Raw genomic sequence first — 57,671 nt, 5'->3', positions numbered from 1 at the left:
CGCAGGAGTTTCTTCTTTTTTAGCTTCAGCTACCGGAGCAGTATTGGTTTCTTCTTTTTTAACTTCGGTTGCCGGTGTAGCTTCTTCAGTCACTGGGGCAGCGGCTGTTTTTCCGGCTAATAATGCGGAAATATCTTCTCCTTCATTTCCAATGATAGCTAATAATGAATCTACCGGAGCGGTTTGTCCTTCTTGGATTCCAATATGTAAAAGCGTTCCTGAATTGAATGACTCAAATTCCATAGTGGCTTTGTCAGTTTCAATTTCTGCAAGAATATCGCCTTCGCTGATTTTATCACCCACTTTTTTAAGCCATGTTGCCACGGTTCCTTCCGTCATCGTGTCGCTCAAACGAGGCATTGTAATTACTGTTGCCATATTTATAGTCTATGAGGGATGAATGGATAATTTTTTTGGTCGTATACTACATCGTAAAGTTGTTGCACTTCCGGATAAGGGGATTCTTCGGCGAATTTTACACATTCTTCCACCAAAACTTTTACTCTTTCGTCCATCGCTTCAATTTCTTCTTCGGTAGCGAATTTTTGATCTATAATTACATCCAAAACCTGGGTGATTGGATCAATTTTTTTGTATTCTTCTATTTCTTCTTTTGAACGGTAAAGTTGGGCATCTGACATAGAGTGTCCTCTGAATCGGTATGTTTTCATTTCTAAAAATGTTGGTCCGTCACCACGACGTGCTCTGTCGATGGCTTCATGCATCGCTTCCGCAACTTTTACAGGATTCATTCCGTCAACTGGTCCGCAAGGCATTTCGTAGCCTAAACCTAATTTCCAGATATCGGTGTGATTTGCCGTTCTTTCTACAGAAGTTCCCATGGCATATCCATTGTTTTCTACAATAAATACAACGGGAAGTTTCCATAACATAGCCATATTGAAAGCTTCGTGCAAAGAACCCTGACGCGCTGCACCATCACCAAAATAGGTTAAAGTTACCCCGCCCGTTTCAAAATATTTATCAGCAAATGCAATTCCGGCTCCAACTGGGATTTGCGCCCCAACGATTCCGTGACCACCAAAAAATCCTTTTTCTTTAGAGAAAATATGCATGGAACCACCCATTCCTTTTGATGTCCCGGTTACTTTACCTAAAAGTTCGGCCATTACGGCTTTAGGATCCACGCCCATTCCAATTGGTTGTACGTGATTTCTATAAGCAGTAATCATTTTATCTTTGGTCAAATCCATTGCATGCAAAGCACCCGCTAATACTGCTTCCTGACCATTATATAAGTGTAGAAATCCTCTTACTTTTTGTTGAATATAAAGTGCCGCTAGTTTGTCTTCAAACTTTCTCCAAAGCAGCATGTCTTCATACCACTTTAAATAAACTTCTTTTGTAATTTCTTTCATCTGTTTTTCTTGCTAAAGTGTTTTTGTGTCTATCAAATGCTTACTATTTAAAAAATAGATTGCTCACACAAATTTGCGAACTGCAAAAATAGCACATTCCGATTAAGGAGTAAAATTTAATGTATGATATTTAGTCTTTTTATAAGAAGTTTTTATCAAACATAAAAGGAAGTAAATTTTTCAGAGAGTCTGATTTGTACACAGCTCCAATTTCTCCCATAAAATATATTTCGATTGGCGTTTCTTGTTTGAATTCGTACTCAGCTATAGATTGTCTGCAGGCTCCGCAAGGCGGAATAGGAGCAGCCGTAGTATTCGTGTCCGAAGCTGCAGTAATGGCCATACGTATGATTTTCGCCTCCGGATAAACCGCTCCAGCTTGAAAAATTGCCACTCTTTCGGCGCAAAGACCTGAGGGGTAAGCTGCATTTTCCTGATTTGAGCCTAAAACTATTTTTCCGTTGTCTAAAAGTATCGCAACGCCAACTCTGAATTTAGAATACGGTGCGTAGGCTTTTTTTCTAATTTCTATAGCTTCTAGCATTAGCGATTTTACATCATCAGCTAAATCGTTTATGGAATCAAAAGTCGTAAATTTTGTGGTAATACTTATTTCTTTCATTATTATTTAGGGAAAAAAAATCCAAATTTCAATTTGTAGAAATTTGGATTGTTTATTTATAATTTAATTGATACTAGTATTCTTCATACTTATCTCCAAAATTGAAGGTAAGTGAAAAACGAAGTGTGTTTTCTAATGGATTTTGTACTTTTGAAGCGGAGAATAAATAAGATACATCAACTTTTACAACGTTATATTTAAATCCGGCACCTAAAGAGAAAAATTGTCTGGCTCCTTTTTCAGGGCTTTCATGAAAATAACCCAAACGCATGGCGAATGAATCCTGGTATAAATATTCTGCTCCTACGGAATAAGTAAATTCTTTTAATTCTTCACTAAACCCATCAGGGGCATCGCCAAAGGATTTGAAAATTCCGGAAACCCAACTTATTTTACGGTAATTGGCATTGTTTTCTGCTCTCTCTTCTGAGGTAACATCTCCGTCTCCATTCAAATCTGGATCTTGTGGTGTTGGAACCAATAATTTATTTATTTCAAGATTTACGGCTACTTTATTGTACTCGTCAAATACAAAATCAAAACCACCTCCTAATTTCATTTGGGCAGGAAGAAAGTTGGCATTAACTTCTGAAGAGACTTCGGAATCATAACTGATTTTTGGACCTAGATTCTGAAAATTGAAACCCATTCTCCATTTGCCATTAAAGTCACTAAAGGCAACTTCTTCTGATTGATAGAAACCCGCTACGTCAAAAGCAAATGAATTAGCTGCTCTTGTGTCATTATCGGCACTTTGAATTTTTAAATTGGAACTGATAAATCGTCCTGCAACAGCCATGGAGAAACGGTCGCTTAATTTTAGCGAATAAGATCCGTCTAAAGCAAATTCGTTTGGTTTTACAACCTGTGGAACATCATCGATTTGTTGTCTTAATTCAATTTCGCCTAAACTAAAATATCTTATGCTACCAGCAAAAGCACTTCTTTCGTTGATCCTGTTAAAGTACGTAATTTGCCCTAATGAAATATCGTTTACCAATGCGGTAAGATAGGGCGTGTAACTGATAGAAAATCCTTGTTTATCTAATGAAAAAGCATATTTTGCAGGGTTCCATTGTTGTGAGAAGGCATCAGCAGATGTTGCAACACCTTGGTCGGCCATACCGGCAGCTCTTGCGTCAGCAGCAACTAATAAGAAAGGTACACCAGTAGTGATTACTCTATCTTCCTGCGCTTTTGATAACTGAATAGTTAACAAACAAATGATTAATAAGGATATTCTTTTCATTTTAATTTTCAAAATTGATTAAACAAATATAGTATTTTATTAAAGTATTACAAGTTTTTCAAATTTTTCTGACTTTTTATTGGTTAAGTTCGATTTGACAGTCAGCTTATAAACATATACGCCTTTCCCGATTTTATCCCCAAAATCATCTCTTCCGTCCCAGGTTATTTCTCTCGAAAGAAAGCCATCTGTAGTTACAATTTGATTTTTTGACCATACTATTTTCCCTGTAATGGTCATCACTTGTACTTGTACTTCGAGCGGTTCAAATGGGCGGTTGTGGGTAAACCAAAATTGAGTATAACTTACAAATGGATTGGGGTAATTCAAAACATTGGTCAGCGTAACGGTTTCATCACCAACAACAATAAATTGTATTTCGGCAGTAATTGGATTGTTGTAAACATCCCAGGCTTTGAAAGTTATGGTGTGTAATCCTACGGCTAAATTTCTAAGGGGAAATTGTAATTTTCCTTTTTTATAATTGTCTAATTCTGTTTCATAATAATCATTCAGAATATACGGATTGCTTTCATTTCCGTCCAAAATGGCTACGATATCATGACCAATTCCGCTTGCCGTATTAATTCCGTTTTCATCTTCAAGAAAAGCAAGAAATATTGGGGATTCATTTGTAATTCCACCAGATATGAAAGTTTGGTCATTCATAAATAATTTAACTCGTGGACCAATATTATCTGCAACGGCAGTTGGATTGATTCCGCCGATTTTTATGGTGGTATCGTACCCCGTTTTGTCTAACAGAATCTGATCTCTTTTGGCATAAAAACTTATTCGGCCATTTCCTAAAGGAATTTTAATATCTCTAGGGACCACAAATCCAAACTCAAACTGGCCGTTTGTGACAGAGGCATTTCCTCTAAAGATAGTTTCTCCTAGCACATTAAAATTCATGGAAGGGCTGGTTCCATCATTATTAAGGGTAGACTTGCTAATGTTTTTGTCGAAAATATTTACTGAAAGCTCTCCGTTATAACTGGCAAGAGGGGTATTGAATTCATCTGTTATTTCTCCCGTAAGTTTTACAAAAGCCAAAGATTGGAAATCATCGATTGGACCAGTAACCGGAGCGTCATTTACTTTTGTCAAACGTATTTTTGGTTTAGGAATCGCGAGCATTACTGCAGGATCTCCAAGATAAAAAACAACATTTGAAGAAGAGTTTGGAGTGCTGTTTTTAGCTAATCGCAGTGCTTCAGCTATTGAGGGATACTCGTTTGAACCATAAGAAAAAAGATATTCAGATAATTTGTCATTAAAATTTTCTGCTGAACTTTTTCCGATGGAACGGATAGTCGTCAACATAGAAATCGCTCCTCCTTTAGGATTCCAATAGGTGTATTCTCCCGCAGTTGGCCGGAATGGATTGTCAAAACGTGAAAAATCACACGTAATAGTAATGAACAAAGGGTATTTGTAGCGATTACTCAGATTTTGTCCATCCGATTTTTCCCAAATTCGCTCTCCGGACAATCCATCTTCACCACCATGGCCTAAATAATTAAAAACTAGGGCTCCTTTCTCGAATGCATTAAATATTTCTTCCCGAGCTTTTGGATATCTACTTCCGCCAGAGGAGGTTTCCTGAACATAGGAATCCAAAATTATTTTTTTAACATTGATAAATGGTTTTTCCAGAGAAACTTTATCCGCTAATTGATTTTGTCTAAATTGCAAATCGCCATCTTCATGTCCTGAATCTGAATCATCAGAAATAAACACACAATTATTTCGCCAATTCCCATAGGATTTTAAATCATGATATTCAATGACTTTGTTGACCATTTCTTCGGCTTGCTGATTTGAACTGACAATCATTCTTCCGACAGTAACATCTATCCCCTCGGCATACGAAATGATATTTCCTTGGTTGGAATCCATTAAACCAAAAAAATCATCAGTTGCAAATGAAGATTCTCCTGCTGTATTACTATTTAATGAATGATAAATAGGTACGATGTTGGTATTGTTTGGGATACGATCTTGGAAATCAAAAGAAGCATCGCCAAAAAGATTTAGATATTTAATTTTTTTTTCGGGTATAGATGCGTTTTCATAGATGTATTTCACAAAGTTTCTAATGGCAGCAATGTCCTGTTTTCCAGAAGAAAATTCTTGATATATCGTTTCCAAATTAACAACTTTTACATTCAGTTGAGAATAATTACGGTGAAAAACAGCTAATTTTTCGGCTTGGGTGTTTAAAAAAGCCGGAACGACAATAAGGTAATCAATATCCTGAAATTGACCTTGGACATTTTTAAAAACAGTACCTTTCAAATCCTGATTAACTACTTTTGATTGGGATTCCTTTAAAGGAGTATAATAGTCCAAAGCATCAACAGCAATATATTTTCGAACTTCTCCTAAATTTGCTTTGAATGAAAATGAACTTTGATTGGAGTTTTCAACTTTCGCGGTATTATAAATATCCGTAATATCCCAAATCTGATTTATTCCGGAGGCATTGGCAAATTGATACTCACCTATACCTATTAATGTGCTGGCTTGGTTGTATTGAAATCTAAATTGTTTTCCATAACCTTTAAGATTGCTTTTTGCTTTAAGGATAATATAATCCAAAAATCCTTTAGAGCCTGGAACACCGTTATTGTCATAGGTTATTTTAACAGTTGTGTTTTCTGTGGCTGGAAAGTTTTTTTGAAAAACATATTGAGAATTACAATTCCCAAGCCCTTGATTGCACTCGAAAGCCTCATTTCCGCCATTAGCTACTAAAGCATCAAAAGAAAAACTACCTAAGTCTGAATTATTCGCTTCTATTTTAAACGTGGTAGCGGTAAATGCTGCAGTTGCAGCGTGAACGTTTATTTCAATAGGAGAAATAGCATTGATATTTGGAAATTTAAACTCGAATTCTTGTTCATTATCAATATTAAATTGTTCGCCGTACCATGTCCTTCCCGTTCGAACGATGTTAACCAAATCTAACTCATGATATAAGTAATCATCAAAAGTTGAAATGGGTAATGTTGTAGTTCCGGTAGGTTGTTGCATTTCTGACATTCTTTTTCCGTCACCGCCTTGAAGGGTTACATAATAATAAGACTTTGAAGCGTATAAGTTATTATGCGTTCGACTATCCTCATTCCAATTATCGACACCTTCAGCATAAAAAAGAATATAATCTGCATCATTGAATACACCATCATTTTCTCCTATAATCTGAATGGCATTTTCGGCTAAATCTAAAGGATAAATAGTGCTGTTTAATAAAGGCAGCATCCTTCCGCCATTGCCGTAAATTTTGATTTTACGCGGATCACCATTTGTATTCAGTCCTAATTGGCTCAAAAAACCTTTGGAGATTTTATAAACACCAGATTTTTCAACATAAAAACGATACCAATCGCCAGTTGCTAAAACGGAATTTGTAATAGCACTTGTGTTATTTGCTGATTGTACGGTTCTAGAGGAACCAGAGCTAAAGGAATAGTTGAAAGATTTCAATTTTTTAAAACCGTTTCCGTCTTTAATTATAGGTGATAAAGATAGGAAAGCAAATTTTTTATCTCTTGCATTAACATTTCTGATTGTTGCATTGATTTCATTTGGAATAGCGGCAACTGACAAATCGCCAAGTTGAGAGGCTAAAATAGGTTCGTAAACCGTATTGGTGATTTGCAACGAACTCTCGTCAATAGTGGTTGATTGAGGAAGATTTAAATTAAAAAAGAGTTCTTTTTTATAGGAATCAAAATAAAAACTATCGGATTTAAATTGGGGAACATTCATTTTATAAGTCCCATAAGAAATTTCGGTCTGTTCAATCCATTCAAGAATCACGTCGCCTTTTTGTTGTGCAAAACAAGCAAAGGATAATAAAGTGAATAAAGAAGCTAGTGTTTTTCTCATTAATAATAATTAACGGCGTTTCAGTGGAAATATTACTAGGAGTAAAAATAAATTATTTAATGCAATTGTATGTAATAATTACATTATTTTTGCGTTCTAAATAAGCGTTAATATCAAAGTTGATATTAATTTATTATATTTTAAAAAAAAGAGGTTGCTATTTAATAGTTAATTATTATATTCGCCTCGAAATTTATTACCTACCAAAAGTATGAAAGTAAACAAAATTATGGCTATTAAATTATTACTATCGTTAGTAATAATATTTGGATTTACTAGTTGTGGTAAAAAGTCAAGCTCAAAAAACGCGTCGACGGCTACGGGTTGGAAAATCAATGATAAAAAAGGAGGTTTCCAATATAATAATAAGTTCAAGAAGCAGGCTACTGCTCCTGGATTAGTTATGGTAGAAGGAGGGACGTTTACAATGGGTAAAGTTCAGGATGATGTTATGCATGATTGGAACAATACGCCATCACAACAACACGTTCAATCGTTCTATATGGACGAGACTGAGGTTACTAACCTTATGTACATGGAATATTTAGACTGGTTGAAAACTGTTTTCCCGCCAGAAGAAGAAAATTACAAAAACATTTATGAAGGCGCTTCACCTGATACTTTGGTGTGGAGAAATAGATTGGGTTATAATGAAACTATGACTAATAACTATTTGAGACATCCTGCCTATGCAAGTTATCCTGTAGTGGGAGTGAATTGGATTCAAGCAGTTGAATTCAGTAAATGGAGAACCGATCGTGTTAACGAAAACACTCTTGAAAAAGAAGGTTATTTGAAAAAAGATGCTAAAATTGTAGATGTAACAGCAGAAAAAACTTTCAGTACGGAAACTTATTTGAATGCTCCTAGCAAAAGTTTTGGAGGAGATGAAGAAATAGTTTTAAAAGGACGTAGAGGTTCTTTGTCTAAACCACAAAAAGTTGCTGGCGCCAAAGGACAAGCTGCTACAACAAAAGAGCCTAAAAATGTTTACGCACAAAGATCTTCTGGACTTATTCTTCCTGAATACAGACTTCCAACTGAAGCGGAATGGGAATATGCAGCAGCAGCGGATGTAGGGCAAAGAGAATACAATATCTATAAAGGACAAAAGAAATACCCTTGGTCTGGAAGCTATACACGTTCTGGAAAAAGACAAGTTAAAGGAGACCAATTGGCCAACTTTAAACAAGGAAAAGGTGATTACGGTGGAATTGCAGGTTGGTCTGATGACGGAGCTGATATTACAAACGTTGTAAAATCGTATCCTCCAAATGATTTCGGATTGTATGATATGGCTGGTAACGTTGCAGAATGGGTTGCCGATGTATACAGACCTATTGTAGATGATGAAGCAAGTGACTTTAACTACTACAGAGGTAACGTTTATACCAAAAACAAAATTGGTGATGATGGGAAAGTTGAATTAGTTACAGCTGAAAACATTGCTTATGATACATTGTCAAACGGTAGAATTGTAGCTAGAAATGCACCTGGACAAATTGTTCAAGTTCCTGTAGATGAAAAAGAAACGTATTTAAGACAAAATTTCTCTACTGCAGATAACAGAAATTACAGAGATGGTGATAAACAATCTACAAGATATTTTGATTTTGGATCTTCTGATGAAGGAAGTGATAAATTAACTGATGCACAAAGAATGTACGATTCTCCAAAGCATAATGTTACAACCGATAGTTTAGGTAACATGTCAAGAAAATATGACAAGTCAAGCAAAAGAACAACACTTGTAAATGATAATGTAAGAGTTTATAAAGGTGGTTCTTGGAGAGACAGAGCTTATTGGTTAGATCCTGCACAAAGAAGATACTTCCCTCAAGACATGGCAACTGACTATATTGGGTTTAGATGTGCAATGTCTAGAGTAGGTCCAAAAGCCGACAAAAAGAAAAGACCTAGAAATTAATTTCTAATTGATATTTTAAAATATAAAAGCCCTTTAATTAGGGCTTTTATATTTTAAAATTGTTTTATATGAAATAGCCATGATAAGAAGATTGCAACCAACAATAAAGATGGCTCATCATGGCGTATAACATATTTCTAAAATTTAATATTATCTATATATGAATATCCAAAACATTCATAATCTGTTTTTAAAATGCAACTCGGTTTCAATTGATACCAGAAAAATTGAATCAAAATCATTTTTTGTGGCCATTAAAGGCGAAAGATTCGATGCAAATACTTTTGCGAAAGAAGCTTTAGAAAAAGGCGCTTCCTATGTCATTATTGATAATGATGAATTCTTTATTGATGAGCGAACCATTCTTGTAAAGGATAGTTTAATCGCTTTGCAGGAACTAGCGAAATTTCATCGTAATTATTTGAAGCTTCCTATCATCGCTCTTACAGGAAGTAACGGGAAAACAACGACCAAAGAATTAATTCATGTTGTGCTATCCAAAAAATACAATACCAAAGCTACTGTAGGTAATTTAAACAATCATATCGGCGTTCCCTTAACCTTGCTTTCTTTTGATGCTAAGACCGAAATTGGAATAGTAGAAATGGGAGCCAACCATCAAAAGGAAATTGAATTCCTTTGCGATATAGCGCAGCCGGATTTCGGATATGTTACTAATTTTGGCAAAGCCCATCTCGAAGGTTTTGGTGGAGTAGAGGGTGTTATCAAAGCGAAAAGCGAGATGTATGATTATCTTTCTAAAAATGATAAAACCGTTTTTGTTAATCTTGAAGATCCAATTCAGGTAGAGAAAACCAAAAACATGAAAACCTATTCTTTTGGAATTAATAAACCTAATGCCAATGTGAATATCACTTCCGTAAAAGCGAATCCGTTTGTTGAAATTACTTTTTCTGATAATCATATTGTGTCGCGTCTTATCGGTTTGTATAACGCCAATAATATTAATGCTGCTATGACGATCGGAAAATACTTTAAAGTAGCTGATAGCGATATTAAAATAGCAATAGAAGGTTTTGTTCCGGAGAATAACAGATCGCAATTATTGCATAAAAATACTAATGAAATTATTCTGGATGCCTATAATGCCAATCCAAGCAGTATGGCCGTAGCGATTGAAAATTTTATTCAGTTGGATAAATCAAATAAAATTGCCATTCTAGGCGATATGTTTGAGTTGGGAACGGAAAGTTTAGCGGAACATAAAAGTATTGTGGATTTACTTTCAAAAGAGGAAAAAACAACTTGCTATTTTATAGGAAAGGATTTTTATCATAATAAAATAGAGAAAGGCAACTTTCATTTTTATGAAACTTTTGAAGATTTTTCCAATGTTTTGAAAGAAAGTAAATTTGAAAATAAAATGATTCTTATAAAAGGATCTCGAGGCATGGCTTTGGAGAGAACATTGGAGCTCTTATAATATAATATCCAGAGTCAATAAAAGTATTTTATATAAAAAAACTCCTCAATTTCTTGAGGAGTTTTTTGTGGGCGATGAGGGTTCAAAACCTTATCTCCAATCCCTTGATATATAATAAAATATAAACTTTAAAAACTACTTGGTGTCGATAATGCTCCTTTTTTGGGATGCAATTATTCCTAAATCTTAATAGTGTAAAGTTAATAAATAATGAGGTATTTAGCAAATTAATCTAAACCAAAAAATGAACTAGTTGTAATTAAATTCGAGAGTTTTTTAAGAATAATTATTCTAGTTTATCATTTTAAAATACTACCCAAAAATGAGCGGTTCTACTTGTTCAATTTTCAAACCTGTGTATTGACAGAACTCTTCAATTGTTACTAATTCATTATCAAGTTTGTTGTTACTTTTCTTGATTGCTTTTAATATTCTGGTGCTTTGTCTGTAACTCTTGCCTGTGATTCGTTCAATGTCTTTTGGATAGATACATATTCTTTTCGTTATCGCTTTCATACTTTATCTATGCCTTTGATTAGGCTTTGACTACCTTCTGACTTGCAGAAAATCTTTTGCAATTTAATTATAATTTTTTAAACTGATAGATTGGTTTTTTATGCTCATTTAGGACACTTGTGTCGATTTTGGACATTTGGTACACTAGCGATTTTTTCTTTGGTGAAATGTGATGTAATCTTTGTTATGATCATTTGAAACTGTTGCAACAAAATTGAGAATGATGGAGTCGTGAGAGGTTTGTGAAAGCAAACCAAATGTTGAATTAAATTTTGAAGTTATGGCTAGACAGAAAGGCATAATTAAATTGAAAGGTACTATCGGAGATATTACCTTTTACAAAACTCAAGATGGTCATTTAGCGAGAGAAAAAGGTGGAATTGACGCTAGTAGAATTGCGAGTGATCCAGCGTTTCAGAGAACGCGTGAAAATGGGGCTGAGTTTGGGCGTGCTGGGAAAGCCGGAAAGATTTTGAGAACTTCTTTGAGAGCTTTGCTTTTGAATTCTGCTGATAGTAGAATGGTGAGCCGATTAACTCAACGAATGGTAAAAGTTATTCAGGCTGATTTGGTAAGCGAAAGAGGTCTGAGAAATGTGATTGACGGTGAGGCAGAATTACTTGCCGGTTTTGAGTTTAACATTCGTGGAAAACTTGGTACCAGTTTGTATGCTCCATTTGTTGGTGCAATTGATCGTGTGACGGGAGAAATATCTGTTACATTGGCACCTTTTGTTCCAGCAAACATGATTGCTGCACCATCCGGAACCACACATTTTAAAGTCATTTCTGCGGGAGCAGAAGTTGATTTTGAAGCTGAAACGTTTGTGGTAGAGAATTCTGAAACTGCTATTTTGCCTTGGAATGCAGTTCCAACGGTAGCTATTAACCAAGTGAATACTGTAACGCCTAACAGTACTAAGCCCTTGTTTTTGGCTCTTGGTTTAGAGTTCTATCAGGAAATTAATGGACAAATGTATCCGTTGAAAAATGGTGCGTTTAATCCACTTTCCTTGGTTCAAGTTAGTGGCTTGTAGAAGATGGTTTTACTACTGTCAAGAACTTATTTCCCTGATGGAACAAATGGTAAACTCGAATGCGAAGGTAAATTGATTTGCAATACAATTGAATTACCGTGGAAGATGAACGAAACGAAGGTTTCCTGCATTCCTGAGGGGAAATATTTTATTAGAAAGCGATACAGTGCCAAATACAAATGGCATTTGGAAGTGAAGGATGTTCCAAATAGAAAATTTATTCTTTTTCATCCTGCTAACAATGCTCAAAAGGAATTGCAAGGCTGTATTGCTCCTGTTACAAAACTTTCTGGTCCAGGACTTGGTTTAATGTCTCGTATAGCTTTTGAAAAGCTCAAAAGGATTGTTTATCAAGCTTTGGATAACAAAGAAAGTGTCGAATTAATTGTTCAATCCTAGAAATTACGATTATGAATAAAATTGTAGAGAGAGCTAGTGCTCCCACACCAAAGTTTTTTAAAGTGCTTCGAACTATTGGATTGGTATTGGCTACTGTTGGTACTGCTGTTTTAACTGCACCAATTTCTTTGCCAGTAATTGTGACTACCGTTGGTGGTTATGTTGCAGTTGCTGGTGGAGTTATCTCAGCTGTAAGTCAGTTGACTGTTGAGAAGAATGAACAGCCACAGTAATTCAACTTTGGTTGGAACAGCCGGAGGTACTTTTTTGAGTATAGTACCGAATTTGAACTCCGAGGATTTAATTAAAACAGTTATTTTAGCGACTGTTGGAGCTGTAGTGAGTTTTTCAATTTCGGTGTTGCTTAAATACCTTTGCAAGAAGCACAAAAAATAAGTTTAACTCTCGTTGTGGTGACCTTAGAGTTAAACAAAATGAAAGCCCAAACCGAAAGGAATGGGCTTTTTTAATTTTTAGACTTCACCAAATTGATTGATTACAACCTCAACAATTACTACTTCGGAATTATACCAATACAAATCGTTGTATTTTGCATAATCTAAGGCTTTTGTTCTACTATCAAATGCACCAAATAATACTCTTGATGCTTTTGATTTCCAACTGTCGGTTTGAAATAATAAAAAAATGCTCATAGGATTGATTTTAAAGATTAAATACGATTATTTTTTGCAATAGCGATATAAAATGACTCTTCTTAAATCATTCATTAAACTGATATTTTCGTGAAACTGCTGTTCCTTTTGTTCTAAAGTTTTAAGAACTGCTATATTTTTTTTGTGTTGTTCAAAATCAGTCATCATTTCATTTGCTTTAAGGTTTAGGTTTTTAGCAAAGTCATTGATTCGGATGTATGGAATTACGGAACCGATTAGAAATTGATGCCAAAATTTTACTCTCCATAAGCTTTTGCAGATAGATTCTATGTTTTCGCAATCTTCTGAACATTGGAAAATGATTACAAAGCAATTCGGGCAGGGTTCATCTAAAGGTTTGCCTGTGTTTAACCCTTTGTTTAGGATGAAGAAATGAGGATTTGCGTATTTTACTCCGTTTTGGTGGTGCTTCATTTTAAAATTTATCATATCGTGGCTTTTAAGGATTTATCGACTGGACACACTTTTTCATTAAAATTTTTCAAAAGAAAAAAAGAAAAAAAAGAAAGCACTCTCGTCAAGTGGAGGGTTTCAAAAAAGCAAGTTTTTTTTAAAAAATACTACCACCCTGAATCGTCCTTTGGAAGTCGGAATTTGTTGCTTTGTAGAAAAGTTGTTTTGAAGACATATGGGTGGTGGAGATTTTTTAAAAAACCCGCAGGGCTTGAACTTGCTTTTTTGTAAACCCGGAACTTACCTTTGCTCTCTTTTTTTTATTTTATTTTTTTGCTTTCGGAGCAGGATTTTCCTTTGGAAGTCGGTTCTTTTTGTTTCGGAGACGGGTCGTCTTGCAAGGGTTTCAAATTTTGGGGCTGGACAAAAAACTAAAAATTAATTATAAACGCTTTTGTCCAGAACCGAAATTTGAAACTCTTGCTGCACTGTTTGATTTTTTGTGGTGCCTGGAAGTGCTCAGTATGCAGAAATTAGTGTTCAGTTGTTTTGGAGATGGGAAGCACCTCAAAAAAACAATGCAAATACTACCGAGTGAGTTGGCAGTAGCGAAAGCAAGTGTGTGGTTTTTTGATTTGTTTGCACTTACTTTCTGATTGCTTTTTTGGGTGCTGGTGCTTCACTTTTCTTTAAATAGAAAGGCTTGAAGTTTGAATAATTTTCTTAGAAATTCTAAAAGCATCAGCAACCGGAAAGCAATTACTACTCCATATTCTGACAAATCAAAAAAACACACTCTTGCTGGGCAATTTTATCTTTTGAGGGTGCTTGAAAGTGTTCAGTATTCAGATTTTAGTGTTCAGTTGTTTCGGAGATGGGAAGCACCTTCAAAAGATAATGCAAACACTACCGCTTTAAATACACAGCTGATAAAAACAATTGATGAATTTCCTACGAAGTGATGATTCCCTTTTTAAGCAGAAACGTTCTTATGAAAACCCGAAGGGTGACCCGCGAAGCCACGTGTTTTTGGTAGCTGGGTGGTGCGAGGAAAGCTGCCAAAAATGTGTGGCTGGAGCGGGGCACTTGAGCGTTGGGTGAGCGGCTTTTTTACATAATGTTATTATAGGGCAATGCACCATCTTGTTTTGGAGCACTATTTTCATTATTGCCCTATAATGCCACATTATGTAACTAAGCTTTGGGAAAAGTTTTTGTTGCCTTGCACTATTTATCTACTGGAATGATAAACCACTGGCATACAAAAACTTTTGGAGCGTTGGGAAAGAGTGGCAACTGAAAACAAAACTTTCTCTTTTATTTTTCACTTTTGTGTTTCCAATCGCAATTTTCTGAAAAGATACTTGGCTTGAAATATATTCTGTTTACAATATCTAAAAGTTTATTAGACTTTAAAAGACCTCCACAATGTTTTGGCTCAGTTGCTATTGTAAATCCCGATAATCTTTCAAATATCCATCCTGTTAAAGGGTTATTTATTGAAAGTATATTTTTCATTTCTTCTTTTTTCATATAAGTAAATTTTTTACCTTTTCCATTGTAAGGATTATTCAAGGTAAAAAAGTCTAAATCTATATCAAAATATACTTTGGTTTCATCAGAAGCTAACAAACAATCTTCTAACTCTTTATGTGTTTTAAACTTCTTAATCTGATGTTTGTTACCATTTATATCAATAAGTTCTTCATCTTCCCAATTACTTTCAAAAGTACCCTGTCGGCAGTGAACATAAATATTTCCAATAATATTCAGATATGCAGCAGATAAAATGTGACCATCATTATTCCCTGCTAATTTAGCCCAACTAAATAAAGCCACTTCACCATCATTAGATTGATCAAGTTCCGATAACCACTTCTTTTCTGTTTCACACGGATAACACAAATCTTGATGCCAATCTAAACTTACTAAACAAGGTGGTTTGCAATCATTGTTTTCTCTAGTCCATTTTAGCCAATAAAAAAAAGCATATCTATGTTCTTGAAAAATGGCTAATTCTGTAACACCTCTTTTTAAAAATGGATGAGATAAAATTTGCTTAGCAGAACCAGGAGGAATTATGTAGTGAGGATTTCTAAATTCCATTGTTAAATTTATTGATTTGATAACGTGATTTTAGTGATAACCGAAGTTAGTGTAACATTTAACCAAAACTGCCAATTTTCAAAATTTAAAATAACTAAAATTAATGATGTAATAGATATTGCATTTAATGAAATAATTGCCTTTTGATTGTTCTTCTTTTTTATCACTTTTTGTTTTGGAGAAGTTTTGAAAATCTTTATTCCAGAGTTTAATAAGCTATTTGTTTCATTATCAATAATTGCCCAACCAATTGAATTTGTACCTAAATCAAGACCTAAAATTCTACTCATTTTTATTTATTTTAAAATTACTTTATTGTTTTACGAAATTAGCGAAATGAAGCAAACAAAGAATTGATGCTAGGAATACTTGGACTAGGAGCGATTTTTGTGCAGCTGAATGAGATAATGAGTTTTTGTAAATGATTTATCTACCCACCTTATCTACCCACCTAAGGTAATTTATATTTGATAATCCAATGTCCGCTTTTGGTATTTCCTTTACGTTCTAAAAGTTTAATATCTTTCAAAAAATCTATATTTTTATCAATGGCAGAGCCACTTAAGCCAATTATAGCTTCAAGTTCTCTTTTTGAAATTTTTGGATTTTTATAAATATTTTTTAAAATTTTAATTCTGTTTTCAGAGAGATTATCTACCCACCTTTCTACCCACTTTTCAAATTCGATAGGTCTTCGTAGTATAACTGTAAACATTCCATCAATATTGAATTCAGGAGGCGTTAGTCCCTCATCATTCATTACATCTCTAATACGAGTAATACCTGATCCGATTTGTTCTACTAATCGCATCCTTTCAAATAAACCAAAAATTAAAGGGTTTCTACTTGCACTTCTTTTACCAAATTCACTTCTTGGAACTGCACTTACTAAACCACCTGGATTTGATATTTCTACACGATCATCAAATACTTCGATAGTTATTCTTGCTCCTTTATCATAATAATCGCGATGAGCCAATGAATTTATTATGATTTCTTTAAATGCTGTTTCCGGAATTTCCCATAGTTCTTTTCTTGGTTTTCCTCCTTCTCCTTCAATATCATATCTTACATCCAATTTTGACTTTAACCAAACCATACTTTTTTGATATTGTTGGTATAGTGTTCCAGTCATTACTTTATCATCAACGATATAACGTTTGTCTGTACCATCAAATACTACACAACGGATTACGGCTTTTTCAAAAAACTTTTCAGGATTACTTCCAAAAAACAAAACGGTTCCGTTTTTTAATTGGCCATCATTTGTGATTAGTTTTAGATTGGTAAATAGTTGTTCGTCTGAAGTTGCATTAACCAACCCTGCTTCAAACCTAAAAGTTTTGATGTTTTCTTTTGCAATGTCTTCGTCTATATTGGCATCTTTACAAGTTGCATCATCAAAATAAATTTTATCTGCTTGTTGGAAAAAGTCTCTCATTTCTTCAACGGTTGTAAGTTTTTGAGAATTTGGACCTTGACGCACATAAATTGCACCTGACAAAACATAAGGTTTATTTTGACCCGAAGGAACTTCTATTACAGCAATATTTTTTCCATCTACTTCAACAATAGTGAAATCACATTTTAGTGGTGGAGATATTTCGTTTATTGAGTTCTGTATTGCTGAACGTTTAGCATTATCAATCGTTATCCCTTTGATAATATTTGCATCATCAACCCCAATTAAAACAACCCCGCCGGAAGCATTTGCAAAGGCACACACTTCTTCTGTTATACCTTTTACATTACTTGGAATACTGACTTTGAATTCGGCATTGTAACCTTCGCCAGAGGCTACTATTGATTTTATTTCGTTTGGATTGAGCATTTTATAAATTTGATTTCAAAGGTAAAATTATATTTTAGTTTAAACCAACATGGCGTAAGCTTTCATAATAGACATCGGAGTTTAACAAAATCATCGGAGCATCAATGTAAAAATCATTATTGAAACCGAATTTAAAATATATTGCATATTTATTATGTGGAGGCATGAAGCTTTCCATGTGGTCATTAAATATTTCAACTTGAAATTTGAACGCTGTATTTTTTGGGATTATGATTTCATCATTTAGAACTGTATTTATAGTTTCTCCATCTTTAGGTAATCTAATTTTGTATTTGATTGTTGGTCTAAGAATTGTCGGAATATCAATTACTGGACCTGATAAACCAATGGGAAGTCTTTGGTTTTTTATTTCAATATTAGTTAAGAGAATTGTTTTCTCAGAATTATTTATAAATGTAAAATTGAGTATTGGAAATAGCGATTTAAAACGAACTGCTTCAAAAGCATTTATGGCTCCTTTAATTGCTTCCCAACCGCAATTTTCACTATCAACTGTTACAGATATAAATTGAATATCTGAATTTCTATTCACTAAATTATTCTTCCATTTTTTGACTTCATCAATTTGAATGTCTTTCTTAGTGATTTTAGAATGACAAATAGGGCAAAGTAAAATTAGGTTTTCAATTTGATTGTTTTCTGGATTTTCGTCAATATGATGTATTTCAAAGTGTCCAACATCTGTATTTTCACAATTAGGACATTTGGAGTTTATTTCTTTCTGAAGGATTGCTCTAACTTTATTTACTTGAGGAATTTTGGTTCTATTTTTCTTCGCCATTATATAAAATATTTTACATAGGTATTTGATAGTTCTTGATTAAATTCTTTTCTTAACTCATTCTCCAATTGAGTTTTTATATACTTATTATTTTTAATTTTAGTTAAGAAGAAATTACTATGTGATATTGGTTTTAACCAATATATTTTAAAAAGTTTGTAATCAAAGTCTTCTGGATTTAATAGCCACTTTTCAAAATCAATTAAGTTTTTAAATTTACTTGATTGATTTGGATTAAGCTTAATTTCTAATCTATGGATTAGCATTGTAAAATTCATGAATGAAAAATTGAAAACTTCATAATCACCTTCGATAAACTTGACTGAACCACCTGCCATTTTTGAAACCGTCTCTAAGTATTTATCAAAATAATCTTTGTGATTGTAATTATAAATTTCTCTCCTCAACAAGTCTTCATATAAATCATAATTAAATTCTTTGTCTAAATGATTATCTATTATATTTTGAATTAATAGCTGACATTCACTATTGGCTATTTTAGAAAACCCTATGTAGTATCTTAGTTTTGACCTACTCGAAGAAAGTGTGTTACAATTTGAAAAAGCATTTTGTATTAGATAAGTATCTGAAATTTTATAGTCAGGATGATTTTTTTCAAGTGTTTTACAAGTGCTTTTAACTAATCTCTCGTAAGTATTATATCTTGGACAATCCTTGTCAATTGCAATATTTAAAATTTCGATTATATGTTTTTCTTTAAATAAGTTTCCTTTTTCAATTAGGAACTCGCAAAATGAATCTAATGTATAATGATTAAGAATTGTTTGTGACTTCAAAAAAGATACAATTGGTTTTTCAATTTGAGATATATGTTCTTTAGTAAGGTCTATTATTTTAAGAAACGTAAAAATATTACTAAAAATTCTGCATAATTTGTTTTCAAATGGGAAGCTTATACAAGATTTTGATAATGAATCATTTTTAATAGGGTCAAAGGCAAAAGAACTATCTTCATAGAAAGAATTTAGAAAATTGAGGACTATTTCAATTAAATCGTTAATTTCATTTTCTTCAATTTTTAAAGAATTAACTCCTTTTACTATTCTTTTTAATTCATCAGTGTTTATGTTTAAAATTGCTTCAACAATTATAAAAGCATTGAATGATTTTAAACCTACCTCTTTAGTTTTATAACTTTGAATAAGCCCGGAAAACATTTCTGAAGTAATTTCTTTGTAATCAGTAAAAACATTTTGAATTATAAAGTTTCTATTTACATGAAGATACAAAAGAATATATTGTTGATATAAGTTATTTACCAAATCTGGACCCGAATATTGTTTTCCTCTATTGTCATACAAACTTTTTAAATTATCAATAGATGAGTTTAATTTTCTTATTTCTTCTTTTACTCGATTTAGTAACTTATTTTCTTTTATTTGGATAAGGTATTTTTTTACATCATCATCAATTTCATACTCTAGCTCGTTATAAATTACTTCATCTAAATCGATGTGATTAATGTTCTCAATTATTTCTTCTCGGTCATCTCCAGAATAATAGCCCCTTATTAAACCATTCAAATATTTAGTATTAAATTTTGTGATGAAATATTCAATTCCCTTTTCTTCTTTGTATTTATTTTTTTCAAGATATTTATAAATATTGTAAGAGATTTTATAATCATTAGAAGCTACTAAATAATTACCATAAGCATACTCTGAATCGTAAAAGTCAATATTACCTTGATTAGCCTTGAGCTTATTTAATAATTTTCCAAAATCTAAATTATTGTAATTACAGTTTAAACAATCACATTCAGTTTCTGTATTAAGGGTTATGTTTATTGTTTTGCTTTCTTCTTCCGATGTTGGAAATATATGTAAGTAACTATGACCAATAGTGTTCTTTCGGTTTTCACCAATTTTTAAATAATCTTCTACAGCTGTCAGATAATGGATATTACATTTTCTTAAAAATTTCAATACTTCAGTAACCTTTTCTTGTGCATTTTCGATTTTTAAACTTGAAAGTTGGGCTGTTAGTTTAGTACTAAAATTGATTTTTTTTTCTTCAATCGTAATTTCATTAATAAGTCCAAATATTTCTTTATTTATTGTAAATAATTCACCATTGTCATAATGCCATACTTGTTTTTTAAGAATATTAAATGGATAAATAGTAGATAAATAGTTTGGATCTACAAAGCCAAATCCGTCAAACTTTTTAATGCAGAAATACATTTCATCGAGTATATGATTATTTTTTTCCTTAATAATCAGAGGCTTTAATGATACTTCATAAAGTTTATCTGTTTGAGATTTATTAGTTAAGGAAATTAAACGGTCTTTATGAAATAACAGGACAAACTCTCTCAGATAAGTATCTTGATTTAGATTTTCTAAATAGTAGCTTTGGTATTTAGAATTATCTTGACTATTGTAAAATCTTATTTCTTTAAAATTTGAAACAATTACCCATTTGCATTTGTCACCCATATCAATGCAATAGTCAAATGCTTGTTCAATAGGAGTGTTACTTACTTTTCTATTTTGTTTAGCATCAAGATTCGTTTTAGCGTCTTTAATTTCAATAACTGATCTAACATCATCTAAATTTTTATCAAAACTAAAATAGCCTAATGTACCATCAGCTTTTTTTCCATTACTTAATGTTTTTGATTCTTCTCTTAAATTCCATTTTCTTGAATGATTAAATTTATATCCTAATACTTTACCAAAAATATCTATTATAAACCGAGACTTAACTTCCTCTTCTTTTAGACTATCTAGTTTTCCTGAATTAAGTTCTTTAGTCCATTGCTCTATAACCTCTTTTTTTGTTTTTAAATCAGAAGTGTTTGAAAGTTTGAATTTTGAATGATATTTATTTAGAAGTTCTGGTGAGAATATCTGATTGTTTGAATTTAGCATTAATTGTAATTTAGTTTATAAAATTAATAATAAATACTTTAAGGTTTATAATTACCTCTCATTGAGTTTAAATCCATCAATAAATACTCTCAGATTGTATAATTCAAGTACGGCATCATCTTCTAAGTCATGTTTTTCTAGTTGGTCTATTTCGATAAACGATATGTCATTTGCAAAGGATTTTTCACCAATTAGATGTTCGATATGAACGTAAACTGCTTCGCGAAGTCTTGGGTTATCTTTATGGATGATGTAATTTTTGAGCAACACTTTTATTCCTAAATCGGTTGGTTTGTTTGGATTTTTTGATGGTATGAAATACATTTCACTTATTCGTAGAGTGATGCCATAGAATTCTAATGGTTTGTCGGTGCCGTTTTCGTATTTGGTTAGGTTGGTTTCGGGTTGGAGAAAAGCGGTTATTTTCCAACGTTTTATATTTTGAGAATGACGAACTAGTAATTCTACTTCTTTGAAAAGATAGGGGTTTCCGTTTGCTGTAATGATTATCTCTGCACCGTTTGTTTTGTTTTTGATGATGAGGTCTAGATCTTTGTTGTATTGATGTAGTATCTCGATTAGTTTGTCGAAATGTGTTTTTAGTTCTTCTTTTGGGATTTCGTTTAGGAGTAGAAAAACGAAGTTGTTTTGTTGGAAGTAGTTCCAGAAGTTGGTTATTGTTTTCATTTTGTTACTTTTTGTTGAAACGCGGATTTACACGAATTTTATCTTTTGTCTTGTGCTGTTTTTTCGAATGCAATTAAATTGACCATCTCACGTAATCTAGAACGAATTCGGTTGCCGTAGTGGGTTTCTATTTCTGTGGCTGATAGGTTTGTGGTTATATGGGTTTTTAGTTTTTTTGAGATGAATAGATCATATCGGCTTAATATAATTTCTGCCATTACATTGCATTCGTTGCCGAAGTATTTTAAATTATTTTCTGTTCCTAAATCGTCGAAACAATAGGTTCTTGGTTCGGATTGGTAGAGTTTTCCAATGCTGTATTTGTGAATGATTTGGTAACCATCTTGGATGAATTCAAAGCTGATGTCTCGACAGGGTTTTACGTAGAATTTGTGTTCGGTTGCTGTTAGGTATTTCATTAGGTTCATTAATGATGTTTTACCGCAACCTATTGGTCCAGATAATAATATTCCCTTGTCGAGATTTATTCCGTATTGAAAACATGTTGGTTCATCCTTCAGGAAATAGGCAATGAGTTTGTAAACGATTGGGTAATCGGTTTCTATTATTTTGAAATGATTGCCGTATAGTTCAATGCCTTTTTTTTCTAGCCATATTATGACTTCTGAATAGCTATAATGGGATTTTATTTCGTTTTCCATGGTTTTTTATTTAACCGCAAAGTCCACAAAGGTTTACGCAAGGTTCGCAGAGCTTGAGATACTGAAACAAGTTCAGTATGACAGTAGTGTTATAAAGGTTCTGCATAGTTTTTATCGGTTATGGTGTTGAGGTGTTTTGGTCGATTTGTCGGTGTTGTGTCGGTGTTGTGATTGAAATTGACGCTGTTTATTATCCAATTTTGGGCTGACGCTTGCCAATCGATCATTGGGATTTTACCTCCGACTAGCCAACCTACACTGGAGAAATAATTGAAGAATTTTTGTGCTTCGAGTTCTGGGAAGTTGTTGGCTTGGAAATAGGTTTTGACTTCTTCGATTGTTGGCTTCTCGACTACGCTCGAAGTGACAAAAAACTCTTTCTTTTTTTCGCGGAACTTTTTTTCTTTCTCTTCTTCGGTTTTATTTTTTAAAGTAGAATTATTTATTTCTTCAAAATTTTTTGCTTGCTCGTTCAAGTTTGCAACGTTTTTTTCGTTTGAACTGTTTGTATTGTTTATATAGTTTATAGAAGGTACTACTGCTTGTTCAGTACTTGTTTCATCACTGGTACAAGACTTGTTTAGAGCTTGTTCTGAAACAGGTTCGATAAGTGGTTCATTTTTTAGCTTTCTCTCACTTTTTGGAGCTGGTTTTAAATCTTCGGAAAAATTGAATAAAATGACGTGACTTCCCTTAAATGGATTGTAGGATGGCTCGTAGTTGATGTAACCCAAACTGTGCAAGTTCTTCAGGCATTTGTGATAGGTTGCTTTGGAACTGATTTTGCTTATTCGCATTACCTCATCGCGATTAATGCTTATTGGATTTTTGAAGCGGTTGCAGTTCCAGAATTGGAATAAGGCCATATATAGGCTGACATGGGTTGGATTTAGTGCTTTGTCGAGTACTACTTTTTCGAAGAAGCCGGTTAAATGCTTTATGTAATTCATTTGGAAGTATTAAGATTTGAGTATTAAGTATTAAGACGAGAACCTGAAACAAGTTCAGGTTGACAAAATAGTGTTTACTTGAAAAGAGTAGGTATTGCGTTTGTTTTGTTGGTGTTAAGTAGTTTATCGATGTCGGCATTGTCATAGTAGAGTGTGCCACCGATTTTGGTATAGGTTAGGGTTCCGTTGATGCGGAGGTTTTGGAGTGTTCCAGGTGATATGTTTAATAGCTTGATGACTTCTTTTGATTTGAGCCATTTTTTTGACGTTGCGTTATCATCTCCTTTTATAATTTTTTTGATGTCAGCTAAAAGTTCATTTTTGAATTGATAGAGGTCTTCTTTTGTTAGGATTTCTAGTGTCATACGATTTGATTTTAATTAGTATCAATTGTTTTACTATTACAAAATACCTTCTATTTTATTTCATTTTATCCCAATACGTTTCGTAGTACCGATAAAATTTAACATCAAAATTTAATCAAGCACCGTTGTTGCTGGCTTCTTATTTTTGATTTTATATGACTTGATTATTATTTTGGAAAAGAAATGATGTTTTTTATCATTTTGTTAGAGTGTTGTAAATAAAAAAAGCAGTAAACTCCAATTAAATTAGGTGTTTACTGCCTTGTGCTTTCGTAGTTACGAGATTAATCCATATCCTCTTTTGCCATTTTTTGTTGTAGATTGAGTGTGAGTTCTTCCAAGAATTTGGTTTTACTACTTTTACGAGCCTTGATTTCGGAATATGTTTTGTAGATATTATCTAGTTTGATGTTGAAAAAATCTTCGAATGATGAGGTAATCAAATTGATATCGGCTGCTCCATGATTGATTGCACCGTTGGAGAATAAGGCATAAATCAATTCGGTTAATGCTGTTTTTGGTCCCGTCCAAACAATTACCTTGTGCTTTTTGTCTTCAAAAATATCTGCATCATCTACTTTTAATCGTTTCAATGCCTGACGGATGTAATGAATAAAACGATACATGGCTTTTACTTTTGCCCAAAGCATATCCTGAGACGTTGAAAATTCTGGAAACTGATAATAATCTGTCATAGGAGTAAATGGAAAATTATTTCGGTGATTTCGAGTGAAGAACTGATGGTCTAAATAGCTATATCCTTGTTCCATGTAATGTACAAAGTCGGCATTCTTATAAAAGAACTTGTTTATCTTCCGAAGTTCTTTTTGTAAAAATTGTACTTTATAGGTTGTTCCAGCTTTTGGCATTCTCAATTCGCAAGATCTTACTTCAGTAAAGAAAATCAACAAACTCATTGGAATCGGTTTATTATTTTTAAAGAAATCAATTTCTTCTGGAACGGTATTAAAATCTCGTTTGTCCACAATCTCTTTTAAACTTGATAAGGTTTGATTACACAATATGATGCCTTTACTAGCCTTATTGAGCATAGTGTCGTTTGATTCTAAAATTTCGTTACAGCTGTAATTAAATGCTTCGATTGTCTTTTTGAACATCATATAAAAATTAGTTGCACATCAGTTTACCGTATTAGGATATTGACTTATAGTCGTTTTGAATTGTATTCATTACTTCCATGGTATAATTGTCGCGAGCCTGAACATAGGCTACTTTGGGGATTATTTTGGCTCCCACTTTTCTTTTTTCGAAAGAAGCTGAAACTCCAAAATCGATTTGAGGGAAGTTTAGTTCGTTTGCTCTTTTTATGGTTTGAAATAGTAGTTGACGATACAGATTGAATTCTTTTGCCCATCTATAATCCATACCAATAAGTTCCGGTACGTAAGTGTGGTTTTGATTTTTGTAGCAAAACATCACACCCACTAAAGGAGTATCCTCTTCTGTGTTTAAGTATAACAAAATGAATTCCCAATTTGGAAAAACATTCATATTCTGAAAAACGGATTTGGCGTATTGGAATGTATTGATTGCATAATTATTATTTTTCACATTTATATACAGTTGATATGCGTTTTCCATTTCTGTATCGTTCAAGCTGTCTTTAATTTCTACTTTATAGTGTTTTTCGAATGGTATGATTTCCTTATTGAAATGCTTACGGGAACGAGGCGATAATATTTTTGAAAATTCCTCATAGCCCTGCCATTTTTCTGATTTAAATACACAGGATTCCGGCATGTTAATTTTGAAATATCCTTGTTCTTGAATGACTTTATCCCAAGTATTTTTCTCTTCAAAATCTCTTAGAACCAGCATGTCCGCCTTTAAATCATTGTATTTTTCCTCCAATTTATCCAATAGTAATTTCACAGCTCTTTCTGCCAATTCTTCTTCTTGATTGACATAAAAATGTTTTCCTTCCGTGAAAAGACATCCCAAGCTTATTACTTTGGAAGTTAGATGAAATGGATTTGTCTTTCTGATTTCTTCGAGCTGTTTGGAAACGGATTCTGTGGCCAACATATCATCTTTCCATATGCCATACGTACCAAATGTCATTAGCAGTATTTTACCCTTTTTATCTTTAATTGTGTAGTAGAAGAATTCCCAATTATTATATTGGTCTATGCTATTTTTAAATGCCTTTTCCAGATATACCAAACCTTTCCAATCGAAAATATTGTTCTTACCCATCAGGTTATTCCAGTCGGATTTGTTAATATCCTCAATCGTGCTTTTTTCTTCCATTATGATATCATCATCTATTTTATTTTCGATAGATAATGCATCTTCAAGACTTAGTCCAAAAGCCTTTCTAACTTTTTCATCACTATTGTTTGTTTCTTCTAAAGCTTTTGGGTAATGGTATTTCATTGCCTCTGCCAGTTCGTGAATATCTTGCTTTTGATTATGACTTGACAGTGTGATTCTAATTCCAGTATTCTTGATGGGTACAGCTGGGTAAATCCCTAGATTGAGAAAAAATCCCTCATTAAACAAGCGATGGACAAAATTGTAAGATGATATTGGAGTTCCCATTCCTAAAAAGAATACCGGAGAATCGTTTTTGGAAATGATGGGTAGATTGCATTGTGATAGTAGTTGATTGAAATACTCAATCTTAGCAGCCAGTTCTTTTTGTCGGATTGTAATTTCTGGAGATAAGTGAATATTTGCCGATGCAATTGCCGCCCCGACAGAAGCAGGTTCTAATTGAGCGGAAAAGGTTAACGGACCACCAAAGTTTTTAATCTTATCGCGAAGTTTTTGGTTTTTGCATAGCAACGTTGCACCACTTGCTCCAAAGGTTTTGCTTAATGTTCCAACTACCACAATATTTTCTGGTAGTTCTTTAATACTATCGAAAACGAATCCTGTCCCGTTTTTGCCTATCCAACTCATGCCGTGTACATCATCAAAATAGAGGTGTAACTGACTATATTTTTTGGTTAATTCAATTAGTTCTGCAATAGGAGCATAATCTCCAAACATTGAATATACGCCATCAGCCATGTACCAAATCTTATCACATTTAGAAGAAAGCTGTTTTATTTTTTCTTCCAACATGTTTAAATTGTTGTGTCTAATCATCTCCACCGGAATACCTCTTAGTTTTAATAATTGACAGGCATTCTGTACACTCCAATGCACTTGATGATCCATAATCACACCATCTTCATCTCTCAATAATGTTGGAATAATTGCCAAATGCCCCAATGTGCTGTTTTTCGTAATGATAGGTGGAATGCCATACATATCTTCGATTTTTGCTTCCAATTCGCTGTAAAGCGGATGCGAAATGTATGATTTAGAGAGTGGAAATTGTGTGCCGTAATCCCTTATTGCCTGAATGGCCGCTTCTTTGATTCTATCATCTTGCTCTAAACCTAAGTAGCCCGTCGTTCCAAAATGATACATTTCTTTTCCTTTTATTTGGATCGTTCTGCCTGTTAGTTTTTTATCTTCTGCATAGAGATGCAAAACGCCTACATTTTTTGCTCCTGATAAAACTTCATCGACTGTATCGATGAAATTATTGTGTTTAATTTTCGCCATTTTTTTGTTGGTTTTGGTTAGTTAATAGATAGCTTTATTAGCAGTTATTTAGATTGAGTTTTTAAATTTCATTATAAAATTTGATATGATTTATATTACTTTATTGATTGCTCCGTATTTGACAAATTATATTCCCAAATAGACAAGCAATACTGTAATTTTCATCAAATTATCCCAAATTGACAATTTGAATAATTAAAATTGTTTCTATTTTTGTTAAATTTTAACCAACACTCCATGAAACATGATTGCAGCTCATGATTTTTATGAGAATGAGTACGCCCTATTTTGGGTTGAAAATGGCATTCTCTTTTTTGAATATAAACCTGACGTCATTCTTACCTTGAATGTTGCCAAGCGGGTTGTGGCTGACCGCATCCAATTTCAAAATGAAAAATCTTATCCAGTTCTTTGTGACATAAGAGGCATCATCGACACTGACAAATCAGGTAGAGATTACTTAGCCCAGTCTGGGTCACTATTGACCAAAGCAGTAGGTTTGATTGTACACCAAAAAGTTTCTATTACCATTAGTACTTTTTACTTACACATTAGCAAACCTACAGTACCTACCCAACTGTTTACCAACAAAGAAGATGCTATTCTGTTTTTAAATAACCACTTATAGCCTATGAACCAAAAGCACAATCAAGAGCGATTAGTTGCCATGCATCAAATGCTGTTTGAGATGGCACGAGGGAATTTCAGTAATCGTATTCCTTTGAGTTCTTATGATGATGAGTTAGAGACCTTGGTTGTTTTAGTTAACATGGTTGCTGAAGAAATGAAAGAATCCATTTTTCATGCCGGATATGTAAACCCTCATAGCACTTACCGTTTTATAACACAAACTAACTTAGTGTTGGATTCTTTGTTCTATATTAAAAGTTTTAATCCTGCTTTTTTGAGCGTTCTAGGTTATGAAAGTCTCGACCTAATTGATCATTCTCTTGAAACATTCTTAACCGACGAATCCTTTCACAAATTAAATTTTGTAAAAGAAGCTTTTCATGATAATTTTTCGAATCAAACCATGATTCCATTACAGTTTTTGACTAAAGAACAATTGATCTATTCCGTTGATTGTTCCATCACCAAATTGTTTAATAGGGATGAAATTATTTTGAGTTTTGTAGTTTCGAATCCACAAAACATGATTGACCCTAAAAACGAAGAAGAACAAGAAAAACAACCCAATTCAAGAAAAGCGGATGCTCTTTTGACACAAAAAGTTTATGATTATATCCTTGCTCATTTGGATGAACCTTTGCCATCCCTAAAAGACTTATCAAGACATTTTGGCACTAATGAATATAAACTAAAAGATGGTTTCAGGCATTTTTTCAAAACTAGCATCTATAAATTCTATACTGCTGAGCGATTGAAAAGAGCCTATCTCATGATTCAACAAACTACGATACCGTTAAAAAACATATCTGCCCTTAATGGTTTTACTGACTATCCGAATTTTTCCAAATCGTTTAAAAAACAGTTTGGAATTTCTCCCAATGAAGTTGGCCGAAACTCAATGAGCAGTACAACTATTTAGCTTTTAGTGTATTTAATCCCTTTTGGATAAGTAAGCCTCCCGATATCACAAGTGTTTTTAATTTTAAATTATGAATTTTACTCCATAGAATTAAAACTATTGAGTGATGGGAATTTCTAAGACAATACGGACTATATTTTTAGAGCTTGTACGTTACTTGTACATCTTACTTTTGGTTTATACGGCTGTAAGTAAAATAATTGACTTTGAAAACTTCAAAACACAAATTAGCCAATCTATAGTGATAAGTCCCTTTACCAATTGGATAGTATGGTTCATTCCTTTTATAGAGTTGATAATAGCCATCGCATTAGTAACCAAAAAATGGAAAAATTTAGCTCTTTATGTCGCCTTTTTATTGATGATTATTTTTTCAACCTACATTTACATTATACTAAATTTCATTCCGGACATCCCTTGTTCATGTGGAGGTGTATTGGAAAAAATGAGCTGGAATGAACATTTAATTTTCAACATCGCTTTTGTTGTTTTGGGTTTAGTCGCCATCCTTTTACAAAAATGTAATCTAAAAAGCATTAGCATCGTTAGCGTATTAACTTTTATAGGTATAGCCTCCGTATTTATGCTTTACAAAATAGCTGCCTACCAATTGCAAAAAGAAAACCCGTTCATTAGAATATTTCACGCAAAATGGGTGAATTTTGAAAGCGAAATAGATTTAAATGTAAACTCCTACTACTTTGCTGGATTTGACAAAAACAATATCTATCTAGCCAATTATACTGCCCCAACTCACATTCTACAAATTGACACCACTTTATCCTCAAAAAAGGAAAGTATCATTAAACTAGAAGATACAAAAATCCCCATCAAAAAAGTAGCCATACAAGTAAATCCTCCTTTTTTCTATTGGATGGACGGTACGATTCCTCTAATCATGACAGGAAAATGTAATGAGTGGAAAGTGACTTCTACACACCATAACATCTCTTTTTTTACTCAAATTGAGACATTAACTAACCATAACTTTCTCATTAGAACCAATAACGCAAAAAATGGAGAAAATATAATTGGAACCTTTAACCTAAACACCCCATTAGTATTCCACTCCAATTCAAACTTGTTAGAAAAGCAAAAAAACAGTGATGGAATTTTTGAAACGGAAGGAAGCCTATTTCATGACCCAATCAGTAAAAAAACAGGATATGTGTATCGTTATAAAAATGGTTATGTAGTGACAGACTATCATTTGAAAGAAATGGTTCGAGGGAAAACAATAGATACCTTTTATCAACCAAACATCAAAATAAAAAGAAATGAAAAAGGGCAAAAATTAGAAAATTTACCCACCATTGTAAATAATAAAGTAGCTGCTTATAATAGTTTACTATTTATAAATAGCCCCTTAAGAGGTCAATTTGACCATCTAAAATCATGGCAAAATAATGCAACTGTTGATGTGTATAACTTAGCTTCTAATCAATACCTATTCAGCTTTTACATTCCACTTTACAACGGTCAAAAACTACATAGTTTTACCGTAAACCATTCAAATTTATATGCTTTGGTCGGCAATAAATTAGTAAAATATACTTTCAGCAATGAATTCAAAACCATGGGGAAAACAACCCATTAAAAATATACTGGCCAGTAGCAGGGGAACGATTGAAAACCTGAAAAAGAGTAGATCATTAATTTTTAAATTTTAATATCATGAAAAATTTATTTTTAAAAAAAATGATTCCCATTTTTGTATTCGCATTAGGAATCTTAGGAGCTTTTGGCACCATGTCAATGCAATCTGCTGAAGAACTAGCTCCAAAAATAGGTTGGGCAACTAACAATTTAGGACAACCTTGTGCATTGCAAGTCCAATGTTCAGATTCAGGAGGACCGATGTGTCGCGTGAGCTATCCATCTGGTCACATTGCCTATGACAAAGTTGGTAATACCTGTGTTAATGCTTTATTCAGACCATAAAGCATCTTATTAACAAAAACAGGCAGTCAATTAGTTGACTGCCTGTTTATATTTAAATGCCTTCTTTAATCCAATCAGCTGGTGATTCATCTTTTAAATAATGAGCGAACCACTGCTCCAAACGAATCCTTAAATCCAATCGGTTCGACAGCTCTTCCAGAGAATGGTATTCGTCGGGATATAATAACAATGTAGCTTGCTTCTTTAATCGACGTAATGCCAAATAAAACGTAACGTTTTGCCGCCAATCTACTTGCATATCATTCTTACCCGACCACAATAAAAGGGGACTTTTTATTGATTCGACATGCGACAATGGTGAATTCAAGGCATAAGCATTTCGGTCTTCAAACAACGAACAGCCCATACGCCATTGTTGAAATTCCATCCGCCACATATCGGGTCTTCCTGTTCGCCAATTCATATTCAAATAAAAAGCAGGCAAATCAACCACACCAGCACCTGAGACGATAGCAGCAAACAAATCGGTTTGAGTAGCGATATAATTGGCTTCATAACCGCCAAAGGAATGTCCAACTAACCCAATTTTTTTTCTGTTAACTTCCCCTTTTTTCAAAACAGCATTCACACCAGAAAGGGTGCAGTCCAACGCTGAAGAACCAGTTGCTTTTAAGTCAAATACAATGTCCGGAAAGAAAACAAAATAACCCTGCGTAGTATAATTACTGGCAAAAAAACCTTCCGTTGGATAAAGACTGGGAGGTTCGAAAATGTGCATATCACGGAATTGTTTTTGATAAATATGTACAATCATGGGATATTGTTTACCCATTTCATAATGGCTCGGATAACACAAATATCCTTTTAAAGCCTGACCTTTGGAATTGGTATAGTTAATCGCCACAGCTCTTCCCCAATCATACTTCCCATAACCCGGATTACTCTGAACCAGTAGGCTCTCCTTAAACTGTCGATTATTTTTCATCAATTGCGGTGGCAAATCAAAACGCTGTTCTATGTAAATCATATCCTCCTCATTTATATGAAACTGACTGGTATTGGCAGCTTTTAAAAAGGGTGTCATGGGCTTGTTCATCTCCCAAAAACAAAAACCACTATCTCCATTATCAGTATTAGCCATCAAAAAAAGTCCATTATTAATTTCTATCTCATTATTATTATATCCATCAAAATTTTTGGTTACATTACTCTTTAAATGAGTAGGTAGTCGATAAACAATTTTTTTATTCCTTCCCTCCGTGAGAAGGCTCATACGTCCGGTTTTTGGTTCAAATTCCCATATATCATAACGATCATATAACAAAACCGTTCGGTCTTCGGCTGTCCATCCCACCACACCATATGCATCAACATCACCTGCCAAGTCATTCAACTCATCATAAAAAGCTACTTTCGTATCCTTAGTTATGGGCAAGTGAAGCTCTTTCGCCAAGTCGTAATACCACCAATTCTTATCCTTGAAATATAAAATGTACTTTCCTCCTGGTGAAGGTAATACTTCTAAAAAATTAGAAGAGTGTTTAGCCAAAAGCAACTTAGTCTTTTGTGTATGTAGATCCGTTAGATAATAATCTACGGGACCTAAAAAATCAAACTGTGGCTCATAAGCATAAGGATGATAGGACACAAGAAACCGCCCTTTTCCTGCCAAAAAGAATTTAGGCAGAGCATCTGAATTTAACAACTCAATAGCATTTTTGGCTCTGTCCCATAGAAGCCATCGCTTATCAAAAATTCCGTTCACTTGAACACTTTCAGTATAAACTCTAGGTGAATTCCATTGCCAAACTTCTACGTTAGAAGCAGGTGGTTCCGGTTGCTTTTTTTTATGTTCATAAGCAAAATACACCTTGCTTAAATCATCCGAAAGATACAAGCATTCAAAAGGTTGAGACAAAATTTTTCCACCAGATGGGTAATTTGCAAATGTTGCATTAGAAAAAGTAACAAAATTCTTTTTGGCAAGATCAACCAAGCAAACACTAACAGCTTCATCAGTCGTCTCCAATTTCTGCATTTGGTGAAAAACAACTCCAGTACTTTTTTCTGACCATTGAAAATGATCATAAATACCCTCCGTTTCACTAGCTATATAATTTGTGATCGTTATCTTTTTTCCAAAAGAAACCAAGCCAATGCGTTGTCGGTTACCCTGTTGTTGTGCATACACAAAATGCTCCAAATCAGGACTCATTTGAAAGGAAGTAACCCCTTCAATCACTTGATGCGTTCCGTCTCGCAACGAGTGTATTTCGATTCTTGGAAGTTGTCTTTCCTTTATGCTATGCACTACCAATTCATTTCCTTTTTTAGAAAAGGCATATGATTGTACATCCTGAATTGTTTTCACTTTGCCACTTACCAAATGGGTCAACTCTAATCCCATTGGGGTCAAGACAGCAAAATAATCAGATGCACTGAACATTCCATTTTGCACAGACGGAAAAGTATAGGTAATAGGCTTATCAAGATGGCGTACAAATAAAGTATCAACACCAACCTCATTCTGCAATTGATAACTGACCCATTTACCCGAAGGGGAAACAGAAGCTATATTCATCGTTTTCCAGTTCAAGTAATCCTTGGGTAAAATCGGTAACTTTTCTTGAGCATTTACACTAACGAAAAAGGGTGTTAAAAACAAAAGAATAAATGAATGTATAGATAAGGATTTTATTTTTTTCATATGTAGATATTTATTGTTTTTTTATTGGTCATATGTAATTCGCATATTTTCATTGGTTTTTGCGACCAATTTTAGGTCATGCTCATTTCATAGTATGAGGTAAATAATTAATAACCTGGATTTTGGGGAAGTAAATTCGGGTTGACACTTAACTCCGTTTGTGGAATTGGCAAAAGCTTATCTGTTGTATTCCAGCCCGGTTTACTGAGGTTCAGCACTTGGTCTAGTTTTTCAAAACGTTTCAAATCAAAAAAGCGATGACCGTATTCGGTAAAGAATTCATTTCTACGTTCGTTTAAAATAGCCTCTAAAATATCTTGTTGCGATATTGAAATGAAGTCATTTAAACCCGCTCTGTTTCTAACCTCGTTTAAATCTTGCAACGCACCAATGAGATCACCCATCTGTGCTTTAGCTTCTGCTCTAATTAAAAATTGCTCTGTTAATCGGAGTACAACCGCATACTCGGAAGAACTTGATTGAATATTTGTTTGTTTGTATTTTTTCGGATAATACCAAATAGTCGTTCCGTCTGTGACTTCCCCAATCCAATATTGTTTTCTTAAATCATTTGGTTCCATTTGATTTACAAAATCGGTATTCAAGGCAACGGTATTAGGTGGACCAGAAAACAAGGTGAATGTATCAGCAAAATCTGTAGCACTTCCTTCCAACGCTGTTGGAAGTTGCCAAATTGTTTCTGTACAATTTTTCAAAAAAACATTATCTGGATTCGATTCTTCAGTATACATGCTATTTTCAATCACTATATTGGATATATCAATTGCATCTTGCCAATTTTGATTATAGAGATATACTCTTGCTAAAAAGGCTTGCACTGTGCTTTTGTTTGGTCTTGCACGTGCCTCTGTATAATATTCCGAAGGCACTAAAATTATTGCCTCATCCAAATCTTCAATAATCAAGTCGTACACCTGATTTATTGGCATTCTACTCACCGTACTATTTATCGTGTAGTCAGTTGTTGTGATATACGGAATATTACCATAGATGTTTGCCAGGTAAAAGTGTAATAATGCTCTTGTAAATAAAGCTTCTCCTTTTAGTCTGTTTGCATCTGCTACTGAAAGCATTGTTGCTGCTTGAACCCCTTCATAAACTGCATTGGCACTGTATATTTGGTTGTAAGTAGTGTTCCAATAATCAGCTATTGCCGTATTATTCGGCAAGATTGCATTGTTGAAAAAATAAAATGTTGAAAAGGACAGGTCACCATAAAAATCCAATTCATCAGCATAAGCCCCTAAATTATTTGAGATACCTAAAGAAGTACCTGTGAGTAAACCGTTATCTCTAATACTTGCATATACACTTGTCATGGCCGCATTAGCCGTTGCATTGTCTTCAAAAACTGTAACACCAATTAGTTGTGAATTGGGTACCTCAACCTCCACAAAATTATCACAGCTCATTGTTATTACCAGTACCGTGCAAGTAACCCATTTTGATAAAAAATGTAGTACCCTATTATAATTATTTATTGCTTTCATTTTTTTTAGTTTTAAAAAGTTAATTGAATCCCTGTAGAAATGATTCTAAGTGGCGGCAAATAGCCTAAATTTCCAAATTCTGGGTCGCCGCCTATGTATTTTGTGAAGGTTAGGAGGTTTTGAGCCTGTGCCGAGATTTTACAATCTACTTTTTTTGAGTTCAGCGGTATATTATATGTAAGCGAAAGTGTTTTAAGCCTTATAAAAGAACCGTCCTCAAAAGCTCCCGTACTGCTTTCATAGAAAGAATGAGCTGTTACTGCATCCGAGTTAAAACCAGTTGTATACACTTGGTAGGGTGAACTATCGCCAGGATTTTGCCAACTGTTCACCAATTCTATAGGTTGATTATTCATTCCGCCAGCATTTCCCAATGTAAATGAGGCTCTTTTTTGTTTTACAAACTGAAATAGAAAATCCAACGTCCAACGTTTATATGCTACTTGATTTTGCAGTCCTCCAAAGAACTCCGGAGATAAATCCACTACCGTTTGTCTGTCATCAGGAAAAGTAATTTGACCATCACCGTTTACATCTTCAAATTGATATATTCCTGTTTCGGGATCCACACCCAAGAAGTTATATGCCAATTGTATGTTTAGTGGTTCTCCAATTCTAAATTGCTCTTTATAAGCTGAATTTTGAAGTCCCGGAAATGCCACTAATTTATTTTTTGGTACACTGATATTAAAAGACGTTTTCCAATTGAAACTATCATTAGTGATGTTCGTAGTATTCACCGTAAATTCTAAACCCGTGTTTTGAACCACAGCATTTAAGTTTGCTTGCATGGATGTGAAGCCAGTGGTTCCGGGTAATGGAATACCCACCAATTGATTTGAAGATCTATTTTGAAAATAGGCCGCAGTTATGAATACCTTGTCCTGTAGCAGTCCCATTTCCAGTGCTGTTTCAAATTTTTTATTTTTTTCCCATTCAAAATAGGGATTAAATAGTCGGGTGGGTTGTAAACCCACAATACCTTGATAAAGACCACCCGAAGAGCTATAAGTATCTAAGTATTGATAATCCCCAATTTGATCATTCCCTGTTGTTCCATAACTTACTCGCCATTTAGCAAAACTGATGGTATTGTTATCTTGTAACCAGTTTTCCTTACTTGCTATCCAAGCCGCTCCGATTGCTCCAAACGTGGCAAATTGATTTCCTGGACCAAAACGACTAGAACCATCTCTTCTGCCTGTAAGATTCAGCAAGTATTTTTTATTCCAATTGTAGTTTATTCTGCCAAAAAAAGCTTGGTATTTATAAACTGTTTCGTCACTTGCTACAACTTCCTTTAAAGAGGCAGCACTCAAATTATAGATCAAGCTATTCGATGTAAAGCCAATACCGTATTGGGTTAACCGATTGGATACCTGCTGTTGGAACGTGGAACCCAATAATATGTCTAGGTCACCGTTGCTTATTTTTTCTTTCCAGTTTATTTGAGGTTCCACTATCCATGAATTTCTATTGGTATTATTTACAAAAAGAGCCGAATACTCTGGACCCAAACCAAAAGCAGGGTTGTAGATTGTTGATGGAACGGTTCTGGTTTCTGTATTTCTTGTATCTGTATACCCAAAGCTCGACTTGATTTCTAGGCTAGGCATTATTTCATAAGAGATTAATGTATTGCTCACCAAATCATTTGTTTTTGCAATAAATTCACTTTTTAGACTTGCCAATGGGTTGACCCACGTACCATTTTCCCAATTCAGATTTCCTTGTGCATCATACAATGCAGGAGCATTAGGGGATAAGCGACGGGATTCAATAGTTAAATCCATAGCCGGCTGGTTGTTATTTTGTGCCGTATAGTTTCCTGAAAAAGTTAACTTAAATCGGTTGTTTTCTGACCTATGGTTTATATTAAAGTTCGCTCCACCTTTTCGGTAAATAAAGTCACCAGGGAATACTGTTGTTTGATTGTTGTAATTTGCTCCTACTAAAAATTGTGTTTGTTGCGACCCGCCTGATACTGTTCCAACCACTGAATTTATGATAGCTGACCCACCCAGTAATTCTTTTTGCCAGTCGGTATATCTGTCCTGATTCCAAGTTCCATTGATGTCATACGCCCAATCTGGAAAATCTGTAAAACCATCATTTTGATAGGCTTTCGCACGCATGTTCAGGTATTGCTCCGTGTTCATAAGCTTCATAAAACTCGTCACTTGTCCGACACCTGTAGAAGTACTTATATTCACTTTTGTTGCACCTATCTTACCTTTTTTTGTTGTAATCAAGACGACTCCATTTGCTCCCCTTGAACCATAAATAGCTGTAGCATCGGCATCTTTTAGAATTTCTATACTTTCAATAGCCTCCGGATTTATACTGTTTAGTGGTGATGTTTGTGTTGGATAAATGGAGGAAGTAAAATTGGAACCAATAGATTCTGAAGCATAGGGTACGCCGTCGATTACATAAAGCGGTACATTTCCATCTGTTCTGAGGCTGTTTATTCCTCTGATTTGAATTGCAAATCCACCGCCTGGCACACCAGTTTCTTGTGTAATATTTACTCCTGCCATTCTTCCTTGCATGGTAGCGAGTACATTGGTGACTGGTTGGGTTTCGATATCTTTAGCTGTTATTCGCGAAATACTTCCTGTACGCTCTTTGTCCTTTACGCTGTAATATCCTGCATTTACTACTACTTCTTTCAGTGTAGTGGTATCTTCTTCTAATTTGACATTGATTACTGACTGGTTCGTTATTGTTACTTCTGTGGTTTTATATCCTAAATAGGAAAACACCAAGATATCCGATTGATTTACATTGATAGAAAACCTTCCGTTTTCATCTGTGAGTGTACCAGAAGCTTTGCCTTTGATTAGGATGGTTACACCTAGCAAAGTGCCATTACTATCGGTTACTGTTCCTGTGATGTTTTGTTGTGGTTGTTGGAAAAGTAAGTGGGTGCTTGCAAAAGTGTTGGTTACCCAACAGCATATTGACAGCAATAGCCAATACTTTATTGCACCACTTTGGTTAAATGAAATTTTATTCATATTATTGGTTAGTTAAATGAAACAATAGTTTTGTTTGCTTTGGTCCTCTATCTAGTTTGCCGACGGGTTAGGGGACCTTTTTTTGAGTTGCTAAGACTCTTTTTTTTGCCACTTATGCATTGATTTTTGACGCTTCGCTTTTTGGTTTGCTCGCAAAGTCGCAGAGACGCAAAGATTTTTGTGGCTGAGCTTTTTCTTGTTTTTATACCATAGGCTACTGGTTTTACAGGTTAAGGAAAGTATGCCGCCCGTGCTTGTTGCAGCCAAGGTTGAGCGGCATCTTTCCCACTAACTAAAAAATTAATTGATGAGACCTATTGCGAAACTTTTAAGAAAAAAGCAGTGCTAAGAATGAATTGAGAACCAATGGGAAATAAAAAAGCGTGGAACTCAACTTAAACGTTTCAGAGGTACTGGTATACCCTACACACGAATAAGAGAGCCCACGCCGTAGGACGTGAGCATCATACTTATTATCTCGTGTGTTAAAAATTACCAGTTTTCTGAAACGAGATTCTAAGCGAATGCTTCAATGTTTTTTGAAGAATCGCAAAATTACATCTTATATGTAATTAAAAGCAAATATATCAAACTTTTTTAAATAGTGGGATATATCCCAATAGTATTTTTGTTAAAATAATGCAATTTGCTTCTAAATGAAGTAAACATGGACATTAGCAAAGACTTACAAAAGCATATAGGAAATAAATTGACTGAAATCAGAATTAAAAATAAGCAAACTCAACATGATATAGAGTTTCTAACTGGAATTGATTCCGGAGAAGTGAGTAAATATGAGCAAGGCAAAAGAAATTTGACCATAAAAACGTTGGCTAAATTTGCATTAGCACTGAATGTACATCCGAAAGATTTATTTAGTTTTGAATTTGATATTCAGAAATATAAAGCAGAAAATGAATAAATTCATTTTTTAGTTTGTAAATATTTTAATTAATAAAAAAAGATGCTTAGGCATCTTTTTTATGTTATGCAGGAAATTGAAAAATAGGTATTTATACGTATTGAGAATTTGATGTAAAAGGTTTACTTTGGTATTTTTATGAAATATTTTATCAGAATAAGGAAAGCCGTAAAATAGTTTTGTTTGAAGTGGTTATTTTTGAATATTCTTTAAGAACTAATATGTGCTATTAGTTTGGATTACTTAGTAATTTATAAAAAAAAATGTTAGCAAAGTCGCGGTTACAAAAAAGTTAGCAGCACTGCTATTGCAAATCGAATAAAACTTCAAAATATGGAAACAATTAAAATTGATTGGGAGAATTGCTTTGGAATTGGAAAGTTAAATCATGAATTCAATTTCAACACACAGAACTCAAATTCATTTATGATTTATGCACCAAATGGGACAATGAAAACTTCATTTGCAAAAACATTTGATTTAGTTTCAAAAAATGAACCTAACAATATGCCTTGCGATAGAGTTCATGCCAACAAAATATCTAAATATGAAATTTTCTCTGACGGCATTGCAATTAAACCTGAAAATATTTTAGTTATAAATGCCGAAGATAATGGTTTTGACGCATCACATCGAATCAGTAATTTTTTAGCAAGTACTGATTTAAAAAAGAAATACGATAAAATATATAATGAGCTTGAGGATCGTAGAAAAGATTTTATAAAAAAACTGAAAACCGTTTCTCAAAGTACAGATTGTGAAACTGAACTTATTGATAGTTTTGCTGGTCAATCAAAAAATACATTTTTTGAAGTATTACTAGACACTTCAAAAAACCTAAAAGAGTCGTTTCAAAAATATGATTTTAGGTACAATGATGTTTTTGATAAAAAAGACAATGTTAAAAAATTCCTTGATAAAAATCAAAACCTTCTTAATCAATATGTTTCTGACTACAAAGATTTACTTTCCAAATCAAAATTCTTTAAACAATCGGAAAACCCTTTTGGTACTGTGCAAGCAAACGAAATTTTAAAATCAATAGAAGACAATGCCTTTTTTGAAGCTGGACATAAATTTGTTTTAGAAGACGGAACTGAAATTACAGATTCAGCAACTTTAAAAGAACTTGTACAAGAAGAAATGAGTAAAATACTAAGTGATCAAAAGCTAGTTCAAGCCTTTGAGAAATTTGATAAAGCAATCGGTTCAAATAATGAACTAAGAATCTTTAAAAAAGTAATTGAAAAAGACAATTCAATTTTAGTAGAATTAAGTGACTACAGAGGTTTTCAAAAGAAAGTTTGGGTAAATTATCTTTCAGAAATAAAATCCGATTCTGAAGTTCTAGCAAAATACTATGAAGAACAAAAAATTGAGCTAGAGAAAATTATCATTGAAGCCAAAAAGGAAATTGATCTTTGGAAAAAAATCATTTTGACTTTCAATTCTAGATTTTATGTTCCTTTTGAAGTAATTTTAGTAAATCAAGAAGACATACTTTTAAAAGAAGATACAGCAAATTTAGAATTTGACTACATAGATAAAAATGAAAATCCGGTTCGACAAAATAAAGAAAACCTTTTAAAAATTCTTAGCAAAGGAGAACAGAGAGCATATTTTATCCTTCAATTTTTATTTGAAATCGAATCTAGAAAAAATAGTCCTGAGAAACACTTGATAATTTTCGATGATGTTGCAGATTCATTTGACTATAAAAATAAATTTGCTATAATAGAATATATCCGTGACTTACATTTATCAAACGATTTTAGATTAATTATTCTTACACATAATTTTGATTTTTATCGTACAATTGCTTCTAGAATCGCATTACCACATAATGTTGTTTACATGGCTACTAAAAACGATGATAAAGAAATTAAACTTTATCCAGGTCAATATCGAAATGATCTTTTTGCTTATTTAGTTTCTAATTACCAAAGGCCCAAATTCTTTATTAGTTTAATTGCCTTTGTTAGAAATATAATTGAGTATACTGAATCTATGCAATGCGAAGATTATAAAATATTGACTAGTTCAATGCACAAAAAAGCTGATTCTGAAACTTTAACTGCTCAAAACACTTTCGCCATATTTCAATCTCGACTAACAAAACTTCAAGGAAAGACAATTGACTTTGGACATAAGAATTTATTCGATTTAATATTTGAAACTGCTGATGCTATATATAATGACCCTAATTTAAATGAAATTAATATAGAAAATAAAATAACATTTGCAATAGCTATAAGGTTGAAAGCTGAAACTTATCTTATTTCCAAACTGCCAGAATTTGATTTAACTACGATTTCGTCTAATCAGACAAATGAATTATATCAAGCGTATAAAAATAAATTTGCTTTAAGTCCTGCCATTACAATTCTTGACAAGGTCAATTTAATGACACCAGAGAACATTCATATAAACGCTTTTATGTTTGAACCGCTGATTGATATGTCAGTGAATCACTTAAAAGACTTATACGAGAAAACTTGCAATTTAAACTAAGAGCAGCTACTAAAGTCAAAGGCTTCTTTTCGTGATCCGCACGAACAATGAAACTTGTGTTGAATGGAACAGCTATACTTCCAGTTTAGTGATGTCATAAAATTTGAGAATAATTTCATAAAATTTGAAATCATTTTAGACTTGTCAAATCAGGATAACTTCTTGTCAATTAGGGATTAAAGCCTTTTAGCACTACTTTACTTTTTAATTCTGTTCTATTTTTGATGAATGGAATGGTATAAAATTTTAGGTTTTGTTGTTGCTTGGGTTCTAGGTCTCTACATAAGAGGTTGGATTTATGAGGAGCGGAATGGGTATAAACGAAATGATAAATGGAGGAAGAAAAAATAAAGGTGCGGAAGCATCTTTTTTTGTTTTATAAGAAATTGAAAAACGGGTATTTGTACGTATTGATAATGTTGAGTAAAAGGGTTACTTTGGTTTTTTATAAAAAAAATTATTAGAATGTGGAAAGCCGTAAAATAATTATGTTTCAGGTATTTAATTTTGTAAAAAAAGATCAGCAATTAATTAATTGTTATATTCGTTGTAGAACACTAAAGAACAAATTCTTATTTTAACTTTCTCGCATTTGAGAAATAAGCAAAAAATTATGGAAAATAGTTACAGAGATAATTACTACGGAAGTATACTTGATCCAATACATGGAGATATTAAATTATCAGAAATAGAAAAATGGATTATTTCGCATCCTTTATTTAATCGTTTAAGAAAAGTAAAACAGAATACTTTTTTATATTATGTTTTTCCATCTGCAAATCATACTAGATTTGAACATTCTATTGGAGTAATGCATATAGCTGGAAAAATTTTCGATGCCTGCAAAGAAAACTTTGCGACAGGAGATAAGAAAAATCAAAAATATAATGACGGTAAACCTAGTAGCTTTTTTGATTTAAGAAAGTTAGACAAATTTGAAGAAATATATTATCAAGAATTAAGAATTGCTGCATTACTTCATGATATTGGACATGGTCCTCTATCTCATTTGTTTGATATTTTTTTAATGGATAGGGAAAATTTTTTCAAACTAATTGAAGCAAATAATATTGTCAAAGAATACTATAATTCGTTCGATGCTATATGTAAAGAAAAAGTAGAACATGAACATATAAGTTGTGTTTTTGTTTTCAAAATTCTTAATGACCTTTTAACAGCAAATGATACAAATGAAAATAAATTTTCAGATTCAGCGAAAGATATGATTAAAAATTTATCAATCGAAAGGGTTGTAAAATTAATTGAACCTATGTTTGAATTAAAAAATGAAGGATTCGTAGATGATGAGAACAATGATTATATCAATTTTTTCTCTAGAATTATTACAGCTTTCCCTATAGACTCTGACAGAATGGATTATCTACTAAGAGATAGTTATTTTTCTGGTGTTAACTATGGCTTCTATGATATAAATAGAATTTTCGCTTCTTTTATGGCTACCAATGATGAAAACTATATAAATCTAACTTTTAAAGGTAGCGGTATTGACTCTATGTTAAGATTTATTCAATCTAGAACACATTTATACAATCAGGTTTATTTTCATAAAACAAATAGAGCGGCCAATACGATGTTAGAAGCTGCAACTAGAACAAAAAAAGAGAATAAAACTAAATTATTGAATAACATATCAAAAATTGATGATTTACAATCTTTTTATGTTAATAATTCAGATGAATACTTCATCAATGAAACGGTTAAAAACGAAATTTCTACATCAGAACTTGAACAAAATATTTTAGAAGATCTAAAATCTAGAAAACTATTTAAAAGGGTTTATGAACAAAAAGTTATCTTAACTCCATCTAATTTTCATAAGAAAGAAAAAATAGAAAACCTAGTTATAGAAATAAGCAGTAAATTAAAAACTTTAGAATCTGATTTAATATTCTCTTATGTTGATAAATATAAAAACGAAACATTTAAAGACTCTGATGGAGACAAAGCAATCAAAATTGCTACAAAAAATAAAGATGGTAAATATGATATAAATAAAAAATGGGAAACTTTAAATCAAGAATTTATTAACTCAAACATAAATTCATATATGGTCAGGGTTTACTTAAGAAGAACATTTCATAGTTCAGAAGAGTTTAAAGGTATGAGGGATAAAATTTTGGATTTGATTAAAATTGAATGTGAAGAATTAGAAAAATTAGAAACCAAATAATGCTAAAAATGGAAAAATGTGAATCTTGTAAAAAACCATTTCATGTTTCTGAACATAAACTTGGAATGCCTGGTACTAAAGAAAGAGAACCAATAACGTGCCCCTATTGTCATCATACAATCGAAAGAATGACAAATGGATGGTGGAATGTTTCAGCAGCAACTGAAGAAGAACTACAGAAATACAAGGAAGAGGGGAAATAATATAAAAATCATAAACATGAAAATAATAGCACAGTCATTCAAGATGAAAGGTGACCTAGATGATGATTATACATTATATGAAAATGGAGAAATTCTTCATGAATATGATAGACATAGATATCCGGGTGGATATAATTTAAAGAGAACCCTTAATATAGAGCAAATTGACAATGAAATTAAGATGAGGCTTTTTAATGCCGCATCTGATGAAAACAAAGCTCTTGTTCAAGAAATTTTGGGTTTATAAATTTCTTGCAATCTAAATGAGGGAACTATTTAAAGAAATGAAGATAGATTTTAAATTAAATATTATTTAAATAAGCCTCAATTTTAGTATAACCTTTTATCAGAGCATTACATATCTTACAGATTATGTGTTAGTTACAAATTTTTTAATACATTTGAATATATAACCAATTAAAACTTAAAATTATGGCACTCAAACCCGGACCAAAAAGAATTGCTGATTCAACAGGAAAACCAGATAGGCGACAACGAGACAATAAAGATACACCTGGCAATACACCTTCATTAAAGCCACCTGTGCCGAAGAAGAAATGATAAATGATAAAGATGCTGTGAGGCATCTTTTTTTGTTTTATACCCTATCAAAATGTTATTTATCTTTGAGGTAACTTAATAGAAGTCCGAAAAACACCTCTTAAATAAACTGGCATGTCTAAAGCAAATAAGTTAGATTGGAAAAAATACGAATCCATTACAAAATATATCTACGAAACTTTAGGTAAGCAATCTGGAGTTACGATAAAGGGTTGTGGGAGTACTTGCATTGTAAAAGGTAAATCTGGAGTCAGCCATCAAATTGATGTATTAACGGCACATTCCGATGGAATTCATACCTATGAAACTGCCATAGAATGCAAATATTGGAAAGATAAAGTAAACAAGGACATTGTGATGAAAGTTTCGTCAATTATTGAGGATGCTGACATAAGCAAAGGAGTTATAGTTACAAAGAGTGGTTTTACAAAAGATGGGCTGGAATATGCAAAATTTAAAAATATTGGCCTTGTTGAATTAAGAGAATCAACCGACAAAGATCATGAATCTACCCCAAAGGAAATAGAGATTGCCACTTTGCAAATTAATTTAAACATCACGGCTACTCGTCCGAAACTTTTACAAATCAATCTTGGCAATAATCGCAACTTAGACGTACAAGATGAATTTGATCTGTTCAATTATTTTATTTTGCTAAGAGATGGGAAACGCATTCCCTTTTATGATTATGTAACTGATTTTCGTTTAGATCTAGCAGGTCAAAAAAAGATGGATATTGAGATAACGAAAAGCTACAAACTTCCAGAAAGTCATCTTTTTAGGAGAGGTATACCTGAAAGCATTCCATTTGATGAGGTTACTATTACAGGGAAATTAACTCAAAATGATTATAACAAAGATTTAGAATTTACACTAGTTGAAAAAGTGTGGTTACTAATGAAATCTATTTTTGAAGAGCGAACATTTTCTCTTTCGGAAAATGGTTTGATTATAGAACATAAAAAAATATAGCTATGAATGAACAAATTATTCTAAATCCAATTTCAGATTTAATTAAAACATGTGTAAATAAAACTGTTGTAAAATTCAAAATTGCAGTTCCATTTATAAATTCCCTCGCAAAAAAAATAATTAACGAAAATAACACCGAAAACATTCAAGACAAAAGATTAATAACGAGGTTTGATGAACAAAATATCAATACGTTTGACTTACCAACTCTTGAATATCTATTGGATTGCGGGTTTAAAGTTTGCTACAACAACAATATTCATCTAAAACTATACATTACAGACAGTAACACGTTTGTTACATCTTCAAATCTAACATACGGAGGATTTGAAAACAACATAGAATTAACCGTCAATGTTGATTCTCAAAATTTTGAAAATTGCGAACAAATTTTTGAAAATTTATGGTCAGAATCTCAAACAAATGAAATTACGAAAGATTTAATAAATCGAAATCGAGAGAAATATGAAGTCCTTAAAAAACGTGAGAAATTTGAAAAATTAAAAGTAATTGAAGTAAAAGAAAATTTCAATGTAGGGGAATTAAATATACAGTTATTAATTGATAAAATCTTCAATTCAAAAGAAGATCATAGCTGGGTATTGGAGAGAACTTATGAAGCTAACAAAAAGAGGAACGAATTTAAAGAAATTGTAAAAACACAAAAATTCGATACTACACTATACTATTCGCCCAAAGGACATCCAAAAAGATATGATAATTTATATCACAATTTTGTTTATGGAGTTGAGTCTAAATTAGCAGGAACCGGATTGAGAGAAGCTCAATTTAAAGATTCTTTTGAACATCGAGATTTCAAAAAAGTTATCGATTTCTTAATTCCAGAATCAATCGGTTTGGAACCTTGGAATTTAAACGACAATAAAAACTTATTTAATTTTTGTAATGGACTTTTTGACTTCACTATTCCACAGTATTCAGAAGCTATTCCAATTAGATTAGCTTCCTATTTTTATCCTGACTATTTTCTGCCAATTTTTAAACTAAATCATCTAAAAAAGGTCTGCGATGCTTTGGGAATCGAAGCAGAAGCTAAGACTAAAGGAGAAAAGCTGTATGCCTATAATTTATTTCTGAGAGATAAAATGAAAGATATACCATTTGACAACTATATAAAATCTGGTATGATTTACCAATTATTATATTCCGTAGAACTATACAAACGAATACATATGGGAGAAGACTTTGAATCCATAAAAAATAGCTATAAAAAAATATGGATTAAAAACTATTTAGATAAGGCAAAATTGATTTTACAAAGTATAAATGCAATAGAAAAGCACAGTTTACAATAAGTTATGAAAATTTCTGGTTTTAGCTAATGTAAAGAGTTCAATTTACTTGCTGTTAATGTTTCTAATAATAAAAATTGTGTATTATTTTATAAGTGAGATGATTAGAGATACTTTTTTATAATTGCTCTTAGTAGTCTTTTTTTTAAATAAACTATCTTCGCATAGATTATTAATAATATAAGACTTAATGGCAATACTAACTGATATAATTGATTGGGTAGAAACTAAACCTCAATTTTGGCAAGTAGCAATTGATAGGTTAATAAGAAATAATGACCTATTATCCTCTGATATTACAGATTTAAAAGAGATATGTAAATTTGAAGCAGGGTTATCTAAAGTTACATTTAACCCTGTTGATTTTGATGCACTTAGAATTTATGCTGCAAATGCATCCTCTATTTCAAACATAGTACTTTCAAAAATTCACAATATTAATAACATAAATGCTTTATCTAAAACAAGTGTGCTTGAGTTTGCTCCATCAGGCTTAACTGCAGTTTATGGTGATAACGGAGCTGGTAAATCAAGCTTTGTAACTGTATTAAAACACACGTGCAACACAAGAGGTCAAAAGCCCTCCATAAATGATAATCTATATGATGTAACCAGTTATGGCTCAGAAAAAAAAGCAGAAGTCGAGTTTACCACAGATGGCATTACATTTGATTCTGTCAAATTAGTAAATAATACTATCAGCAATACAATACTAAAGGGCGTAGATGTATTTGATTCTTTCAGTGCAAATCATTACATCGAAGATGAAGATGAAATTGCTTTTATACCTCAGGGTCTATCATTTATTGAAAAATTTGCTTCTGTTCTTAAACAGATTGAGACAGAATTGGCAACGGAAGTTCAAATACTTAACTTATCAAGATTTGATTATACGCTAATACAGGTTAATGACGAATCAGCTGCAAAATCATTTTTAAAAAACCTTACGCATAATACAACTATTGACCAATTGAGAAATCAATCGCAATGGGATAAAACAAAATCCGACAGAGTTAATGAACTAAATAAAATTATTCCTGATCTGAAAGCAACAGACCCGAAGAAAACAATACTGTCAAATAACGAAAAAATCAGTCGTTTTAAAATTCTAAGAAATAAGTTTGACACACTCGAAAAAGCCCTAATAACTTCGGAGGTCTTAGCATTTGTCAAAAAAACATGTGATGATTTTTCTACAACTTTTGACACACTTAAAGCTTCTTCTGAAACAGTATTTGCCAACTTACCGCTTACTGGGATTGGCGGAAATTCATGGAAACAGCTTTGGGAAAGTGCACGCAAATTTTATAATGAGGATAAAGAAGATGAATTATTTCCTGACACTGAAGGCAATTCAAATTGTCCACTATGCTTACAAAATTTAAGTCCCGAGGCAAAAAAACGTTTTACCGATTTTGAAGAATTTGTAAAACATGACATACAACAAGAACATGACAAAGCCATTGAAGGGCATAAAAATTTAACCGAAACATTAAATGAACTGTCCTTTAATTTTGATGACCAGGAACCAACAATAGCTGAATTAGAAATTTTGGCAACAGATTATCGAATGGGACAAACTTCATATATAGAAAGCCTTTCTGCACAAAGAGAAATAATTTTAAAGCATCTCGCTTCTAAAAAAACCATAGAAGAATTAACTATTCCAGAAATCAATATTAATTCAAAAAATACAATCGATGAAATCATTAATAGGTTTGAGTTAGAGAATGCTAAGTTAGCTACAAAGTCTATATCAGATGAACTTGAGCTACTGGAAAAAGAACTACTTGAGTTAAACAGCCAAAAAATGATGTTTGATTTTAAGCCAAAATTAGCTCGTGAAATATACAGACAAAAAAAAGTTGCTTTAATTAATCAGTGTATTGGGCAGTGTAATACAAGAACAGTAACTACTGAAAGTAATTTATTAGTTTCAACTTATATTACCCAAAATTTAAGAGACAATTTTCAAGACGAGCTTAAAAAACTAGGATTTAAGAATATTAAAATTGAAACAGAAACTAGAGGTGTAAAAGGAAAGCAATATCATTATTTAAAACTGAACGAACCCAATTCTAATAGTATAGCTTTAAAAGATATTCTGAGTGAAGGTGAGCATCGCTGTATAGCATTAGCTACTTTTTTATCTGAACTTTCATTATCTGAACATATCAGTGCTATTGTATTTGATGATCCTGTTTCTTCACTTGATCATAAATGGAGAAACAAGATTGCTAAAAGAATTGTTGAAGAATCCAATAGAAGACAAGTTATAGTATTTACACATGATATTACTTTTTTACTCATGCTACAAGAACATTCAGAAAATCTTTCCTATTCTATTGATATAAAAAGCTTAACCAGAAAAATATATGAAACTGGAATTATAGCAACCAATCCACCATGGGATGCTTTACCTGTAAGTAAACGATTGGGGATTCTAAAAAGCGAGTATCAAAAAATTGAAAAAATTGAGAGAAAAGAAACTGAAGAAATCTATAGGTCAAATGTAAAACCTTTGTATGGGATGCTTCGAGAAACATGGGAAAGGTTTGTAGAGGAAGTTTTTTTAAATGGTACCGTTCAAAGATTCGGTCGTGAAATCCAAACTAAACGTTTGGCAAAAATTGTAGATTTAACATTGGATGATTACAACAAAGTTGATGAAAATATGGGTAAATGTTCTACTTACTTTTTAGGTCATGACAGTGCGGGAACATTAATAGAAGAAATGCCGGATTCCGCAGAATTTTTAGCTGACATTACAATATTAGAAGATTTTGTTAAAGAAATTAGGGATCGTCGTAAGTAATAAAAGTAAAGAATAAAAATTATGTACGATTTACACCATTTAGGTTGGTTTGGATTTCAAGAATTATGTAATTCTATAGCTCGTGAAGTTTTAGGACAAACTTCTATGACTTTTTTAGAATCTGCAGATGGAGGAAGAGATGGCTGTTTTTCAGGAAAGTGGCAGAATACAACTGGAGAAAATTATTATGGTGAATTTGTAATCCAATGCAAATTCAAGACTCGTCGTAATGAAAACTTAAAATTTGCAGATATTCAAGACGAGATTATTAAAGCACAAAAATTGGTAAGTAGTAATCTATGTGATACATATATACTCATGACTAATGCAGGTGTATCCGCTCCAATGGCTGCAAAAATTCAAAAGACATTAAAGGACGTTGGAGTTAAGCAAGTTTTAGTTTTTGGTTCAACGTGGATAAATAGTCAAATAAGAGAAAATTCCAAACTCCGAAGATTAGTTCCAAGAATTTATGGACTAGGTGACCTTAGCGAAATTTTAGATGAGCGTGTATATGATCAAGGAAAAGTTTTGTTAGAATATTTGAAAGATGAACTTGCAAAAGTGGTTATAACATCTTCATATAAAAAAGCAGCCAATGCTATTGAAGAACACGGCTTTGTATTGTTAATAGGTGAACCTGCAGCAGGTAAGACAACTATCGCTTCTTTACTTGCAATGGGAGCTTTAGATCAGTGGAAGGCAAGTACAATGAAATTAGAGACAGCAGAACAAGTTGTTAAACATTGGAATCCTAACAATTCAGGACAATTTTTTTGGATTGATGATGCATTTGGTGTTACTCAATATGAATCAACATTAAGTAATCGTTGGAATCAAGCTATGCCGAAAATCGTTGCAATGCTTGATAAGGGCGTAAAAATAGTTATGACTTCTAGGGACTATATATATAATGCAGCTAAAAAAGACTTAAAAAAGGGGGCTTTCCCACTGTTACATGAAAGTCAAGTAGTAATAGATGTGCAAAATTTGACTTTAAATGAAAAAAGGCAAATGATTTATAATCACATGAAAATGGGTAAACAAACACTTGTTTTCAAAAAAGAGATTAAGCAGTATTTAGAATACATAGCAAATCATCAACGATTTATTCCAGAAATAGCTAGGAGAATTGCCGATCCTTTTTTTACAAAGAATCTAGTGATTTCTGAATTTTATTTACATAATTTTATTAATAAACAGGAAAGCTTTTTGCTTGAACTTATTGAAGAATTAGACAAAAATAGCCAAGCTGCATTAGCATTAATTTACATGAATAGTGAAAAACTTAAATCTCCTCTAGAAATAGGTGATCTTGAAACAAAAGCAATTGAAAAGTTGGGCAGTTCATTAAGCGGATGCATAAATGCTCTTGAAGCAATGAAAGGTAATATGGTTCAACATTTAATGATCGATGATGAATCAATTTGGAAATATAAGCATCCAACTATTGGAGATGCATTTTCAAAATATATAGTTAGATCTCCTGACATGATTGAAATCTATTTACATGGCAGTACTGTGGATAAATTACTAGACCAAATTACATGTGGAGATGTAAAGGTTAAAAATGCTATTATTGTTCCCAAAAAACTATTTCCTTTAATCTTAGACAAATTAAACTCATATAAATCTACAAAAAAATATAAGACCGAAATTTTATCTGAATGGGGTGCTAAAAGGACTCTGTTTAATTTCTTGGCAAAAAGATGCTCACCAAATTTTTTAAAATTATATGTTTCAAACAGTCCAGAGGTTTTAATACAGGTAACAAATCCTAGTAAGTTCTTAGATTATTCACCTGAAGTAAGCTTAGCACTTACACTTTTCTCAAATGACCTGCTCCCGGAAAATAGCCGCAAAGCTTTCGTCTCGAAAATATCGGAGTACGCAATAATTGGAGACAATCTTTTTGCTTTAAGTTCTGATGACATAAAAGTAATGTTTGTAGAAAACGAATATGAAGAACTTTTACAAAAAATTAAAGCTGAACTTCTACCAAAAATTTCAGAATTAAAAGAAACCTGGAAGGCTAGATATGATAAAGACGAAGATGCTGGTTATCACATGTTATCACTTAAGGAAAACTTGGAAACAATCGAATATGAATTTTCTGATCAGCCTACAATTGTTTTTGAAGTTAATAAAGAATTGATGGAAATTGAAGAATGGATAAAGGAAAACACAGATGACGAATCAAACACTGAATTGGAAAATTTAAGTGGTGAGACAGAAGAACAAGAGGAAGTTGAGAGAAGTATTTTTGATGATATTGATGCCTAAGGAAAAAATATTCATTTCAGTAAGATTGTTAATTACCATGACTTGACTCACTTTAAGCAAAGATGCCCAGCATGAAACAATATTCTCAAGAACAATTAGTTGAAATAGATATGCTAGTTACAGACTTCACCAAAAACACACTTGGTGACTATGCTCCATCGCATATGTGTTTTACGATTTGTTATCCCTTGTCATTATATCTTCAAAACTTGGGATATCAAAACACTATGGTTGCTGGTCGTTATCAAAATGAATCTCACCCTAAAAATGGCACTCCCCATTTTTGGTTACAATTAAATGATGATTTGAAAATTATAGTTGACCCTACGATTGGGCAGTTTAAAAACGATCAATTTCGTGTTTATGTGGGTGAAAAATTAGAAGAATTTATACAATTTTCTCTACAGTTTGAAGAATGTTTTTATAATAGCTATGACCTTTGGAGAGGTAAATTACTTGGGATTGAAATTGCAAATCCATTTGCTGAAGAATTAGCTAAAAACGAAATAGATTTAGTAATGCTGTTAAATATAAATTTAAATGCAGCAACAATTCTTAATTCACAAAGTCAGGTTCAAAATAATCTTCATTCAGATATTTATGAAAAGTATTTCGATTGTATATTTAAAGTCATTCGAAGGTATTATCTCAAGGAAGAATGGTATTTGATAAACAATAAGGAGAAGTTTGATGATTTACTCACCAAGACGTTTTCTATTTGATTGTAGACGGTACTACTTGTTTTATTCAAAAGAATATTAGCAGTTGATATTACTGTGTTTTATAGTGATGGATTCTGGAATTGGAGGTGTTGGATTCTGAAATCCAGTACTATACTTTTTAACTTTTTCTGATTGAACTAATTATCTAAAGTGCTACTTTTTTTGTGAACTAAATTCCCGAATTTAGACTGTTCAATTCGGGAATTTACTACTCTACCATTTGCTTTTTTCAAAACAATGTAAACAATTGAATTTACTGGGCTTTAAAGTGTTGAATTGTGGAATTGGAGGTGTTTGATTCTAGAATGCAACACTATAGTTTTTAACTTTTTTTTGATTTAGATAATTGTTCTATATAAATAGATAATCTGTACATCTTTTTTATTCGGAAAGGGATGGCTTATAGGTTATTTGAAAAATCATATATTTGATGCTATAAGATAAATTAAATCCAAATGGAAAAAATCAAGTGCATCACCATTGATCACAAAACACCTTTTGATACGATACTAAATTTTGTGTTTTGCAGTTTTAAAAAGTTAGAGCTATCATGACAGGCACTGTTAAAGTAAAAGACAAAAGTGGAACATCAGCTTTACTCAAAGTTGCCCCATTCCGGAAAGAAATTAGAAAAACAGAGCCACACAAACATAACAGTTATTTTGAGGTTATTTACCTATCCGAAGGAGCAGGCAAACACGTTATTGATTATAAAGACTATCCCATACAACCTCCCTTGGTATTTTTTGTACGCAAAGAACAAGTACATCATTGGGACATCACAAGTAATCCCAAAGGATATGTTCTGATTTTAAAAAAAGCATTTGTAACCGAAAGCCTTGATTATGAACTAAAACAACTTATTTCTAAAGCCAGTGAGCATACTGTCATACCACTGGACCATCACGAAAAGATTGAAAAACTTTTTGCTTTACTGGTTGATGAAGCCAATTTTACCGTGATTGAAGGTTTGTTGAAAGCTTTACTTGCCCTTTTATTGGAACAAACCCCAACTTTGAAAGTTTCCGCTCCAGTATCGAGTGACCTTTTTTTGTCTTACAAAGACTTGCTTAGTCATAGTTCCCAACTGCAAAATAATGTAGCTCATTATGCCCATTTACTCAATATAAGCCCTCAAAATTTGAATTTTATTTGTAGAAAAAATGCCAATCAAACGGCAAGTACCATTCTGGCCGAACATATTATTAGTGAAGCTAAACGTCTTTTGCTCTATACCGATACCACTATTGCTGAAATTGCATTTGCATTTGGTTTTTCGGACAGTTCCCATTTTATCAAATACTTTAAAAAGTATACTGAGCAAACTCCAAAAGCTTTTCGCCTGCAATCATAAAAACCATTCTATTTTCAAATATACCGTAAAACTATTTTTTACTGCATTAACTTTGTGAGTGTTTATTAAAAAATCAACAAAGAGCCATGAAAAATATTTATTTACTCCTCGTATTGTTTTTATTGAATGCCTGTGATAAAGCAAAAGAAAATAATACTACCCAAGGTAATTGGATTAAAGGTACAGAAGCTGAGCAAATCAAAACTATTGAAAAGCAATTTCGCGGTTTTGACAATGCTATGGTGGAAACCGGGTATCGCTATCAAGAATTGTACTGGGCTGGACAAGACCAAAATTGGGAATATGCCGATTATCAACTGGAGAAGATAAGAGTAGCCATTGAAAACGGCTTAGAACGCAGACCTAAAAGAGCGAAATCAGCCGAGCATTTTTTGACTACTGTTTTGCCAGAAATGAAGAAATCGTTAGAAAAAAGAGACTCTTTAATTTTTAATAAAACTTTTCAAACATTGACAATAAATTGCAACAGTTGTCACGCAATGGAAAGAGTACCATTTTTCAGTGTTAAAATTCCAACAGACAGACAATCACCTATAAAGAAATAATGATAGAATTTATTTTACAGAAGGATATTGATTTATTACTTTGGCTCAATGGGAGTCATAATGAATCGCTGGATAGCATTATGTGGTTTGCGACAGAGAAGTACACGTGGCTTCCCTTTTATTTATCTTTAGTGATTTTGTTAGTATGGAAATATAAAAAGGATGCTATCCTGATGATCCTACTAATTGCCCTGTTGATTACGATAAGTGACCAGTTAGCATCGGGTATATTTAAACCCATCTTCGAAAGATTACGACCAAGCCATGATCCTAGTTTGGATGGAAAATTACATCTCGTCAATGGTTACAAAGGCGGTAGGTTCGGCTTTATTTCATCACATGCCGCCAACGTCTTTTCATTGGCTTTCTACTTGACATTCGTGGCAAAACAAAAACTAAAATGGTTGCCTTTTGTTCTTTTTCCCTGGGCCGTATTTGTTAGCATAAGCAGAGTTTATCTTGGAGTGCATTATCCTACCGATATTTTGGTTCCAATGATTTTAAGTTTTCCAATTGCTTGGTTTGTGTTTTGTATTTACAAAAAATATAACCCTATACTTATAAAAAAAATATAATTTATGTTTAAAAAAATTTTCAGCACAGACAATGCAAGTACAACAATTATAATTCGATTAATTGTTGGTGCGGTTTTTCTATCCGAAGGCATTCAAAAGTTTTTGTTTCCTGCCATTCGTGGAGCAGGACGATTTGAAAAAATAGGCTTACCTTCTCCAGAGTTTTTGGGAAGTTTTGTTGGTGCATTTGAAATTCTATGTGGTATTTTGATTTTACTTGGTTTACTAACACGATTGGCAAGCATTCCAACACTTGTAATTATGTTGGTTGCTATTGCTACTACAAAATCAGAAGTTTTAGCCAATGACGGGTTTTGGGAAATGATGCACGGAAGCCGTACAGACTGGGCTATGCTTTTGGGGAGTATCTTTCTATTGATAAAAGGTGGAGGTCGTTGGTCTATGGATAGTTTGATAATTGCTTCTAAATAAATATACAATTTTAATTACTAAAACATAACATATCATTTTAGACAATTTATATGAATAAGATACTACTTCCTGTTATTGCATTAATGTTCGCAACAGCTGCAATAGCTCAGCTTCCCAAAATTCCTGCTTCATACAGTAATCTGGGTTATGATGCTAATGGAAAACTATACTTTGAAAATAAGGGTGAAAAATACTTCGCTGAAGAATTTAAAAATCCGCTAACAATCCAACAGCTTCTTGGTAAACCAGAAGGTACTGAAAATGGCATTCAGATGGATTTTGGAACTTTAAAAGGAACGGTAACTTATGGCTTAATCCCGTACGGAAAAGTTCCGCATCCACTTCCTGTATATCGAAAAACAATCAAAATCGACAACGGTAAAATAATAGTCAACATAAAAGATGATTTCAAGTATCCTTATGATTTTGTAAGCTGGAAGGAAAATGGATACCTGAACCTCGGCTACAGGATTGCTGACGAGCAAGGTATGCTGTTGTTTGATGGGATTGTAGCTTTAAAAGGTGAAGGACCATTTGAAGTCATCCCGGCAATTTACGATGGACCTTATGTAAATATGGTTACTGATAACTCCGCTGTAATTTGGTGCAAAACAACACATCCAGTAAAAGCTGAAATTGAAATCAATGACAAAGTATATAAAGATGAACAGGAAACTACGTTTCATCGCTGGAATATAATTGGACTTACCTCAAATACAAAATACAACTATAAGATAAATTATGGGATACAATCGCAATTGTATCATCTTAAAACTGCACCTCCTAAAGGCAGCAGAGAAGCGTTCGTATTTGGTTATGCAAGCGACAGTCGCCACGCTACTGGAGGAGGCGAACGAAAAATCCTTGGAGCCAATGCATATATAATGAAAAAAATGGCTGCTCTTGCTTATATGAAAGACGTGAGCTTTATGCAGTTCACCGGCGATATGATTAACGGCTATTTGAGCAGTAAAGAGCAACAAAGATTGGAATATTGTAACTGGAAAAAATCCATTGAACCATTTTGGCACTACATGCCTTTTTATATAGGAATGGGCAATCATGAAGCACTAGGTCATATCTTTAAAGATGAAAAAGGTAAACAACAAGGTTTTATTGATGCGTTTCCTTATGAAACCCAATCAGCAGAAGCACTTTTTGCAGAAGAATTTGTAAATCCTGAAAATGGTCCAGATAGCGAGGATAATAATAAATATGACCCTGATCCACAAAATATAGATTTCCCTTCCTATAAGGAAAATGTGTATTATTACACCTACGGCAATGTAGCTATGATAGTACTCAATAGCAATTACTGGTATGCTCCTTCCATTGCTAATCAAACAGCTTCCAGCGGAGGACTTCATGGATATTTAATGGATAACCAACTTCAATGGCTTAGAGAAACTATTTCAAAACTGGAAAAAGACAAAAACATTGACCACATTTTTCTTACACAACATACCCCTGCATTTCCTAATGGAGGGCATAGTAAAGATGTGATGTGGTACAGCGGTAACAACGAAAAAAGACCCTATATTGGAGGAAAGCCTGTTGACAAAGGAATTATAGAACGCAGAGATGAATATTTAGATATTTTGATTAATGAAAGTAAGAAAGTGGTAGGAATGCTTACAGGAGATGAACATAACTATAACTGGTTAAAACTTACTGCTGATATGCCAATTTACCCAGAGAATTATCCTCATAAAAAGCTTAACGTATCACGCCACATTTATCAAATTAATAATGGTGCTGCAGGTGCTCCTTATTATGGACAGGAAGTTTTGCCGTGGAGTAAACACACTCAGTCCTTTAGCGTAGAAAATGCACTATGCCTTTTTTATGTGGAAGGAAAAAAAATAACAATGAAAGTATTTAATCCAGACACATTAAATCAAATAGATGAAGTCGAATTAAGATAGTTAAAATGAAAGAGAACGTAAATTTAAAAGAAATCGTAAAAGTTTTCGGGAAGTTAGGCATCATTGGATTTGGAGGTCCAGCAGCACACATTGCTATGATGCGAGACGAAGTAGTGGTCAAACGAAAATGGATGAGTGAACAACATTTTTTAGATTTATTGGGTGCAACAAACCTTATTCCTGGACCAAACAGCACAGAAATGGCAATCCATATAGGTTACGATA

48 protein-coding genes (1 of these 48 running past the window's edge) are annotated in these 57,671 nt (G+C 33.0%); 25 read left to right on the top strand and 23 right to left on the bottom strand.

All coding sequences use genetic code 11. The annotated features are described in order from the left end of the window. The 5 genes from VI621_RS03315 to porU all read right to left on the bottom strand — a co-directional run. Positions 1-378: the 5' end (the start) of a pyruvate dehydrogenase complex dihydrolipoamide acetyltransferase gene (locus VI621_RS03315; protein ID WP_324216970.1), read on the bottom strand. 1,293 nt of this gene lie to the left of the window's left edge; the window shows 378 of its 1,671 coding nt (coding positions 1-378); it begins with the start codon at positions 376-378; its stop codon lies beyond the left edge, outside the window. 2 nt (positions 379-380) lie between these two features. Continuing rightward, on the bottom strand, positions 381-1,379 hold the full coding sequence (pdhA, locus tag VI621_RS03310; RefSeq protein WP_324216969.1) for a pyruvate dehydrogenase (acetyl-transferring) E1 component subunit alpha: 999 nt from the start codon (positions 1,377-1,379) through the stop codon (positions 381-383). A 139-nt stretch (positions 1,380-1,518) separates the two neighbouring features. Continuing rightward, complete coding sequence (gene cdd, locus VI621_RS03305; RefSeq protein ID WP_324216968.1) at positions 1,519-2,001, bottom strand: cytidine deaminase; 483 nt, start codon at positions 1,999-2,001, stop codon at positions 1,519-1,521. Positions 2,002-2,074: 73 nt separating this feature from the next. Further along, a complete protein-coding gene (porV, locus tag VI621_RS03300) occupies positions 2,075-3,250 on the bottom strand; it encodes a type IX secretion system outer membrane channel protein PorV (RefSeq protein ID WP_324216967.1) in 1,176 nt (391 codons plus the stop codon). A 39-nt stretch (positions 3,251-3,289) separates the two neighbouring features. Next, positions 3,290-7,147, bottom strand: coding sequence for a type IX secretion system sortase PorU (porU, locus tag VI621_RS03295; RefSeq protein WP_324216966.1), 3,858 nt, complete (start codon positions 7,145-7,147; stop codon positions 3,290-3,292). A gap of 211 nt (positions 7,148-7,358) precedes the next feature. Here porU and gldJ point away from each other — a divergent pair, with 211 nt between their 5' ends. Beyond that, entirely contained in the window at positions 7,359-9,074 is a 1,716-nt protein-coding gene (gldJ, locus tag VI621_RS03290; protein WP_324216965.1) for a gliding motility lipoprotein GldJ, read from the top strand. Between the two features lie 160 nt (positions 9,075-9,234). After that, positions 9,235-10,518: a UDP-N-acetylmuramoyl-tripeptide--D-alanyl-D-alanine ligase gene (locus tag VI621_RS03285; protein ID WP_324216964.1), complete on the top strand. Its 1,284-nt coding sequence runs from the start codon at positions 9,235-9,237 to the stop codon at positions 10,516-10,518. A 312-nt stretch (positions 10,519-10,830) separates the two neighbouring features. Here VI621_RS03285 and VI621_RS03280 read toward each other — a convergent pair whose 3' ends face one another. Next, on the bottom strand, positions 10,831-11,034 hold the full coding sequence (locus tag VI621_RS03280; protein ID WP_288112393.1) for a hypothetical protein: 204 nt from the start codon (positions 11,032-11,034) through the stop codon (positions 10,831-10,833). 280 nt (positions 11,035-11,314) lie between these two features. Here VI621_RS03280 and VI621_RS03275 point away from each other — a divergent pair, with 280 nt between their 5' ends. The 3 genes from VI621_RS03275 to VI621_RS03265 all read left to right on the top strand — a co-directional run bounded on the left by VI621_RS03275 (position 11,315) and on the right by VI621_RS03265 (position 12,702). Continuing rightward, positions 11,315-12,070, top strand: coding sequence for a hypothetical protein (locus VI621_RS03275; protein ID WP_291283843.1), 756 nt, complete (start codon positions 11,315-11,317; stop codon positions 12,068-12,070). A 3-nt stretch (positions 12,071-12,073) separates the two neighbouring features. Beyond that, positions 12,074-12,469: a DUF5675 family protein gene (locus VI621_RS03270; protein ID WP_324216963.1), complete on the top strand. Its 396-nt coding sequence runs from the start codon at positions 12,074-12,076 to the stop codon at positions 12,467-12,469. Positions 12,470-12,531: 62 nt separating this feature from the next. Then, positions 12,532-12,702, top strand: coding sequence for a hypothetical protein (locus tag VI621_RS03265; protein ID WP_324216962.1), 171 nt, complete (start codon positions 12,532-12,534; stop codon positions 12,700-12,702). Positions 12,703-12,942: 240 nt separating this feature from the next. On the opposite strand, the gene VI621_RS03260 is transcribed toward VI621_RS03265, so the two are convergent. Both VI621_RS03260 and VI621_RS03255 read right to left on the bottom strand, forming a co-directional pair. Then, positions 12,943-13,122 carry a hypothetical protein gene (locus tag VI621_RS03260; RefSeq protein WP_300089875.1) on the bottom strand — a complete coding sequence of 60 codons (180 nt, stop codon included), beginning with the start codon at positions 13,120-13,122 and terminating at the stop codon, positions 12,943-12,945. 27 nt (positions 13,123-13,149) lie between these two features. Next, positions 13,150-13,572: a DUF6943 family protein gene (locus VI621_RS03255; protein ID WP_324216961.1), complete on the bottom strand. Its 423-nt coding sequence runs from the start codon at positions 13,570-13,572 to the stop codon at positions 13,150-13,152. Positions 13,573-14,246: 674 nt separating this feature from the next. Between VI621_RS03255 and VI621_RS03250 the strand changes: the two genes are divergently transcribed. Then, the gene (locus VI621_RS03250) at positions 14,247-14,498 is read left to right on the top strand and encodes a hypothetical protein (protein ID WP_324216960.1); all 252 of its coding nucleotides are present in this window, start codon (positions 14,247-14,249) and stop codon (positions 14,496-14,498) included. 355 nt (positions 14,499-14,853) lie between these two features. Here the strand turns inward: VI621_RS03250 and VI621_RS03245 are convergent, their stop codons facing one another. The 11 genes from VI621_RS03245 to VI621_RS03195 form a co-directional block, all read right to left on the bottom strand. After that, positions 14,854-15,642, bottom strand: coding sequence for a hypothetical protein (locus tag VI621_RS03245; protein ID WP_324216959.1), 789 nt, complete (start codon positions 15,640-15,642; stop codon positions 14,854-14,856). An 8-nt stretch (positions 15,643-15,650) separates the two neighbouring features. Beyond that, positions 15,651-15,932, bottom strand: coding sequence for a hypothetical protein (locus VI621_RS03240; protein ID WP_324216958.1), 282 nt, complete (start codon positions 15,930-15,932; stop codon positions 15,651-15,653). A gap of 161 nt (positions 15,933-16,093) precedes the next feature. Continuing rightward, positions 16,094-17,473, bottom strand: a complete 1,380-nt coding sequence (locus VI621_RS03235) for an ATP-binding protein (protein WP_324216957.1) — start codon at positions 17,471-17,473, stop codon at positions 16,094-16,096. A 34-nt stretch (positions 17,474-17,507) separates the two neighbouring features. Further along, the gene (locus VI621_RS03230; protein ID WP_324216956.1) at positions 17,508-18,275 is read right to left on the bottom strand and encodes an HNH endonuclease signature motif containing protein; all 768 of its coding nucleotides are present in this window, start codon (positions 18,273-18,275) and stop codon (positions 17,508-17,510) included. Next, positions 18,275-21,169 (bottom strand): hypothetical protein, encoded by a 2,895-nt coding sequence (locus tag VI621_RS03225; protein ID WP_324216955.1) that lies wholly within the window; start codon positions 21,167-21,169, stop codon positions 18,275-18,277. The genes VI621_RS03230 and VI621_RS03225 overlap by 1 nt, the downstream gene beginning before the upstream one ends. A gap of 51 nt (positions 21,170-21,220) precedes the next feature. After that, complete coding sequence (locus tag VI621_RS03220) at positions 21,221-21,856, bottom strand: hypothetical protein (protein ID WP_324216954.1); 636 nt, start codon at positions 21,854-21,856, stop codon at positions 21,221-21,223. A gap of 38 nt (positions 21,857-21,894) precedes the next feature. Continuing rightward, complete coding sequence (locus VI621_RS03215) at positions 21,895-22,518, bottom strand: ATPase (RefSeq protein ID WP_324216953.1); 624 nt, start codon at positions 22,516-22,518, stop codon at positions 21,895-21,897. Between the two features lie 89 nt (positions 22,519-22,607). Further along, the gene (locus VI621_RS03210) at positions 22,608-23,468 is read right to left on the bottom strand and encodes a transcriptional regulator (protein WP_324216952.1); all 861 of its coding nucleotides are present in this window, start codon (positions 23,466-23,468) and stop codon (positions 22,608-22,610) included. Positions 23,469-23,542: 74 nt separating this feature from the next. Beyond that, on the bottom strand, positions 23,543-23,833 hold the full coding sequence (locus tag VI621_RS03205; RefSeq protein WP_324216951.1) for a helix-turn-helix domain-containing protein: 291 nt from the start codon (positions 23,831-23,833) through the stop codon (positions 23,543-23,545). Positions 23,834-24,117: 284 nt separating this feature from the next. Beyond that, positions 24,118-24,954, bottom strand: a complete 837-nt coding sequence (locus VI621_RS03200) for an RteC domain-containing protein (RefSeq protein WP_324216950.1) — start codon at positions 24,952-24,954, stop codon at positions 24,118-24,120. Positions 24,955-24,985: 31 nt separating this feature from the next. Further along, positions 24,986-27,412, bottom strand: a complete 2,427-nt coding sequence (locus tag VI621_RS03195) for an aminotransferase class I/II-fold pyridoxal phosphate-dependent enzyme (protein WP_324216949.1) — start codon at positions 27,410-27,412, stop codon at positions 24,986-24,988. Between the two features lie 244 nt (positions 27,413-27,656). On the opposite strand from VI621_RS03195, the gene VI621_RS03190 reads away from it, so the two are divergent. From VI621_RS03190 to VI621_RS03175, 4 genes are all read left to right on the top strand, one after another. Then, complete coding sequence (locus VI621_RS03190; RefSeq protein WP_291113715.1) at positions 27,657-28,040, top strand: hypothetical protein; 384 nt, start codon at positions 27,657-27,659, stop codon at positions 28,038-28,040. A 3-nt stretch (positions 28,041-28,043) separates the two neighbouring features. After that, complete coding sequence (locus VI621_RS03185; RefSeq protein WP_324216948.1) at positions 28,044-28,961, top strand: helix-turn-helix transcriptional regulator; 918 nt, start codon at positions 28,044-28,046, stop codon at positions 28,959-28,961. 106 nt (positions 28,962-29,067) lie between these two features. After that, positions 29,068-30,558, top strand: a complete 1,491-nt coding sequence (locus VI621_RS03180) for a MauE/DoxX family redox-associated membrane protein (RefSeq protein WP_324216947.1) — start codon at positions 29,068-29,070, stop codon at positions 30,556-30,558. 77 nt (positions 30,559-30,635) lie between these two features. Beyond that, positions 30,636-30,902: a DUF6520 family protein gene (locus tag VI621_RS03175; protein ID WP_324216946.1), complete on the top strand. Its 267-nt coding sequence runs from the start codon at positions 30,636-30,638 to the stop codon at positions 30,900-30,902. A 52-nt stretch (positions 30,903-30,954) separates the two neighbouring features. Here VI621_RS03175 and VI621_RS03170 read toward each other — a convergent pair whose 3' ends face one another. From VI621_RS03170 to VI621_RS03160, 3 genes are all read right to left on the bottom strand, one after another. Continuing rightward, on the bottom strand, positions 30,955-33,570 hold the full coding sequence (locus VI621_RS03170; protein WP_324216945.1) for an alpha/beta hydrolase family protein: 2,616 nt from the start codon (positions 33,568-33,570) through the stop codon (positions 30,955-30,957). Between the two features lie 107 nt (positions 33,571-33,677). Further along, complete coding sequence (locus VI621_RS03165; protein ID WP_324216944.1) at positions 33,678-35,081, bottom strand: RagB/SusD family nutrient uptake outer membrane protein; 1,404 nt, start codon at positions 35,079-35,081, stop codon at positions 33,678-33,680. An 11-nt stretch (positions 35,082-35,092) separates the two neighbouring features. Further along, positions 35,093-38,101: a SusC/RagA family TonB-linked outer membrane protein gene (locus tag VI621_RS03160; RefSeq protein ID WP_324216943.1), complete on the bottom strand. Its 3,009-nt coding sequence runs from the start codon at positions 38,099-38,101 to the stop codon at positions 35,093-35,095. Positions 38,102-38,768: 667 nt separating this feature from the next. Here VI621_RS03160 and VI621_RS03155 point away from each other — a divergent pair. The 4 genes from VI621_RS03155 (at position 38,769) to VI621_RS03140 (ending at position 44,175) form a co-directional block, all read left to right on the top strand. Further along, complete coding sequence (locus tag VI621_RS03155; protein WP_324216942.1) at positions 38,769-39,023, top strand: helix-turn-helix transcriptional regulator; 255 nt, start codon at positions 38,769-38,771, stop codon at positions 39,021-39,023. A gap of 333 nt (positions 39,024-39,356) precedes the next feature. Next, the gene (locus VI621_RS03150) at positions 39,357-41,534 is read left to right on the top strand and encodes a hypothetical protein (RefSeq protein ID WP_324216941.1); all 2,178 of its coding nucleotides are present in this window, start codon (positions 39,357-39,359) and stop codon (positions 41,532-41,534) included. Positions 41,535-42,147: 613 nt separating this feature from the next. Continuing rightward, positions 42,148-43,725 (top strand): HD domain-containing protein, encoded by a 1,578-nt coding sequence (locus tag VI621_RS03145; RefSeq protein ID WP_324216940.1) that lies wholly within the window; start codon positions 42,148-42,150, stop codon positions 43,723-43,725. A gap of 135 nt (positions 43,726-43,860) precedes the next feature. Next, a complete protein-coding gene (locus VI621_RS03140; protein WP_324216939.1) occupies positions 43,861-44,175 on the top strand; it encodes a hypothetical protein in 315 nt (104 codons plus the stop codon). A 145-nt stretch (positions 44,176-44,320) separates the two neighbouring features. Here the strand turns inward: VI621_RS03140 and VI621_RS03135 are convergent, their stop codons facing one another. Beyond that, positions 44,321-44,515, bottom strand: a complete 195-nt coding sequence (locus VI621_RS03135) for a hypothetical protein (protein WP_324216973.1) — start codon at positions 44,513-44,515, stop codon at positions 44,321-44,323. An 88-nt stretch (positions 44,516-44,603) separates the two neighbouring features. On the opposite strand from VI621_RS03135, the gene VI621_RS03130 reads away from it, so the two are divergent. From VI621_RS03130 to VI621_RS03080, 11 genes are all read left to right on the top strand, one after another. Further along, positions 44,604-45,461 (top strand): restriction endonuclease, encoded by an 858-nt coding sequence (locus tag VI621_RS03130; protein ID WP_324216938.1) that lies wholly within the window; start codon positions 44,604-44,606, stop codon positions 45,459-45,461. A gap of 2 nt (positions 45,462-45,463) precedes the next feature. After that, positions 45,464-46,777 (top strand): phospholipase D-like domain-containing protein, encoded by a 1,314-nt coding sequence (locus tag VI621_RS03125; RefSeq protein ID WP_324216937.1) that lies wholly within the window; start codon positions 45,464-45,466, stop codon positions 46,775-46,777. 187 nt (positions 46,778-46,964) lie between these two features. Then, positions 46,965-49,589 (top strand): AAA family ATPase, encoded by a 2,625-nt coding sequence (locus VI621_RS03120; protein WP_324216936.1) that lies wholly within the window; start codon positions 46,965-46,967, stop codon positions 49,587-49,589. A gap of 21 nt (positions 49,590-49,610) precedes the next feature. Continuing rightward, complete coding sequence (locus VI621_RS03115; RefSeq protein WP_324216935.1) at positions 49,611-51,872, top strand: hypothetical protein; 2,262 nt, start codon at positions 49,611-49,613, stop codon at positions 51,870-51,872. Between the two features lie 71 nt (positions 51,873-51,943). Beyond that, positions 51,944-52,594, top strand: a complete 651-nt coding sequence (locus VI621_RS03110; RefSeq protein ID WP_324216934.1) for a hypothetical protein — start codon at positions 51,944-51,946, stop codon at positions 52,592-52,594. A gap of 550 nt (positions 52,595-53,144) precedes the next feature. Beyond that, positions 53,145-53,948: a helix-turn-helix transcriptional regulator gene (locus tag VI621_RS03105; RefSeq protein ID WP_324216933.1), complete on the top strand. Its 804-nt coding sequence runs from the start codon at positions 53,145-53,147 to the stop codon at positions 53,946-53,948. Between the two features lie 86 nt (positions 53,949-54,034). Continuing rightward, a complete protein-coding gene (locus VI621_RS03100; RefSeq protein WP_324216932.1) occupies positions 54,035-54,514 on the top strand; it encodes a hypothetical protein in 480 nt (159 codons plus the stop codon). Continuing rightward, the gene (locus tag VI621_RS03095; RefSeq protein ID WP_324216931.1) at positions 54,514-55,089 is read left to right on the top strand and encodes a phosphatase PAP2 family protein; all 576 of its coding nucleotides are present in this window, start codon (positions 54,514-54,516) and stop codon (positions 55,087-55,089) included. Before VI621_RS03100 ends, VI621_RS03095 begins: the two co-directional genes overlap by 1 nt. Before the next feature lie 3 nt (positions 55,090-55,092). Beyond that, positions 55,093-55,521, top strand: a complete 429-nt coding sequence (locus VI621_RS03090; protein WP_324216930.1) for a DoxX family protein — start codon at positions 55,093-55,095, stop codon at positions 55,519-55,521. Positions 55,522-55,571: 50 nt separating this feature from the next. Beyond that, on the top strand, positions 55,572-57,446 hold the full coding sequence (locus VI621_RS03085) for a hypothetical protein (protein WP_324216929.1): 1,875 nt from the start codon (positions 55,572-55,574) through the stop codon (positions 57,444-57,446). Positions 57,447-57,451: 5 nt separating this feature from the next. Then, on the top strand, positions 57,452-57,671 hold a 220-nt coding region (locus VI621_RS03080; RefSeq protein WP_324216928.1), incomplete at its 3' end, for a chromate transporter.

This window comes from Flavobacterium sp. (genome assembly GCF_035292545.1).
Taxonomy (GTDB): domain Bacteria; phylum Bacteroidota; class Bacteroidia; order Flavobacteriales; family Flavobacteriaceae; genus Flavobacterium.
The sequence above is the reverse complement of the archived record's forward strand: the minus strand, read 5'-3'. Positions and strand labels throughout refer to the sequence as shown.

Excerpts from the sequence above, each read along its gene's own strand:
- VI621_RS03090 (WP_324216930.1), top strand. The coding sequence starts at position 55,093 with ATGTTTAAAAAAATTTTCAGCACAGACAATGCAAGTACAACAATTATA.
- VI621_RS03275 (WP_291283843.1), top strand. The coding sequence starts at position 11,315 with ATGGCTAGACAGAAAGGCATAATTAAATTGAAAGGTACTATCGGAGAT.
- VI621_RS03140 (WP_324216939.1), top strand. The coding sequence starts at position 43,861 with ATGGATGGTGGAATGTTTCAGCAGCAACTGAAGAAGAACTACAGAAAT.
- VI621_RS03125 (WP_324216937.1), top strand. The coding sequence starts at position 45,464 with ATGAATGAACAAATTATTCTAAATCCAATTTCAGATTTAATTAAAACA.
- VI621_RS03240 (WP_324216958.1), bottom strand. The coding sequence starts at position 15,932 with ATGAGTAGAATTTTAGGTCTTGATTTAGGTACAAATTCAATTGGTTGG.
- VI621_RS03165 (WP_324216944.1), bottom strand. The coding sequence starts at position 35,081 with ATGAAAGCAATAAATAATTATAATAGGGTACTACATTTTTTATCAAAA.
- VI621_RS03150 (WP_324216941.1), top strand. The coding sequence starts at position 39,357 with ATGGAAACAATTAAAATTGATTGGGAGAATTGCTTTGGAATTGGAAAG.
- VI621_RS03085 (WP_324216929.1), top strand. The coding sequence starts at position 55,572 with ATGAATAAGATACTACTTCCTGTTATTGCATTAATGTTCGCAACAGCT.
- VI621_RS03100 (WP_324216932.1), top strand. The coding sequence starts at position 54,035 with ATGAAAAATATTTATTTACTCCTCGTATTGTTTTTATTGAATGCCTGT.
- VI621_RS03145 (WP_324216940.1), top strand. The coding sequence starts at position 42,148 with ATGGAAAATAGTTACAGAGATAATTACTACGGAAGTATACTTGATCCA.
- VI621_RS03220 (WP_324216954.1), bottom strand. The coding sequence starts at position 21,856 with ATGAAAACAATAACCAACTTCTGGAACTACTTCCAACAAAACAACTTC.
- cdd (WP_324216968.1), bottom strand. The coding sequence starts at position 2,001 with ATGAAAGAAATAAGTATTACCACAAAATTTACGACTTTTGATTCCATA.
- VI621_RS03110 (WP_324216934.1), top strand. The coding sequence starts at position 51,944 with ATGAAACAATATTCTCAAGAACAATTAGTTGAAATAGATATGCTAGTT.
- VI621_RS03285 (WP_324216964.1), top strand. The coding sequence starts at position 9,235 with ATGAATATCCAAAACATTCATAATCTGTTTTTAAAATGCAACTCGGTT.
- VI621_RS03180 (WP_324216947.1), top strand. The coding sequence starts at position 29,068 with ATGGGAATTTCTAAGACAATACGGACTATATTTTTAGAGCTTGTACGT.
- VI621_RS03215 (WP_324216953.1), bottom strand. The coding sequence starts at position 22,518 with ATGGAAAACGAAATAAAATCCCATTATAGCTATTCAGAAGTCATAATA.
- porU (WP_324216966.1), bottom strand. The coding sequence starts at position 7,147 with ATGAGAAAAACACTAGCTTCTTTATTCACTTTATTATCCTTTGCTTGT.
- VI621_RS03255 (WP_324216961.1), bottom strand. The coding sequence starts at position 13,572 with ATGATAAATTTTAAAATGAAGCACCACCAAAACGGAGTAAAATACGCA.
- VI621_RS03185 (WP_324216948.1), top strand. The coding sequence starts at position 28,044 with ATGAACCAAAAGCACAATCAAGAGCGATTAGTTGCCATGCATCAAATG.
- VI621_RS03170 (WP_324216945.1), bottom strand. The coding sequence starts at position 33,570 with ATGAAAAAAATAAAATCCTTATCTATACATTCATTTATTCTTTTGTTT.
- gldJ (WP_324216965.1), top strand. The coding sequence starts at position 7,359 with ATGAAAGTAAACAAAATTATGGCTATTAAATTATTACTATCGTTAGTA.
- VI621_RS03205 (WP_324216951.1), bottom strand. The coding sequence starts at position 23,833 with ATGACACTAGAAATCCTAACAAAAGAAGACCTCTATCAATTCAAAAAT.
- VI621_RS03280 (WP_288112393.1), bottom strand. The coding sequence starts at position 11,034 with ATGAAAGCGATAACGAAAAGAATATGTATCTATCCAAAAGACATTGAA.
- VI621_RS03225 (WP_324216955.1), bottom strand. The coding sequence starts at position 21,169 with ATGCTAAATTCAAACAATCAGATATTCTCACCAGAACTTCTAAATAAA.
- porV (WP_324216967.1), bottom strand. The coding sequence starts at position 3,250 with ATGAAAAGAATATCCTTATTAATCATTTGTTTGTTAACTATTCAGTTA.
- VI621_RS03155 (WP_324216942.1), top strand. The coding sequence starts at position 38,769 with ATGGACATTAGCAAAGACTTACAAAAGCATATAGGAAATAAATTGACT.
- VI621_RS03260 (WP_300089875.1), bottom strand. The coding sequence starts at position 13,122 with ATGAGCATTTTTTTATTATTTCAAACCGACAGTTGGAAATCAAAAGCA.
- VI621_RS03120 (WP_324216936.1), top strand. The coding sequence starts at position 46,965 with ATGGCAATACTAACTGATATAATTGATTGGGTAGAAACTAAACCTCAA.
- VI621_RS03270 (WP_324216963.1), top strand. The coding sequence starts at position 12,074 with ATGGTTTTACTACTGTCAAGAACTTATTTCCCTGATGGAACAAATGGT.
- VI621_RS03235 (WP_324216957.1), bottom strand. The coding sequence starts at position 17,473 with ATGCTCAATCCAAACGAAATAAAATCAATAGTAGCCTCTGGCGAAGGT.
- VI621_RS03115 (WP_324216935.1), top strand. The coding sequence starts at position 49,611 with ATGTACGATTTACACCATTTAGGTTGGTTTGGATTTCAAGAATTATGT.
- VI621_RS03245 (WP_324216959.1), bottom strand. The coding sequence starts at position 15,642 with ATGGAATTTAGAAATCCTCACTACATAATTCCTCCTGGTTCTGCTAAG.
- VI621_RS03135 (WP_324216973.1), bottom strand. The coding sequence starts at position 44,515 with ATGCCTCACAGCATCTTTATCATTTATCATTTCTTCTTCGGCACAGGT.
- VI621_RS03210 (WP_324216952.1), bottom strand. The coding sequence starts at position 23,468 with ATGAATTACATAAAGCATTTAACCGGCTTCTTCGAAAAAGTAGTACTC.
- VI621_RS03190 (WP_291113715.1), top strand. The coding sequence starts at position 27,657 with ATGATTGCAGCTCATGATTTTTATGAGAATGAGTACGCCCTATTTTGG.
- VI621_RS03160 (WP_324216943.1), bottom strand. The coding sequence starts at position 38,101 with ATGAATAAAATTTCATTTAACCAAAGTGGTGCAATAAAGTATTGGCTA.
- VI621_RS03095 (WP_324216931.1), top strand. The coding sequence starts at position 54,514 with ATGATAGAATTTATTTTACAGAAGGATATTGATTTATTACTTTGGCTC.
- VI621_RS03130 (WP_324216938.1), top strand. The coding sequence starts at position 44,604 with ATGTCTAAAGCAAATAAGTTAGATTGGAAAAAATACGAATCCATTACA.
- VI621_RS03175 (WP_324216946.1), top strand. The coding sequence starts at position 30,636 with ATGAAAAATTTATTTTTAAAAAAAATGATTCCCATTTTTGTATTCGCA.
- VI621_RS03195 (WP_324216949.1), bottom strand. The coding sequence starts at position 27,412 with ATGGCGAAAATTAAACACAATAATTTCATCGATACAGTCGATGAAGTT.
- pdhA (WP_324216969.1), bottom strand. The coding sequence starts at position 1,379 with ATGAAAGAAATTACAAAAGAAGTTTATTTAAAGTGGTATGAAGACATG.
- VI621_RS03105 (WP_324216933.1), top strand. The coding sequence starts at position 53,145 with ATGACAGGCACTGTTAAAGTAAAAGACAAAAGTGGAACATCAGCTTTA.
- VI621_RS03200 (WP_324216950.1), bottom strand. The coding sequence starts at position 24,954 with ATGATGTTCAAAAAGACAATCGAAGCATTTAATTACAGCTGTAACGAA.
- VI621_RS03230 (WP_324216956.1), bottom strand. The coding sequence starts at position 18,275 with ATGGCGAAGAAAAATAGAACCAAAATTCCTCAAGTAAATAAAGTTAGA.